This window comes from Bacillus taeanensis (assembly GCF_003318295.1).
GTDB lineage: Bacteria > Bacillota > Bacilli > Bacillales > UBA6769 > Maribacillus > Maribacillus taeanensis.
Map to the genome: position 1 here is coordinate 1 of NZ_QOCW01000035.1, position 42,679 is coordinate 42,679.

43 protein-coding genes are annotated in these 42,679 nt (G+C 36.9%); 41 read left to right on the forward strand and 2 right to left on the reverse strand.

The window, feature by feature from the left end:
* Positions 1 to 128 precede the first annotated feature (128 nt).
* On the reverse strand, positions 129 to 1,832 hold the full coding sequence (locus tag DS031_RS21670; protein ID WP_113808261.1) for an Rqc2 family fibronectin-binding protein: 1,704 nt from the start codon (positions 1,830 to 1,832) through the stop codon (positions 129 to 131).
* A gap of 113 nt (positions 1,833 to 1,945) precedes the next feature.
* Here DS031_RS21670 and DS031_RS21675 point away from each other — a divergent pair, with 113 nt between their 5' ends.
* The 16 genes from DS031_RS21675 (at position 1,946) to spoVM (ending at position 19,353) form a co-directional block, all read left to right on the forward strand.
* A complete protein-coding gene (locus tag DS031_RS21675; RefSeq protein ID WP_113808262.1) occupies positions 1,946 to 4,627 on the forward strand; it encodes a calcium-translocating P-type ATPase, SERCA-type in 2,682 nt (893 codons plus the stop codon).
* 157 nt (positions 4,628 to 4,784) lie between these two features.
* Positions 4,785 to 5,666, forward strand: coding sequence for a YicC/YloC family endoribonuclease (locus DS031_RS21680; protein ID WP_113808299.1), 882 nt, complete (start codon positions 4,785 to 4,787; stop codon positions 5,664 to 5,666).
* Between the two features lie 47 nt (positions 5,667 to 5,713).
* Complete coding sequence (remA, locus tag DS031_RS21685) at positions 5,714 to 5,980, forward strand: extracellular matrix/biofilm regulator RemA (protein ID WP_113808263.1); 267 nt, start codon at positions 5,714 to 5,716, stop codon at positions 5,978 to 5,980.
* A 34-nt stretch (positions 5,981 to 6,014) separates the two neighbouring features.
* Positions 6,015 to 6,629, forward strand: a complete 615-nt coding sequence (gene gmk / locus DS031_RS21690; protein ID WP_113808264.1) for a guanylate kinase — start codon at positions 6,015 to 6,017, stop codon at positions 6,627 to 6,629.
* A 2-nt stretch (positions 6,630 to 6,631) separates the two neighbouring features.
* Positions 6,632 to 6,844: a DNA-directed RNA polymerase subunit omega gene (gene rpoZ / locus DS031_RS21695; RefSeq protein WP_113808265.1), complete on the forward strand. Its 213-nt coding sequence runs from the start codon at positions 6,632 to 6,634 to the stop codon at positions 6,842 to 6,844.
* A gap of 63 nt (positions 6,845 to 6,907) precedes the next feature.
* Positions 6,908 to 8,119 (forward strand): bifunctional phosphopantothenoylcysteine decarboxylase/phosphopantothenate--cysteine ligase CoaBC, encoded by a 1,212-nt coding sequence (gene coaBC, locus DS031_RS21700; RefSeq protein WP_113808266.1) that lies wholly within the window; start codon positions 6,908 to 6,910, stop codon positions 8,117 to 8,119.
* Positions 8,116 to 10,533 (forward strand): primosomal protein N', encoded by a 2,418-nt coding sequence (priA, locus tag DS031_RS21705; RefSeq protein ID WP_113808267.1) that lies wholly within the window; start codon positions 8,116 to 8,118, stop codon positions 10,531 to 10,533. Before coaBC ends, priA begins: the two co-directional genes overlap by 4 nt.
* 64 nt (positions 10,534 to 10,597) lie before the next feature.
* Complete coding sequence (gene fmt / locus DS031_RS21710; protein WP_113808268.1) at positions 10,598 to 11,536, forward strand: methionyl-tRNA formyltransferase; 939 nt, start codon at positions 10,598 to 10,600, stop codon at positions 11,534 to 11,536.
* Positions 11,529 to 12,884, forward strand: a complete 1,356-nt coding sequence (gene rsmB, locus DS031_RS21715; protein ID WP_113808269.1) for a 16S rRNA (cytosine(967)-C(5))-methyltransferase RsmB — start codon at positions 11,529 to 11,531, stop codon at positions 12,882 to 12,884. Before fmt ends, rsmB begins: the two co-directional genes overlap by 8 nt.
* Before the next feature lie 14 nt (positions 12,885 to 12,898).
* The gene (gene rlmN / locus DS031_RS21720; RefSeq protein ID WP_113808270.1) at positions 12,899 to 13,978 is read left to right on the forward strand and encodes a dual-specificity RNA methyltransferase RlmN; all 1,080 of its coding nucleotides are present in this window, start codon (positions 12,899 to 12,901) and stop codon (positions 13,976 to 13,978) included.
* A 6-nt stretch (positions 13,979 to 13,984) separates the two neighbouring features.
* On the forward strand, positions 13,985 to 14,743 hold the full coding sequence (locus DS031_RS21725; RefSeq protein WP_113808271.1) for a Stp1/IreP family PP2C-type Ser/Thr phosphatase: 759 nt from the start codon (positions 13,985 to 13,987) through the stop codon (positions 14,741 to 14,743).
* Entirely contained in the window at positions 14,743 to 16,812 is a 2,070-nt protein-coding gene (gene pknB, locus DS031_RS21730) for a Stk1 family PASTA domain-containing Ser/Thr kinase (protein ID WP_113808272.1), read from the forward strand. Before DS031_RS21725 ends, pknB begins: the two co-directional genes overlap by 1 nt.
* A 1-nt stretch (position 16,813) precedes the next feature.
* Positions 16,814 to 17,695, forward strand: a complete 882-nt coding sequence (rsgA, locus tag DS031_RS21735; protein WP_113808273.1) for a ribosome small subunit-dependent GTPase A — start codon at positions 16,814 to 16,816, stop codon at positions 17,693 to 17,695.
* Positions 17,696 to 17,697: 2 nt separating this feature from the next.
* Positions 17,698 to 18,342 (forward strand): ribulose-phosphate 3-epimerase, encoded by a 645-nt coding sequence (rpe, locus tag DS031_RS21740; RefSeq protein ID WP_113808274.1) that lies wholly within the window; start codon positions 17,698 to 17,700, stop codon positions 18,340 to 18,342.
* 187 nt (positions 18,343 to 18,529) lie between these two features.
* Positions 18,530 to 19,183: a thiamine diphosphokinase gene (locus tag DS031_RS21745; RefSeq protein WP_113808275.1), complete on the forward strand. Its 654-nt coding sequence runs from the start codon at positions 18,530 to 18,532 to the stop codon at positions 19,181 to 19,183.
* A gap of 92 nt (positions 19,184 to 19,275) precedes the next feature.
* The gene (spoVM, locus tag DS031_RS21750) at positions 19,276 to 19,353 is read left to right on the forward strand and encodes a stage V sporulation protein SpoVM (protein ID WP_113808300.1); all 78 of its coding nucleotides are present in this window, start codon (positions 19,276 to 19,278) and stop codon (positions 19,351 to 19,353) included.
* Positions 19,354 to 19,406: 53 nt separating this feature from the next.
* Here the strand turns inward: spoVM and rpmB are convergent, their stop codons facing one another.
* Entirely contained in the window at positions 19,407 to 19,592 is a 186-nt protein-coding gene (rpmB, locus tag DS031_RS21755) for a 50S ribosomal protein L28 (protein WP_113808276.1), read from the reverse strand.
* Positions 19,593 to 19,874: 282 nt separating this feature from the next.
* On the opposite strand from rpmB, the gene DS031_RS21760 reads away from it, so the two are divergent.
* The 25 genes from DS031_RS21760 to DS031_RS21875 form a co-directional block, all read left to right on the forward strand.
* Entirely contained in the window at positions 19,875 to 20,240 is a 366-nt protein-coding gene (locus tag DS031_RS21760; RefSeq protein ID WP_113808277.1) for an Asp23/Gls24 family envelope stress response protein, read from the forward strand.
* A 12-nt stretch (positions 20,241 to 20,252) separates the two neighbouring features.
* Entirely contained in the window at positions 20,253 to 21,920 is a 1,668-nt protein-coding gene (locus DS031_RS21765; RefSeq protein WP_113808278.1) for a DAK2 domain-containing protein, read from the forward strand.
* Positions 21,921 to 22,170: 250 nt separating this feature from the next.
* A complete protein-coding gene (gene recG, locus DS031_RS21770) occupies positions 22,171 to 24,210 on the forward strand; it encodes an ATP-dependent DNA helicase RecG (protein ID WP_113808279.1) in 2,040 nt (679 codons plus the stop codon).
* A 121-nt stretch (positions 24,211 to 24,331) separates the two neighbouring features.
* Positions 24,332 to 24,907, forward strand: coding sequence for a transcription factor FapR (gene fapR, locus DS031_RS21775; protein ID WP_113808280.1), 576 nt, complete (start codon positions 24,332 to 24,334; stop codon positions 24,905 to 24,907).
* Positions 24,904 to 25,905, forward strand: a complete 1,002-nt coding sequence (plsX, locus tag DS031_RS21780; RefSeq protein WP_113808281.1) for a phosphate acyltransferase PlsX — start codon at positions 24,904 to 24,906, stop codon at positions 25,903 to 25,905. Before fapR ends, plsX begins: the two co-directional genes overlap by 4 nt.
* A 6-nt stretch (positions 25,906 to 25,911) precedes the next feature.
* Positions 25,912 to 26,856 (forward strand): ACP S-malonyltransferase, encoded by a 945-nt coding sequence (fabD, locus tag DS031_RS21785; RefSeq protein ID WP_113808282.1) that lies wholly within the window; start codon positions 25,912 to 25,914, stop codon positions 26,854 to 26,856.
* Between the two features lies 1 nt (position 26,857).
* Positions 26,858 to 27,598 (forward strand): 3-oxoacyl-[acyl-carrier-protein] reductase, encoded by a 741-nt coding sequence (gene fabG, locus DS031_RS21790; RefSeq protein WP_113808283.1) that lies wholly within the window; start codon positions 26,858 to 26,860, stop codon positions 27,596 to 27,598.
* 65 nt (positions 27,599 to 27,663) lie between these two features.
* On the forward strand, positions 27,664 to 27,897 hold the full coding sequence (acpP, locus tag DS031_RS21795) for an acyl carrier protein (RefSeq protein ID WP_113808284.1): 234 nt from the start codon (positions 27,664 to 27,666) through the stop codon (positions 27,895 to 27,897).
* 216 nt (positions 27,898 to 28,113) lie between these two features.
* Positions 28,114 to 28,809, forward strand: a complete 696-nt coding sequence (gene rnc, locus DS031_RS21800; RefSeq protein ID WP_245947609.1) for a ribonuclease III — start codon at positions 28,114 to 28,116, stop codon at positions 28,807 to 28,809.
* Between the two features lie 144 nt (positions 28,810 to 28,953).
* Positions 28,954 to 32,514 carry a chromosome segregation protein SMC gene (gene smc, locus DS031_RS21805; protein WP_113808286.1) on the forward strand — a complete coding sequence of 1,187 codons (3,561 nt, stop codon included), beginning with the start codon at positions 28,954 to 28,956 and terminating at the stop codon, positions 32,512 to 32,514.
* Positions 32,515 to 32,550: 36 nt separating this feature from the next.
* Positions 32,551 to 33,540 carry a signal recognition particle-docking protein FtsY gene (gene ftsY, locus DS031_RS21810; protein WP_113808287.1) on the forward strand — a complete coding sequence of 330 codons (990 nt, stop codon included), beginning with the start codon at positions 32,551 to 32,553 and terminating at the stop codon, positions 33,538 to 33,540.
* Positions 33,541 to 33,719: 179 nt separating this feature from the next.
* Positions 33,720 to 34,052 carry a putative DNA-binding protein gene (locus tag DS031_RS21815; RefSeq protein ID WP_113808288.1) on the forward strand — a complete coding sequence of 111 codons (333 nt, stop codon included), beginning with the start codon at positions 33,720 to 33,722 and terminating at the stop codon, positions 34,050 to 34,052.
* A gap of 15 nt (positions 34,053 to 34,067) precedes the next feature.
* On the forward strand, positions 34,068 to 35,417 hold the full coding sequence (gene ffh, locus DS031_RS21820) for a signal recognition particle protein (RefSeq protein WP_113808289.1): 1,350 nt from the start codon (positions 34,068 to 34,070) through the stop codon (positions 35,415 to 35,417).
* 83 nt (positions 35,418 to 35,500) lie between these two features.
* Positions 35,501 to 35,773 (forward strand): 30S ribosomal protein S16, encoded by a 273-nt coding sequence (gene rpsP, locus DS031_RS21825; RefSeq protein ID WP_113808290.1) that lies wholly within the window; start codon positions 35,501 to 35,503, stop codon positions 35,771 to 35,773.
* 26 nt (positions 35,774 to 35,799) lie between these two features.
* Complete coding sequence (locus tag DS031_RS21830; protein ID WP_113808291.1) at positions 35,800 to 36,027, forward strand: KH domain-containing protein; 228 nt, start codon at positions 35,800 to 35,802, stop codon at positions 36,025 to 36,027.
* A gap of 110 nt (positions 36,028 to 36,137) precedes the next feature.
* Positions 36,138 to 36,524 carry a YlqD family protein gene (locus DS031_RS21835; RefSeq protein ID WP_181833285.1) on the forward strand — a complete coding sequence of 129 codons (387 nt, stop codon included), beginning with the start codon at positions 36,138 to 36,140 and terminating at the stop codon, positions 36,522 to 36,524.
* A gap of 40 nt (positions 36,525 to 36,564) precedes the next feature.
* Positions 36,565 to 37,089, forward strand: coding sequence for a ribosome maturation factor RimM (rimM, locus tag DS031_RS21840; RefSeq protein ID WP_113808293.1), 525 nt, complete (start codon positions 36,565 to 36,567; stop codon positions 37,087 to 37,089).
* On the forward strand, positions 37,086 to 37,817 hold the full coding sequence (gene trmD / locus DS031_RS21845) for a tRNA (guanosine(37)-N1)-methyltransferase TrmD (protein ID WP_113808294.1): 732 nt from the start codon (positions 37,086 to 37,088) through the stop codon (positions 37,815 to 37,817). The genes rimM and trmD overlap by 4 nt, the downstream gene beginning before the upstream one ends.
* A gap of 129 nt (positions 37,818 to 37,946) precedes the next feature.
* Complete coding sequence (rplS, locus tag DS031_RS21850; RefSeq protein ID WP_113808295.1) at positions 37,947 to 38,294, forward strand: 50S ribosomal protein L19; 348 nt, start codon at positions 37,947 to 37,949, stop codon at positions 38,292 to 38,294.
* Between the two features lie 76 nt (positions 38,295 to 38,370).
* Positions 38,371 to 39,222, forward strand: a complete 852-nt coding sequence (gene ylqF, locus DS031_RS21855) for a ribosome biogenesis GTPase YlqF (protein ID WP_113808296.1) — start codon at positions 38,371 to 38,373, stop codon at positions 39,220 to 39,222.
* Positions 39,223 to 39,304: 82 nt separating this feature from the next.
* Entirely contained in the window at positions 39,305 to 40,075 is a 771-nt protein-coding gene (locus DS031_RS21860; RefSeq protein WP_113808301.1) for a ribonuclease HII, read from the forward strand.
* A 10-nt stretch (positions 40,076 to 40,085) separates the two neighbouring features.
* Entirely contained in the window at positions 40,086 to 41,396 is a 1,311-nt protein-coding gene (locus DS031_RS21865) for a hypothetical protein (RefSeq protein WP_113808297.1), read from the forward strand.
* Entirely contained in the window at positions 41,393 to 41,665 is a 273-nt protein-coding gene (locus tag DS031_RS21870; protein WP_113808298.1) for an EscU/YscU/HrcU family type III secretion system export apparatus switch protein, read from the forward strand. Before DS031_RS21865 ends, DS031_RS21870 begins: the two co-directional genes overlap by 4 nt.
* A 111-nt stretch (positions 41,666 to 41,776) precedes the next feature.
* Positions 41,777 to 41,944 carry a hypothetical protein gene (locus DS031_RS23905; protein WP_181833286.1) on the forward strand — a complete coding sequence of 56 codons (168 nt, stop codon included), beginning with the start codon at positions 41,777 to 41,779 and terminating at the stop codon, positions 41,942 to 41,944.
* A 197-nt stretch (positions 41,945 to 42,141) separates the two neighbouring features.
* A partial coding sequence (locus DS031_RS21875) for an ATP-grasp domain-containing protein (protein WP_181833287.1) occupies positions 42,142 to 42,679 on the forward strand: 538 nt, incomplete at its 3' end.

Consider the following 42,679-nt stretch of genomic DNA (forward strand, 5'->3'; position numbering starts at 1 on the left):
AATGGCTGTGAATTTAAGAAAATTCACAGCCAACAACAACTGATATAAGGCATAATAATGAAAAAAGAGAAATTGCGTCCGCAATTTCTCTTTTTTCATTATTTGAAGCTAGTTATGTCCCAGCCTCGTTATTTTGAGCGTAATTGGCGGACGAGATCTTCTGTTGGTGTTACAAAAACGGTTTGTTGGTTATCGTAGGTGACAAAGCCAGGTTTTGCTCCGCTTGGCTTTTTTACGTAACGAATTTTTGTGTAATCAACTGGCACACTGCTTGAAAACTTCGCTTTGCTAAAATAAGCAGCAAGGTTAGCAGCTTCGATTAAGGTTTGTTCAGTAAATTCTACATTTCGAATGACGACGTGTGAACCAGGAATATCTTTCGTATGCAGCCATGTTTCATCTTTGCGAGCTAATTTATTTGTTAAATACTCATTTTGCTTATTATTTTTTCCAACTAAAATTTCAATGCCTTCACTCGATATATAACGTTCTAGAAGCGGTTTATCATTTTTCTTTTTCTGAGGTCGTTTTTTACGCTTCATATAGCCTTCTTCTTCTAATTCTTCACGAATTTCCTCGACATCGCTTGAAGTGGCTGCTTCCATTTGCTGAATTAACCGATCAAAATAGTCAATTTCTTCTTTTGCTTTTTCGATCTGTTCGCTGACAACAGAGAGTGAATTTTTTGCTTTGTTGTATTTTTTAAAATAATGTTGTGCATTTTCGGACGGTGATTTTTGAGGATCAAGGGAAATCGTAATCAATTGATTTTCATCATAATAATTCATCACTTCCGCTTTTTTGTCTCCTCGTTTTACTGCATACATATTTGCTGTTAATAATTCACCATAAAGCTGATACTTATCAGCTTTATCTGCTTCCTGCAGCGTTTTTTCGAGTTTGCTAATCTTCTTTTCATTTTTATTTCGTTCATTTTGAAGAAATTTTTCTAAGTCATTTGCCTGCTGTTTAATGCGATCACGGCTTGCTTTTTGAAAGTAAAAACGATCTAATAAATCACTGATCGTATTAAACGTTTTTCTCTCCCCTTCAAGATGTGTTAAAGAAAGGACCGAGTATGCTTCTTTCTGTTTGGATAACACCATTTCAGGTTGATAATGATGGTTTTTAAATTCATTCATTACTTTAAGAAAGGCATGCGGCAACCTCGTTTTAGCAGCAAATCCTGATCGATGAATAATTTCTTTTGTAATAAGCGGTGATAAACCACTAAAAATGTTTACCAACTGGCGATCGATTCTCCCTGAATTAAAATCAAGTTTTCGTAACAGCACCTCTTCATCTGCTTCAAATGGACTTATTTTATCTTGCTCTGGCGGTGCAACATAAGGTTGGCCCGGCATAAGGGTGCGATGACGATTTTGCGCCGGAGAGACGTGTTTGATGCTGTCAAGAATATTATTTTTTGCTGAATCAATTAAGATAATATTGCTGTGTTTTCCCATTATTTCTGCGATAAGAATGCGTTCTGTTTTGTCGCCAATTTCATTTTTAGATTGAAACGTAAAATGAATGACTCTGTCGTTATTTACTTGCTCCACTTTTTCTAAAATACTGCCCTCTAAATGTTTGCGCAGCAGCATACAAAACATTGGCGGCTGTTTTGGGTTTTCATAACTTTCCTTTGTTAAATGAACACGTGAAAAATTTGCGCTTGCTGATAAAAATAATTGGTGACTTTTTCCGTTAGCGCGAATATTAAAGATCAAATCGGTTTTATAAGGTTGATAAATTTTATTCACACGACCGCCTGTTAGATTTTCAGCTAGTTCTTTTGTAATTGCTCTTGTAACAATACCATCAAATGCCATATTCTTTCACCTCTACTATTCATGGTATCAGTATAGCATTTTTTTAAGCTTGTCTGAATATAGATGCCTTAAGAGATATCGTGAAATTTCTAAAGAAAATGTGAGGTGTGACAATGAAGTGGTATGAGCACTCTATTGATGATGTTGAGAAAAAAATGCAGACGAATGGATCGTCAGGATTATTAGAAAACATTGCAAAGAAAAGACTTGAAAAACATGGTTATAATGCACTAAATGAGGCGGAAAAAACGTCGCCGCTATTAATGTTTTTAGCGCAGTTTCGTGATTTTATGGTAATGGTGCTGCTGGCAGCTACTCTTATATCAGGTTTATTAGGAGAATACATTGATGCTATTGCTATTTTATTAATTGTTTTTTTGAATGGTATTTTAGGTTTCATCCAAGAATTTAAAGCTGAAAAGTCTCTTCAAGCGTTAAAAGAATTATCAGCTCCTAAAGTAAGAGTAATGCGTGATGGTGTATGGAAGGATATTCCATCAAAAGAAGTAGTAGTAGGAGATGTTGTCTCGATTTCTAGTGGAGATCGAATTGGTGCTGATTTACGTTTAATCGAGGTAAAAGGCTTATATATTGAAGAATCAGCTCTAACAGGGGAATCTGTGCCAGTACAAAAACACTCACGGCCTCTTACAGGTGCCGATTTAACGCTTGGCGATCAAGAGAACATGGCTTTTATGGGAACGATGGCGGTAAAAGGAAGCGGAGTTGGAATTGTTGTTTCCACAGGAATGAATACAGAAATGGGTAAAATTGCCGATTTGATTCAGAAAACAGAAACGATGGCCACACCGCTGCAGCGGAAATTAGAAGAACTTGGTAAAATTCTAATTGCGGTTTCCTTAGTGTTAACATCTTTAGTTGTCGTTGTAGGTGTATGGAAAGGGCATGATTTATACTCCATGTTTTTAGCAGGGGTATCACTTGCTGTTGCCGCCATTCCTGAAGGGCTGCCTGCGATTGTTACGGTTGCTTTAGCAATGGGTGTTCAAAAAATGATTAAACGAAAAGCCGTTATTAGAAAGCTTCCTGCGGTTGAAACGCTTGGATGTGCGACTGTGATTTGTTCTGATAAAACCGGGACATTAACGCAAAATAAGATGATGGTTACCCACTTATGGAGCGAGGGAAAAGAGTGGCAAGTATCTGGATCAGGTTATGAACCAATTGGTGAATTTTATGATGAAGATAGGGCGATACAAGTTGAGCAATATAAATCGCTGCAGCAGCTTCTTACGTTTGGTCTATTATGCAGTCATGCTGTTATTCGTGAAGAAAAGACAAAAAAGGGTTCTCGGTACATACTAGATGGTGATCCAACAGAAGGGGCCCTTGTGACTGCGGCGATGAAAGCGGGAATTCATCCTAAACTGCGCACGAGTGATTTTCAAATTATAAAAGAATTTCCATTTGATTCAAATCGTAAAATGATGAGTATTGTTATAGAAGATCAATCAGGACAGCGCTACATTGTTGTAAAAGGAGCCCCAGATGTTGTTTTAGCAAACAGCAATCGAATATTGTGGAATAATAAGCAAACCCCAATGACTGCTTCTCTTGAGAAACAAGTAAGAGAAGCGACAGAAGGATTAGCATCCCAGGCTCTGAGAACAATTGCGGTTGCTTATAAACCATTGAGAAGTTCACAAATTCCTAATCATGAAAATGATGCAGAAGCTAACCTCACTTTTATTGGGTTACAAGGTATGATTGATCCGCCGCGTGCAGAAGTACAACAAGCCATTCGAAATTGTCATGAAGCAGGCATTAAGACTGTTATGATTACAGGCGATCATTTAACAACAGCAAAAGCAATTGCTAGAGACTTAACAATTTTACCTAAAGAAGGTCAAACACTTGATGGTCATGCATTGTCGACTATGTCAACTTCTGAATTGGAAAAGGTAGTAAATGATGTGTATGTATATGCACGTGTATCGCCTGAACATAAATTAAAAATTGTCAAAGCGCTTCAAGCAAATGGTCATATTGTAGCGATGACAGGAGATGGAATAAACGATGCTCCGGCCATTAAAGCAGCCAATATTGGCATAGCTATGGGGATTACAGGCACAGATGTGACGAAAGAAGCTTCTTCATTAGTATTAAGTGATGATAATTTTACAACCATTCGTGCAGCAATTGAAGAGGGAAGAAATATTTATGAAAACATTCGAAAATTTATTCGTTATTTACTCGCATCGAACGTTGGAGAGATATTAGTGATGCTGTTCGCGATGTTAATGGCTCTTCCCCTTCCACTCGTTCCGATTCAAATTTTATGGGTGAATCTTGTAACAGATGGTTTGCCTGCAATGGCGCTTGGTCTTGATCCTGCAGAAGGAAATGTGATGAAAAGACCGCCAAGAAGACCTGATGAAGGCGTTTTTGCTAGGGGAATGGCTTGGAAAATTATTTCAAGAGGTTTATTAATTGGCATTGTAACTGTCATAGGATTTGCATACACTCTTCAATATGAAGAGCTGCTGAAAGCGCAAACTGTAGCTTTTTCAATTTTAGTCTGTGCTCAGTTAATTCACGTATTTGACTGCAGAAGTGAACGTTCTATTTTTCACCGAAATCCGTTTGAAAATTTCTATTTAGTGCTTGCGGTGTTATCTTCCCTGCTGCTTCTTATTGTTGTTATCTATTATCCGCCGCTGCAAACTATTTTTCATACTACACCTCTTTCAATACGGGAATGGATTTTTATTTCAGCCCTATCGGCATTTCCTATGGTAGCGTTGGCCGGTTTTACGTTTTTAACAAAAAAGTAACCAATTGGTTACTTTTTTTGTTTTATTGCGTTTAAACAATGCTCATGAATTTTAGAAGAAAACTTTGCTCATATTATATGTATTTCTAGTGAATCCCTTTCGTAATACTTGTTGTAGGTGATAAAATTGGTTAATATAGAAAAGTGGATGTGATATGATGATTAAAAGCATGACAGGTTATGGAAGAACAGTATTAGAAACAGATTCTTTATACATTACGGTAGAAATGAAATCAGTTAATCACCGTTTTACTGAAGTTTCTCTTCGTTTACCGCGGGCACTTCTGGTATTTGAGGATAAAATTAAACGTTATATTAATCAATATGTGCAGCGTGGAAAGGTAAATGTATTTATTGCTGTTGAGGGTGAAAGCATCATGAAGCGTGCAGTTGAAGTTGATTGGGGATTAATGGATCAATATGTAGCCATTCTGCAACAAGCAAAACAGAAGCATCATTTATCTTCCTCTTTAACATTAGAACAGCTGCTGCAAATTCCAGAATTGTTTACAGTAATTGAAAAAGAAACGGAAACGGAACAGTTAGAACATTATTTATTGCAAGCAGTAAAGGAAGCATCATTACAGCTCGTAAAGATGCGCCAAATAGAAGGTCAAGCAATTTTTGAAGATTTGGCAGCTAAATTAACAACTATTCAAAAAAATCAAGAAGACCTTTACCAATATGCTCCTTCTGTTGTAGAATCATATCGCAGCCGTCTTCAACAGCGGGTTAATGAGTTTTTGAACGGAAGTCAGGTTGCTGATGAGGCTCGGATTTTAACAGAAGTTGCTGTTTTTGCTGATAAAGCAAGTATTGATGAAGAATTAACGCGACTAAAAAGCCATGTTAAACAGTTTTATTCTATATTAGAAAGCGGCGGTGTTGTCGGCCGTAAGCTGGATTTCCTTGTTCAAGAAATGAATCGTGAAATTAACACAATTGGTTCAAAAGCAAATGATGCAGCAATTAGTCAAAAAGTTGTTGATATGAAGAGTGAACTAGAAAAAATAAGAGAACAAGTTCAAAATATAGAATAATTATTTTTAGAACGCGATTGCTATATAGTTTGACTAGGAGGAAAACAATGAATAACATTAAATTAATTAATATTGGCTTCGGTAATATTGTTTCAGCAAATCGAATTATTTCGATTGTAAGCCCAGAGTCCGCTCCAATCAAGCGTATTATTCAAGTGGCGAGAGAACGCAATATGCTGGTTGATGCGACATATGGACGTAGAACGCGTGCGGTTATTATTGCTGACAGTGATCATGTTATCTTATCTGCGGTTCAGCCTGAAACGGTTGCACAGCGTGTTTTACATAAAGAAGATTTAAGTGAAGAAAATTAAAACTTCGAAATAAGAGATTTGTTGGAGGTACAGCATGGAAAAAGAACGAGGCTTATTAATAGTTCTTTCAGGTCCTTCTGGGGTAGGAAAAGGGACAGTGAGAAAGGCAATTATGAATGAAGATACAGATCTTCAATACTCTATTTCAATGACAACACGTCAACCGCGTGAAGGTGAGATGGATGGAGTTGATTATTTTTTCAAATCAAAAGAGGAATTTGAAAAGATGATTGCTGATAATAAATTATTAGAATGGGCAGAATTTGTAGGGAATTATTACGGTACTCCTGTTGATTATGTGGAACAAACGTTAAGCGAAGGAAAAGATGTGCTCCTAGAAATTGAAGTTCAAGGCGCTATGCAGGTGCGCAAACATTTTCCAAATGGTGTGTTTATCTTTTTAATGCCGCCGAGTTTATCAGAGCTTAGAAGCCGCATTACAAATAGAGGTACTGAAACAGATGATGTGATTAATAATCGTATGAAAGTTGCCAAAGAAGAAATTGAACTAATGGAAAACTACGATTATGTGGTTGAAAACGATCGAGTAGAATTAGCATGTGAACGCATTAAAGCAATTGTCACAGCTGAACATTATCGAAAAGATCGACTTGTTGATAAATATAAAAAATTACTGGAGGTTGAATAATTATGCTTTATCCATCAATTGATTCTCTCATGGAGAAAATTGACTCTAAATATACCCTTGTAACGCTTTCCTCTAAAAGAGCTCGTGTTATGCAGGAAAATAATGATGCAAAAGTAAAATCACCAAAATCCCACAAATATGTTGGAAAAGCGCTTGAAGAAATTCATGCAGGATTATTAAATTGTACTCCTGCAGATACGAAAATGGATGAATAACAACCTTTTTGGGTTGTTATTTTTTTACGAAAGAGAGAGCTTTAGTAGAGGAGGGTTATGATTATGTTAAAAAATAAAAAAGTCTTGCTTTGTGTAACCGGTGGAATTGCTGTTTTTAAAGCAGCTGCATTAACGAGTAAATTATTTCAAGAAGGTGCAGAAGTAAAAGTAATGATGACAGAATCGGCACAGCAATTTGTGACACCGTTAACGTTTCAAACACTGGCAAGAAATGCTGTTTATGTTGATACGTTTGAAGAAAAAGACCCAGAAAAGATTGCTCATATTGATTTAGCCGATTGGGCGGATGTTATATTAATAGCGCCGGCTACAGCAAATATAATCGGTAAGGTTGCGAATGGGATAGCAGATGATATGATTTCAACGACCATTCTTGCGGCGACTGCACCTGTTTTAATCGCACCAGCAATGAATGTACATATGTATCAACATCCTGCTGTAGTAAAAAATATGCGCACTGTCGCTTCGTTTGGTTATCAATTTATTGAACCAGGGGAAGGGTTATTGGCATGTGGGTATGTAGGAAAAGGAAGGTTAGCAGAGCCTGAAGAAATAATCGCGGGTCTGCATGCCTTTTTTACACCTAAAGAACAATTATTTAAAAATAAGCGAATGCTTGTTACAGCAGGACCGACAGTGGAGGCTGTTGATCCTGTACGTTATTTTACCAATCGTTCTTCTGGAAAAATGGGATATGCCATCGCTGAAACAGCCGCCGCATTAGGAGCTGAGGTTACGTTGATTTCTGGTCCGACAAGTCTTTTAACACCATCAAATGTAACGCCGATTCATGTCACATCCGCACAAGAGATGTATGAACAAGTCATAAGAGCATATTCTCATCAAGATGTTGTCATAAAAGCAGCAGCGGTTGCCGATTATCGCCCAAAACATTACTCAAATGATAAAGTGAAAAAAAAGCCAGATGGTTGGTCAATTGAGTTAGAAAGAACAAAAGATATATTAGCAGAATTAGGAAAACAAAAACAGCAGCAGATTTTAGTCGGTTTTGCCGCAGAATCAACTAATATAGAGGAATACGCTTTACAAAAACTAGAAAAGAAAAATTTAGATCTGATTGTAGCAAACAGCATCGTTCAAGAAGGCGCGGGATTTAAAAGCGATACAAATATTGTCACAATCCTTCATAGAAATGGAAAGAAAAAAGAATTACCTCTTTTAACAAAGCAAGAGGTAGCCTTTGAGATTTTAAAAGAAGTTCACAGCTGTTTAAAGGAAAATAAACAGAGATGATTGCAAAAGTAATCGTTGATGTTGCTGTAAAACAAACGGACCGTATGTTTGATTATCAAATTCCTGTTAAGTGGGAAGGAATTGTGGAACCGGGCATGCGTGTAATTGTGCCGTTTGGCCCCCGCAAAGTTCAGGGATTTGTTATGGATGTTGTGCAGGAATCATCAGTCAAAAAATTAAAGCCGCTAGTTGATGTTCTTGATATTGCACCTGTATTAACTGCAGAGCTTTTAAAGCTTGGATTTTGGTTAAAAGATGAAACGTTATGTTTTGCCATTTCAGCTTTTCAAGCAATGCTTCCAGCAGCAATGAAGGCTCGTTACAAAAAAGAAATTACACTTGCCCATCAACAAACGCTTGATCGACTCCCAGAAGAAGTTCAGAAGCGATTTCAGTATCAAGAGCGTATTCCTTGGGAAGAGCTTGAACAAACAGACAGTAAACTTTTAAGACAATTTCAACAGCAAATTAAAGCCGGCGCATTAGATGTTATTTATCGTGTGGAGGAAAAAGGAACAAAAAAAACAAAGCGCGTTATCTTTCCAAACGTTTCAAATAAAGAACTTTCTTCTTATATCGAAACACTTGATAATCGTGCCTTAAAACAGCGGCAAATTTTATCGCTTTTTTTAGAAAGCAATCAACCGATTATTGTTCAAGATCTATTAGAAATGGCTGACACAACCCGTTCAACCGTTAAGACACTTGTAAACAAAGGATTATTAAAAGAGGAAAATGTCGAGATTTACCGAGATCCTTATGAAAATAAAACATTTGCAAAAACAGAACCGCTTTCTTTAACAACAAAGCAAGAGACTGCCATTTCCCCTATCCTTGCAGCTGTGGAAGAAAACAGATATGAAACAGTGCTGCTTCATGGTGTAACAGGAAGCGGGAAAACGGAAATTTATTTGCAATCCATTCAAAAAGTATTAAATAAGGGGAAAGAAGCAATTGTACTCGTCCCTGAGATTTCGTTAACTCCCCAAATGGTTTCTAGGTTTAAAGGAAGGTTTGGTTCGCAAGTAGCTGTTTTACACAGCGGCTTATCAAAGGGCGAAAAATATGATGAATGGCGTAAAATCCATCGCAAACAAGTAAAGGTAGTCGTTGGAGCAAGATCGGCAATATTTGCTCCGTTTGAAAAATTGGGAATACTTATTATTGATGAGGAACATGAAAGCAGTTATAAGCAGGAAGAAAATCCCCGTTATCATGCAAGAGATGTTGCGATATATCGCGGAAAATATCATAATTGTCCTGTTGTGCTTGGAAGTGCAACACCAACACTAGAGTCTTATGCGCGGGCACAGAAAAATATTTATCGATTGATTGAACTGCAAAGTCGCATTAATGATCAGGCAATGCCGGAAGTGAATGTCATTGATATGAGGGAAGAATTACGTTCCGGAAATCGATCCATGTTTTCAAATAGTTTATTTGAAAAGTTAAGCGATCGTCTTCAAAAAAAACAGCAAAGTGTTCTTTTTTTAAACCGCCGAGGCTACTCAACGTTTGTAATTTGTCGCGATTGCGGCCATGTAGTAGAATGTCCGCACTGCGATATTTCACTTACTTATCATAAAAATAATCATCAACTAAAATGTCACTACTGCGGCTATCAAGAGCCAATGCCGCGTGTTTGCCCCTCTTGTGAAAGTGAGTATATTCGCTTTTTTGGTACCGGAACCCAAAAAGTGGAAGAGGAACTTGCAAAGGTTCTTCCAGAGGCGCGGGTCATTCGAATGGATGTAGATACTACCTCACGAAAAGGATCTCATGAACGGCTTCTTTCGCAGTTTGGTGAAAAAAAAGCAGACATTTTATTAGGAACACAAATGATTGCAAAAGGATTAGACTTTCCTGATGTTACGCTTGTAGGTGTATTAGCTTCGGATGCAATGCTTAATCTCCCAGATTTTCGCGCATCAGAGCGTACGTTTCAGCTGTTAACACAAGTAAGCGGACGAGCAGGACGTCATGAGTTAAAAGGAGAAGTAATTATTCAAAGCTATAATCCTGAACACTACAGCATTGAGTTAGCAAGTGCCCATAACTACAAAGACTTTTATAAAAGAGAAATGCACACTAGAAAGCAGCATGGTTATCCGCCGTATTATTTTTTAACCTTAATTAATGTTTCACATCCTGATTTAATGAAAGCTGTAAGTGTGACAGAGAAAATTACAAGTTATTTAAAACACAAATTAAAAGATCATTCGATTGTTCTAGGACCTGTTGCTTCGGCAATTCCTAGAATCAAAGATAGATATCGTTATCAATGCATGGTAAAATACAGAAACGAACCCAATTTAACAGGGTATTTACGGGAAATACTGCAGCATTTTGAAAAAGAAACGAGTCAAGGAAAGCTTCTTCTTTCCATTGACCGCAATCCTCATATGATGATGTAATGTTAGGTGAATTATAATAGAAATAAGATGAATATATGCAGGAATGAAAGGTTGAGTTTTAAAGATGAAAATTGTTTTTATGGGAACCCCTGATTTTTCAGTACCGGTTTTAAAGCAGCTTGTTGAAGATGGTTATGAAGTAGTTGGTGTTGTGACCCAGCCCGATCGACCTAAGGGAAGAAAAAGAACATTAACACCGCCGCCTGTAAAAGTTGAAGCAGAAAAGCAGGGTTTAGCGGTTTTTCAGCCTGAAAAGATTAGAAATGAGTATAAAGAAATTATAACTCTTAATCCTGATCTCATCGTAACGGCTGCCTATGGTCAGCTGCTGCCAAGAGAGATTCTTGAAGCACCTCAGTATGGCTGTATTAATGTTCATGCCTCGCTTCTGCCCGAGTATCGCGGTGGCGCACCTATTCATTATGCAATCCGTGATGGTAAGGAAAAAACAGGTGTTACAATTATGTATATGGTAGAAAAGTTAGATGCAGGAGATATTTTAACACAGGTGGAAGTTCCTATCTTGGAAGAAGATCATGTTGGTTCCCTTCATAATAAATTAAGTGCAGCAGGAGCAAAACTGCTGTCTGAAACGATTCCAGCGCTTGTGCGAGGAGAAATTAAACCGATCGCACAAGATGAGGAAAAAGTTACTTTTTCGCCAACAATTAAACGAGAAGAAGAGTTAATTGATTGGACGAATAATGGCGAACAGATTTATAATCAAATTCGCGGGATGCATCCATGGCCTATTGCCTATACAACTTTTGAAAACAAACTAATGAAAATATGGTGGGGCGTAAAAGTGCCTATAGTGAAAAGAGAAGAACCCGGAAGAATTATTACTGTTGAAGACGATGGCTTTGTTGTTGCGTCTGGAAACAATACGGCAATTAAAGTAACTGAATGTCAGCCTGCAGGAAAAAAAAGAATGACAGCATCACAATTTCTTCAAGGACGTAAGAGCATAGAAGGAATAAAGTTAGGAGAAACAAATGAGTAATTCAAATGTTCGCCAACTTGCACTTGAGTTGTTATTAAAAATAAATAAAGAGCAAGCATACAGCAACTTGCTTCTTAATCAAACCATTAATAAGCATGATTTAAATGATAAAGATATTGGTTTGTTAACAGAGCTTGTATATGGAACCGTACAACGTCAATTAACGCTTGAATACTACTTGAATCCTTTTTTACCGAAACGCATTAAGGCAAAAGATAGATGGGTGCTAACGCTGCTTCATATGTCAATTTATCAAATGGTCTATTTAGATCGAATTCCTGCTAGAGCGGTACTATTTGAAGCTGTAGAAATCGCAAAGAAAAAAGGCCACTCCGGTTTAGCGAGTATGGTAAACGGCATTTTACGCAATTTTCAAAGAAAAGATGTGCAGGATTTTTCGGAAATTAGTTCTCCATCAGAACGCATAGCTGTTGAATATAGTCATCCTATATGGCTTGTAAACCGCTGGATTGCCCAATATGGAGAAGAAGCCGCGCAAAAAATTTGTGAAGCCAATTTGAAGATTCCTGCCGTTTCAGCGAGAGTGAATACGTATCGAACAACGAGAGAAGAAGTGATTGAAAGTCTGGCAGATGAAGGTGTAGCAGTAAAGCCTGGAAAACTTTCAAGTGATGCTATTGAAGTAGTGAATGGAAATATACCGAAAACGAAAACATTTAAAGAAGGGTATGTTACGATACAAGATGAAAGTTCCATGCTTGTAGCACGTGCGCTTCATCCTCAACAAGATGAACGCATTCTTGACTGCTGTGCAGCGCCTGGAGGAAAAACCACTCATATTGCTGAACTATTACGAAATACAGGTGAAGTTACAGCGCTTGATCTTCATGCACATAAAATCAAACTAATTAATCAAGCTGTAGGGCGTTTAAAACTTAACAATGTGAAAACAATGACTTTAGACAGCCGAAAAGCAAAGGAGAGCTTTAACAAAGAGTCCTTTGATAAAATTCTAGTGGATGCCCCATGTACAGGCTTTGGGGTGATTCACCGCAAGCCTGATATAAAGTGGAGCAAACAAGAAGAAGATATTGCTGCAATTCAAAGCGTGCAGTTAGAAATATTAGAAGCAGCTTCTTCGTTATTAAAGCCGGGCGGTATGCTTGTATACAGCACCTGTACAATTGAAAAGGAAGAAAATGAAGAAGTAATCAAACAATTTGTGCAGTCTCATCCGGAATTTACGTTTGACAGCATGTTAACGGAACGTCTTCCAGCACAGCTTTTGCCTTATATAAATAAGCAAAATGGTTATGTGCAAATATTGCCGCATTATTTTAACAGCGATGGTTTCTTTATCGCTTGTATTAAAAAACAAACAACATGAAAGGTGGTGACAACATGGAAGCAGCAGTAGGAGAAAAAACAAACGTAAAAAAACCTTCTATTTATTCCATGCAGTATCACGAATTAAAAAAATGGTTAAAAGAAAACGATGAACCGACATTTAGAGTAGACCAATTGTTTGATTGGTTATATAAAAAACGTGTAACAAGCTTTGATGATATGACAAACCTTTCAAAATCATTACGAGAAAAATTAACGGAACAATTTCAAGTCACACCAATGAAACAGCTTGTTCGCCAAGAATCAAAAGATGGTACAATTAAATTTTTATTTGAATTACATGATGGTTATTCAATTGAAACTGTGCTGATGCGCCATGAATATGGAAACAGTATTTGTGTCACAACACAAGTTGGCTGCCGCTTAGGCTGTACGTTTTGTGCTTCTACTCTTGGTGGATTAAAACGGAATCTTGAAGCAGGTGAAATTGTCGCACAAGTTGTGCAGGTGCAGCGGGATCTAGATGCAACAGAAGAACGTGTAAGTTCAATTGTCGTAATGGGCATTGGTGAACCTTTTGATAATTATGATCCTTTACTCTCTTTTTTAAAGACGGTTAATGATTCAAAAGGGTTAAATATTGGTGCTCGCCATATTACCGTTTCAACTAGTGGAGTTGTGCCTAAAATTTATCAATTTGCAGATGAAAAATTGCAAATTAATTTTGCGATTTCCCTTCATGCGCCAAATACGGAGATTCGCAGTCGATTAATGCCGATTAACAAAGCATTTCCGCTTCCGAAATTAATGGATTCGATTCGTTACTATATTGAAAAAACAGGAAGACGTGTTACGTTTGAATATGGATTATTCGGTGGGGTGAACGATCAAGTAGAGCATGCGGAAGAACTTGCTAATTTAATTAAAGATGTGAAATGCCATGTTAACTTAATTCCGGTAAACTATGTTCCAGAACGCGATTATGTACGCACACCTAAGGAGCAGATCTTTGAATTTGAGCGCACATTGAAAAAATGTGGGGTAAATGTAACAATTCGTCGTGAACAAGGACATGACATTGATGCAGCCTGTGGGCAGTTACGTGCTAAGGAGCGCAAAGAAGAGACGAGGTGACAAGGGTTGGAAACGGTGTTTAAAACGGATAAAGGCAAAGTGAGACCGCATAATGAAGACAGCGGTGGTATTTTTATAAAAAATAATCAGTCAGTGCTTGCTGTTGTTGCTGATGGAATGGGAGGTCATCGTGCTGGAGATGTAGCCAGTACGATGGCAGTCTCTTTTTTAAAAGAAAAGTGGGAACATGTAAACGAGGTACTTACTCCTCACGATGCAGAAAAGTGGTTGGAAGCTGCTATTTTAGGAGCTAACCAAAAAATATTAGACTATGCAAAGAACCACCCTGAGTGCAAAGGAATGGGAACAACCCTAGCTGCTGCATTATGTACAGAACAATACATAATAATTGCTCATATAGGAGATAGCCGTATTTATTTATTAAATGAAAATGCGTTTTCATTAAAAACAAGCGATCATTCCCTTGTAAATGAATTATTAAAAAGCGGTGAAATTACAGAGGAAGAGGCTTCAAATCATCCAAGAAAGCATGTATTGCTTCGCGCGCTTGGCACAGAAGAATCAATATATATTGATATCCAAACCGTTCTTTGGGAAGAGGATGATTTATTACTTTTATGTTCAGATGGACTAACAAATAAAGTTTCAGATGAAACGCTTGAAGAAATGACCCGTTCTGAATACAGTTTAGATGAAATGGCAGTCCACCTCATACAACTTGCAAACAAAGCTGGGGGAGAAGATAATATTTCAGTAGCTTTATTAAAACATTCTTCTGATCATAAGAGCAAGGGTGAAGGTTAATGATTGGGAAACGAATAAACGATCGTTACAAGTTGTTAAAACGAATTGGCGATGGAGGTATGGCCATTGTTTATCAAGCACATGACTTAATTTTAGATCGTATCGTGGCTGTAAAAATCCTTCGTTCGGAATTTTCTAATGATGAGCAATTTATTAAACGGTTCCATCGGGAAGCAGAATCAGCTACTAGTTTAGATCATTCTAATATTGTCAGCATTTATGATGTAGGGGAAGAAGAAGATACTTATTTTATTGTAATGGAATATGTGGAAGGAAAAACACTTAAAGATTTAATTAAGGAACAAGGTCGAATCCCTGTAGAAGAATCTTTAGCGATAATGAAGCAAATTACATCAGCGATTGCACATGCACATGAACATCATATTATTCACCGTGATATAAAGCCTCATAATATCTTATTAAATACAGAGGGAGAGGCTAAAGTTACTGATTTTGGAATTGCAATGGCGATGACGTCTGCAACAATTACACATACAAATTCAGTACTTGGCTCCGTTCATTATTTTTCTCCCGAACAAGCAAGAGGCGGTATTACCAATGAAAAATCTGATATTTATTCACTTGGAATTGTGCTGTACGAAATGGTGACAGGTGAACTGCCGTTTTCAGGAGAATCACCAGTGACAGTAGCGTTAAAACATTTGCAGGAAGAAGTAAAATCGCCTAAGGCTCTTAATCCAATTATTCCTCAAAGTGTTGAAAATATTATTTATAAGGCACTTGCAAAAGATCCATTTCACCGTTATGGAAGTGTATATGAAATGGAAGAAGACATTAATACAGCTCTTAGTCCTTCGCGCATAGAAGAGCCTAAATATGAACCACCATCGGATGATGAAGAAGCTACAAAAGTGCTAACGCCAATTTCTCCTAAAATGAGTGTTCATAGCGAGGCGCAGACGAAACCAGCACAGGTGGAAAAAAGGGACATTAAAAAGCAGGAAAGCAGTTCTGAAGGGAAACCGAAATTATCAACGAAACCGTGGAAAAGAATGCTGTTATTTTTACTTCTATTTTTCTTTTTGTTTGGCGGCGCAGCAGTAGCGGCCATTACATTTATTCCAGGCTTTTTTAAAGGAGAAGAAGTAACTGTACCTGATGTAAGAGATATGTCTTATACAGAGGCTTATGAAACGATAAGAGATTTAGGTTTAACGCCAAAACGACAAGAAGAATTTCATGATGAAGTAGAAGCGGGGAAAGTTTTTCAACAAGATCCTCTTCCAAACACAGTAGTTAAGAAAAAAGAAACAACAATGGTCACCTTATTTGTCAGCAAGGGGAAAGAAAAAGAGCCTCTTGAAGATTATATTGGGAAAGATTATGAAACAACTAAGAACATTATAGAAGGCAGTTATGAAGACGTTGTATGGATGGGTGTTTCAACAGCCGATCATCCAGAAGGTGTGATATTTGAACAAAGTCCTGAAGCGGGTACAATGGTTGTTCCGGAAAACACTAGTCTGATTTTAAAATACAGCACTGGCCAAGATACAATAACTATTCCTAACTTTACAGATTGGGGGGTAGATCAGGTCAGAGAAACACTCAATCTTCAAGACATTGAACTGGTTACTCAGGAAGCACGTTATTCAGACACGATTAAAGAAGGATATATTATCGACCAGGATCCTGCTCCAGGAACAGAACTAGCAAAAGGCAGCCAAGTAAAGGTAGTTGTTTCAAAAGGACCCGAGCCGCGTCTTGAAGAAAAAGAAAAAGAGAAAGAACAAGATGATAAAAAAGAAAAAACAGAAAAGAAGCTGGAAACGATTAAACGAATTATTAATTTAAATGTCGAAATACCGGAAAGTGAAGAGGAAAAAGAATATGCTTTGAAAATTACTTATAAAGATTCTACTACTTCTGAAGGTGTACTTGTTGAAGAGGAAAAGATTACAGCAACAAAACAATTTATTCTTCCTCTTGAAGTGAAAGAAGGAGATAAAGCAAGCTATGCAGTATTTATTAATGGTGAAGAAGTTTCGACAAAATCATATACGTATGATGAATTAAAAACTATAAAAAAACAAGAAGAAGGGACATAACATGGCAGAAGGTAGAATTATAAAAGCATTAAGCGGCTTTTATTATGTAGCTGACGGAGAAAATACAATTCAATGCCGTGGACGTGGGAATTTCAGGAAACGAAAGATAACACCGCTTGTAGGAGATATTGTCGAATATGAAGCCGAAAACATGACAGATGGTTATGTTTTAGAAGTGTATGAGCGGAAAAATGCGTTAATTCGTCCTCCGATTGCAAACGTTGATCAAGCAATCTTAGTTTTTTCGATTAAAGAACCTGACTTAAATTTGCAGCTGCTCGATAAATTTCTTGTTCATATTGAAGCAAACGATATCGAGCCGCTTATTTGTTTTTCAAAATATGATCTAGCAGATGAAACATTAAAGCACCAAGTTGATGAAATTGTTAAACAATATGAGCAGGTTGGTTATACAGTTCTGTTAACCTCTACAATAGAAGAAGAGGGAATAAAAAAAATTCGACCTTTTCTAACAAACAATATCTCAGTAGTTGCTGGACAATCTGGTGTAGGAAAATCGTCTTTGTTAAATGCACTGGAGCCTTCCCTTCACATTGAAACTAACAATATTTCAATGCATTTAGGACGCGGTAAACATACAACAAGGCATGTAGAGCTTCTTCAGATTGAGGGAGGGCTTGTCGCAGATACACCAGGGTTTAGTTCGCTTGATTTTCACAATATTGAAGCAGAAGATTTAACTTACTGTTTTCCGGAAATGCGTGCCCTTATTAATGATTGTAAATTTAGAGGATGTACCCATACTCAAGAACCAAAGTGTGCGGTAAGAGAAGCTGTAGAAGGCGAAAAAATATCTTCTTCACGATATAAACATTATGTTGAATTTCTACAGGAAATAAAAAGTCAAAAACGGAGGTACTAATCATGATTAAAATTGCACCATCTATTTTATCAGCAGACTTCGCAAAGCTGGGGGAAGAAATTAAAGATGTGGAAAATGGAGGAGCGGATTATATTCATGTCGATGTAATGGATGGCCATTTTGTGCCAAATATTACAATTGGTCCGCTTATTGTTAATGCAATTCGTCCTGTTACCAATTTACCGCTTGATGTTCATTTAATGATTGAAAATCCAGATCTATATATTAAAGAATTTGCAAAGGCAGGAGCGGATATTATTTCTGTTCATGTGGAAGCATGTCCGCATTTACATCGTACCATTCACCTCATTAAAGAATGCGGTGTGAAAGCAGGATTGGTTTTAAATCCTGCTACACCAGTGTCTTCTATTCAACATGTTATAAAGGATGTAGATCTTGTATTATTAATGACTGTTAATCCTGGTTTTGGAGGTCAGTCATTTATTGAAGAAGTGGTTCCAAAAATTAAAGAAGTGGCTGATATGGCGGTACAAAGAGGTCTTCATATTGATATCGAAGTAGATGGCGGTGTGAATGCCGAAACAGCACAAAGATGTATCGATGCAGGAGCGAACGTATTAGTGGCAGGCTCAGCTATTTTTAATAAACAAGATCGTGCAGAAGCAATTGGAAACATTCGTGGTTAACATGTAATTTTTAAAAAGAGCAGGAGGATGACTCACTAGGGTCTGACCCCCTCAAATCCATGGAGCATATAGCGGTTGTTTACAAAGAATTACCGATATATTGGATGAGGAGAGTCTGACCCTGTGCTTTTGAGTTAGCCTCCTATTTTTTGTGTAATAAAAATTTTATACAACCTAGGAGGCATTTATGCATATTATTATTTTAGCTAATGGTCCTGAAATAGATTATCACGATTTAATGCCTTATAAAGAATTAAATGCTGTTTGGGTAGGTGTTGATCGTGGGGTTCATTATTTATTAACAAAAGGAATTACACCTCGCTATGCATTTGGTGATTTTGACTCTTTAACAAAAGAGGAAACAGAATGGCTCTCCTCTCACTCATTGGACAAACAAATTTATGCTCCTGAAAAAGATCAAACAGATTTAGAAATCGCAATTGACTGGGCTGTTGCACAAAAACCAGAACAAATCACCATTCTAGGAGCTACTGGAGGAAGGTTGGATCATGCATTAATAAACATTCAGCTTCTTTTAAAAGGGTTTCAAAACAATCTAAAAATGTCCATTGTAGATAAGCAAAACAAGCTGTCGATGGTAGGACCTGGAAGTTATATAATCAATAAAGAAAATTATTTTAAATACGTCTCGTTTATTTCGTTTTCTCATTCGGTTGAAGGTTTGACATTAAAAGGATTTAAGTATCCTTTGGAGAATGAGCAGCTTAGTTGGGGTTCCTCTTTATGTATTTCAAATGAATTAGTAGAAGAAAAAGGGTGTTATTCTTTTTTAAACGGCATATTAATAATGGTAAAGAGCCGCGATCATTCTAATTATTGAAAAAGGTACTATTTTTAAACAGCTGAATATAATAGTAGAGAAATTGTCTTTTTCTTATATCTAGTTAGTATTTTCCTAAGAGGAGGGGAAATATGAAGTTTTATACGATTAAGTTACCTAAATTTCTCGGGGGGGTTATTCGAGCGCTGCTAGGGTCATTTAAAAAGTAATAAAACAAAAAAGCACCGATTCGGTGCTTTTTTGTTTTATTACTTTCGTCCTATTATACACGCTCTACTTTGCCAGACTTAAGAGCGCGGGCAGAAACCCAAACTTTTTTAGGTTTACCATCAACTAAAATTCTTACTTTTTGTAAGTTAGCGCCCCATTTACGCTTTGATGCATTTAATGCGTGAGAACGCTTATTTCCAAATGTTGTTTTGCGTCCAGTAACTACACATTTAGCCATTCAAAAAACCTCCTTCAATCCAAACATCAAGTATGATAACTTTACAGTCAATACTTATACATATTATCATCTCACTTTAAATAATGCAACATATTCATTGCATCTATCAAGAAAAAAACTTAACACCAACTAAAATAACAGTTTATCATTCAAAACAGTTTGGTTTCTTTTAAAAAGGAGCTGGGTATAGTAAAATAACAGTATAAATGGACACAGTAATCCTCTTTACAATTCTTTTTATTGGAAAAAATGAATTGAAATTCATAAAAGGAGGTCCTTATTTTGACAATTGAAATGAATACAACATATGGTCAAATTGATATTAATAATGACGTAATTGCTGCAATTGCAGGGGGGGCTGCAATTGATTGTTATGGAATCGTAGGGATGGCATCACAAAAACAATTAAAAGACGGAATTTCAGAATTATTAGGACGAGAGAATTTTAAGCGAGGCATTATTGTTAGAAAAGAAGAAGAGAGAATACATATTGACTTGTATATTATTGTGAGTTATGGAACAAAAATATCAGAAGTCGCACATAATGTCCAAACAAAAGTAAAATATCAACTTGATAAAATGCTTGGATTATCAGTAGACACAATTAATATTTATATACAAGGAGTCCGAGTGGTGAACGCTGAGTAAGGAGGAGTTTTTGTGACAACTAAACAACTAGATGGAAAGCAATTTGCGGCAATGATTCGTGAAGGGGCGAACTTTTTAACTCAGCAGGTAAAAGTAATTGATACCTTAAATGTTTTTCCTGTTCCGGATGGAGATACAGGTACAAATATGAATTTAACGATGATATCAGGGGTACAAGAATTAGCACAAGTAACAAATAATCACGTTGGAGAGGCAGCAAAAGCTTTTTCTAGAGGATTATTAATGGGGGCGCGTGGAAATTCTGGTGTTATTTTATCTCAGCTTTTGAGGGGCTTTTCAAAAGCGGTAGAATCAAAAGAGGTTATTAATGCACAAGATCTTGCTCAAGCCCTGCAGCAGGGGGTACAGACGGCATATAAAGCGGTAATGAAACCAGTAGAAGGTACTATTCTTACTGTTGCAAAAGATGCTGCTAATAAAGCGACCCGGTTAATAGATGAAGGAATAGAAGATATTGTCTACCTTATAAGAGAGGTTACAAAAGAAGCAAAAATTTCTTTAAATAAAACTCCTGAACTGCTTCCGGTTTTAAAAGAAGTCGGAGTGGTCGATTCAGGGGGAAAAGGTCTTGTTGTCGTTTATGAAGGGATATTAGCCTTTATAGAAGGACGTTCTGCATCTAAAGCTGATAATGAATTATCGATAGAGGATATGATAAAAGTTAGTCACCATCAAAGTGCCCAATCTCATATGAAAACAGAAGACATTGAGTTTGGGTATTGCACAGAGTTTATGGTAAAGCTTGAAGCTGATAAGATTCGCAAATATCCTTTTGATGAAAAAGAATATCAACAGATTCTTAGTAAGTTTGGTGATTCCTTACTCGTAGTAGCAGATGAAGAATTTGTAAAGGTACATATTCATGCTGAAACCCCAGGTGAGGTCATGACAATTTCGCAAAAATATGGCAGTTTAATTGATATAAAAATTGAAAACATGCGCGAACAGCATAGTCGGATTTTAGAAGAGTATAGTCGTGTTGAAAATGTGAGTAAGCCGAAACAAAAGTACGGAATTGTAACAGTCGGTTCTGGAGAGGGAATTATTGATTTGTTTAACAGTATTGGCGCTGGAGGAGTAATTGAAGGCGGTCAAACAATGAATCCAAGTACAGAGCAGATTGAAAAAGCAATTTCTGAAGTACACGCAGAAGCAGTCTTTGTTCTGCCTAATAATTCAAATATAATCATGACCGCTGAGCAGGCTGCTTCCCTTTCTGAAAAAAATGTTATCGTAATCCCTACAAAAACAATTCCTCAAGGGATTTCATCACTCCTTGCTTTTAATCCTGAAGCAGAACTTGATGAAAACAAAGCAAATATGAGAGAAGCTGTAAACGCGGTAAAATCTGGTCAAATTACCTATGCAGTTCGCGATACAGTAGTGGACAACCTTGAAATTTATAAAGGAGATTTTTTAGGCATTTTAGATGGGGTTATTAAGACGGCATCTAAAAATCGTTTTGATTGTACAAAAAATCTTTTGCAAGCAATGCTTAATGAAGAATCAGAAATTATCACATTAATCATTGGGACAGATGTGGAAACGAAAGAAGTTGATGAATTAACTTCTTTTCTGACTGAGCGATATGAAGAGGTTGAAATAGAAGTCCATAAAGGAAATCAACCTGTCTATGCTTATATTATTTCAGTTGAATAACCTGATAATTGGAAATGTGCAAATGGGTTAAAATCAACAGTTTTTTGTTTTGACGGTGAACCTTTAGAGTAAATCTATAGAGTATTCCTACCAAATTTGCAAAGATGCTAAAGTTTAGGTAGGAATATTTTTGGTTAGAGGAGGAAGATTATGGGATTTGCGGAAGTGTTTAAAAGTAATAATTGTATGATAGATCAAATAGGACAGTCTATGTTTGACGTGAAAATTGTTGGAGCGGTTTTAAATAAAGATGGGTGAGCTTTTTTCAATAGCCTCTATTCAAGGAGTAGGCCCTGAAACAGCTAAAGAATTTAATGAGTTAGGTATTGAGACTGTCCAACAGCTTTTTGAATATTTTCCTTATCGGTATGAAGATTACCAGCTCCGTGATCTTGCTGAAGTGAAGCATGAAGAAAGAGTAACCTTAGAAGGTAAGGTTCATAGTGAGCCTTCGCTCCAGTTTTTTGGAAAAAAACGATCAAAATTATCTGTCCGTGTATTAATTGGTCGTTATTTAATAACGGCAGTCTTTTTTAATCGTGCGTTTTTAAAAAAACAATTGTCTTTAGGACAAACAATTACTTTGACAGGAAAATGGGATCAACATCGTATGACATTAACGGTAAGTGTTGTGAAATTTTCAAACTATACAAGTGATGAGTCCATTGAACCTGTTTATTCTGTAAAGGGCAATTTAACCCAAAAGAAATTCCGTCGAATTGTTGAAATGGCTTTTAAACAATATAGTAATCAAATAAAAGAAATACTTCCAGAAAGCTTTTTGTCTCAGTATAAATTGCTGCTGCGAAAAGAGGCTGTAAGAGCAATACATTTTCCGCAAACACACCGTCATTTAAAACATGCTAGGCGGCGTTTTGTTTATGAAGAACTCTTACTATTTCAATTAAAAATGCAGGCATTTCGTAAAGTGGAGCGTGAGCATACAAAAGGAATGCCCCGTGTATTTTCAGAACAATCGGTTCAGCAGTTTATTACTTCTCTACCGTTCCCTCTTACAAGTGCACAAAAACGAGTGGTAAAAGAAATTTTAACCGACCTTAAAGCCTCTTATCGAATGAATCGACTTCTACAAGGGGATGTAGGCTCAGGAAAAACTGTTGTTGCGGCTGTTGCTCTTTTTGCTGCTGTAAATGCTGGTTATCAAGGCGCCTTGATGGTACCGACCGAAATTTTAGCAGAACAGCATGTAGAATCTTTAAAAGAACTTCTTGAACCGCAGGGTATTCAAGCTGCACTCTTAACAAGCTCGGTAAAAGGAAAGAGAAGAACAGAACTGTTAGATAAGCTAAAATCACAAGAAGTCCAAATTATAATTGGTACTCATGCACTTATTCAAGAAGAAGTCCAATTTAATAAGCTTGGTCTTGTCATCACTGATGAACAGCATCGCTTTGGTGTCGGGCAGCGCAGAGTGCTTCGCGAAAAAGGGGAAGAGCCTGATGTGTTGTTTATGACGGCGACGCCAATTCCGCGTACATTAGCTATTTCTGTATTCGGAGATATGGATGTATCAGTGATTGATGAAATGCCGGCTGGAAGAAAACCGATTGAAACGTATTGGGCAAAACAAAGCATGCTTGAACGGGTTCTTGGTTTTGTCGAAAAAGAGCTGCGGCAGGGAAGACAAGCTTATGTGATTTGTCCTTTAATTGAAGAGTCTGATAAACTTGATGTGCAAAATGCAATTGATGTACATGGACAGCTTCAACAGCATTTCCAAAACTATCAGGTCGGATTAATGCATGGTCGTCTTTCGTCAGAAGAAAAAGAAAAAGTAATGGTTGCCTTCAGTAAAAATGAAGTTCAAATTCTTGTGTCAACAACCGTAGTAGAAGTTGGAGTGAATGTACCAAATGCTACTATGATGGTTATTTATGATGCAGAACGATTTGGCCTTTCTCAGCTGCACCAACTTAGAGGCCGAGTGGGCCGTGGAAAGTATCAATCTTATTGTGTGCTTCTTGCTGACCCAAAATCTGAAGTAGGGAAAGAACGAATGAGAATTATGACGGAAACAAATGATGGTTTTGTGCTCTCTGAAAAAGATTTAGAGCTTCGTGGTCCAGGCGACTTTTTTGGGAAAAAACAGAGCGGTTTACCAGAGTTTAAAGTGGCCGATCTTGTTCATGATTATCGCGCTTTAGAAGTCGCACGACAAGACGCTGTAAGGCTGATTTCTTCATATGAATTTTGGAAAGAAGAACCTTATAAATATTTAAGGGAATATTTGCAGAATGAAGGGATATTATCAGGGGGGAAATTGGATTAAAAGCGTAGTAATAGGAATGATGAATCGGAAAATGGGTTCTTAATCTATATTGCATTTTATCACTAATTATTATATATTACTATTAGTACCTAGTCATAATAATTGAATGGTGGCTATTATTATGAAACGAAATAAGAAAGAACGTCAAAAATTATTAGAGCAAACGATACAGCACACTCCTTTTATTACGGATGAGGAACTGGCTGCAAAGTTTAAAGTAAGCGTTCAGACGATTCGTTTGGATCGGCTTGAATTATCGATTCCAGAGCTTCGCGAGCGAATTAAGCATGTTGCAGAGAAACAGTTAGATGAAGTGAAGGCTCTTTCGATTGAAGAAGTAATAGGTGAAATTATTGATCTTCAGCTTGATCAAAGTGCCATTTCTATTCTTGATATCAAAGAGGAACATGTTTTTTCCAGAACGAGTATTGCAAGAGGACATCATTTGTTTGCACAGGCAAACTCGCTTGCTGTTGCAATTATTAATGATAAATTAGCATTAACTACAGCTGCTAATATTCGGTTTGCTCGTCAAGTGAAAAAGGGAGAACGAGTTGTTGCAAAAGCAAAAGTTATCAGAAATGACCAAGGTCGAACGACAGTGGAAGTAATGAGCTATGTAGATCAGGAACTTGTTTTTTCAGGTGACTTTAATATGTTTCGTTCCAACAAGCATGGGAAGGATGAACAGCGTTGAGACTTGCAATAGATGCTATGGGAGGCGATCATGCACCTGAAGCAATTGTGCATGGATCTGTCAAAGCAATTGAAGCGTATAAGGATTTAAAGATTTTTTTATTTGGAAATGAAAGTCGGATTCGATCTTACCTTACAAATGAAGAACGAATTCAAATTATACATACAGATGAAGTAATAACAGCGGACGATGAGCCGGTGCGTGCCGTGCGTAGAAAAAAAGATGCTTCGATGGTATTAGCTGCTCAATATGTGAAAGAGGGAAAGGCTGATGCCTGTATTTCAGCTGGAAATACGGGAGCTTTAATGGCAGCAGGTCTTTTTTATGTGGGGAGAATGAAAGGCATTGAACGTCCAGCGCTTGCACCAACATTGCCAACGGTAGATGGAAAAGGTTTTATTTTATTAGATGCGGGAGCCAATATGGATGCAAAGCCAGAACATTTATTGCAATATGCGATTATTGCTTCTGTATATGCAGAAAAAGTTCGTAATATTGAAGAGCCTAAAATAGGTTTATTAAATGTGGGAACTGAACAAGGAAAAGGAAATGAGCTTACAAAAAAGGCGTTTGAAATGCTTAAAGAAGCGCCTATTCATTTTATTGGAAACGTAGAATCAAGAGACCTTTTAAATGGTGTTGCTGATGTTGTTGTTTGTGACGGATTTGCCGGAAATCTTGTGTTAAAGTCTTATGAAGGAGCAGCTTCTACAGTTTTTTCAATGCTTAAACAAGAGCTTACAAGTTCATTAACGAGTAAACTTGCTGCAAGTGTATTAAAGCCTCGATTAAAAGGTTTAAAAAATAAAGTCGATTATTCCGAGTACGGCGGTGCAGGGTTATTTGGATTGCAATCACCTGTTATAAAAGCCCACGGTTCCTCCAATGAAAATGCTATTTTTAATACGATTCGTCAAGCACGAGATATTGTTGAAAAGAATATGTATGAAAAAGTATCTGCAGCAATACAGCAGCTTAAAATTAAGGAAATGGAGTGAGAAGAAATGGGGGAAATTGCATTTATTTTTCCAGGACAAGGCTCTCAAGCTGTCGGAATGGGAAAAGAACTTGCAGATAAGTATGAAGCAGCACAGAAAATTTTTGAAAAAGCAGATCAACGATTAGATTATAAATTATCTGAAATTATTTTTGAAGGTCCTCAAGATGTTTTAACAAAAACAGAAAATACACAGCCAGCTCTTCTAACAACAAGTACAGCCATTTTAGAAGTCTTAAAAAAGTATCATATTACTCCTGATTATACGGCAGGACACAGCCTTGGAGAATATTCAGCATTAGTTGCTGCAGGAGCTATGTCATTTGAAGATGCGGTTTATGCTGTAAGAAAACGTGGACTTTTTATGGAAGCAGCAGTGCCGAATGGTCAAGGTGCGATGGCCGCGATATTAGGAATGGAGCGTGCTGAGCTAGAAGCCATTACGGCTGAAGTTAGTGAATCTGGTCATGTGGTACAGTTAGCAAACTTAAACTGCCCAGGGCAAATTGTTATATCTGGAACAGCAGAAGGAGTACAAAAAGCTTCAGAGGCTGCGAAAGAAAAAGGGGCACGTCGTGTAATCCCATTAGTAGTAAGCGGTCCGTTTCATTCTGAATTAATGCGCCCGGCTGCAGATAATTTAAGAGAAGTACTAGACAGCATTGCCATTTCAGATGTGACGATACCTATTATTGCAAATGTGACAGCAGATGAAGTGACGAAAGAGAACGATATTCGCGAAAAGCTCGTTGAACAAATTTATTCTCCTGTATTGTGGGAAGATACTGTACAAAAATTATTAGATTTAGGTGTTGATACGTTTGTAGAAATAGGCCCAGGTAATGTATTATCAGGACTTGTAAAAAAAGTACAGCGCCGTGTAAAAACAATAGCAATTAATGATGAAGAAACACTGCTTAAGGCGGTTGAGCAGCTAAAGGGGGAAAGATAATATGTTGCAAGGTAAAGCAGCTCTTGTTACAGGAGCGTCAAGGGGGATTGGTCGTGCAATTGCCCTTCAATTAGCAAAAAATGGGGCGAAAGTTGCTGTCAACTATGCAGGAAGTGAAACAAAAGCAAACGAAGTAGTGGATGAAATTAAGTCTTTAGGCGGAGAAGCATTTGCTATTCAAGGAAATGTGAGTGAAATGGATGCTGTACAAGCAATGGTGAAAGAAGTTGTTTCACAATTTGGCTCACTTGATATCTTAGTGAATAATGCCGGCATTACAAGAGATAACTTGTTAATGAGAATGAAGGAAGATGAATGGGACGATGTTATTAATACGAATTTAAAAGGCGTATTTAACTGTACAAAGGCAGTGACAAGACAAATGATGAAACAACGTCAAGGTCGGATTATTAACATTGCTTCCATTGTTGGTGTGGCAGGAAATGCGGGTCAAGCAAATTATGTAGCAGCAAAAGCCGGTGTAATTGGACTAACGAAAACAACAGCAAAAGAACTAGCAAGCCGGAATATTACGGTTAATGCAATTGCTCCAGGTTTTATTGAAACAGATATGACAGGCAAATTAAATGAGGATGTACAAGAAAGCATGCTTTCACAGATTCCGCTTGCACGTTTTGGGAATCCTGATGAAGTAGCAAATCTTGTGAAATTTTTAGCTTCAAATGAAAGCAGTTATATTACAGGCCAAACAATTCATGTAGATGGCGGAATGGTTATGTAATTTATAAAAATTTTTCTAGTTTTTTATAGAAGAATCCACTATAATACTTGAGGGGAGGTGAGAACATGGCAGACGTATTAGAGCGTGTGAAAAAAATCATCGTTGATCGCCTTGGCGTAGATGAGTCTGAAGTTACACCTGAAGCTTCTTTTAAAGATGACTTAGGTGCTGATTCCCTTGATGTTGTAGAATTAGTGATGGAACTTGAAGACGAATTCGATATGGAAATTTCCGATGAAGATGCTGAAAAAATTGGAACTGTTGGCGACGTAATTGATTACATAAACGCCCAGCAATAATTGATAAAGTCCCGTATGTTGTACGGGACTTTCTATCCTTTTAGCACTTTGACAAAATCCTAAGGTTATGTATTAGTATGTGAAGGAACCGTTTTAATTTTCAGGTCGTGGAGGTTACGTATGACAAAACCACAGAAAAATGTTCAAAAATCAAAGAATGGATATCGATATAAACATAAACATTCACGACGTTTTACGATTAGTGCGGAACAAAAAATGAAATTTGAATCATTTCAGCAAAAAATTGATTTTAAATTCCATCAAGAACAGCTGATGATTCAGGCATTCACACATTCATCTTATGTGAATGAGCATCGACGAAAACCTTATGAGGATAACGAACGCTTAGAATTCCTTGGTGATGCGGTATTAGAACTGACAATTTCTCAGTATCTATATAAAAAATATCCACAAATGAGCGAAGGAGAGTTAACGAAGCTTAGAGCTGCTGTTGTTTGTGAAGCATCCCTTGTTCAATTTGCAAATGAATTATCATTTGGAGATCTTGTGTTGCTTGGTAAGGGAGAAGAAATGACAGGTGGTAGAGAACGTCCAGCACTTTTGGCGGATATTTTTGAGGCTTTTATTGGAGCCCTATATTTAGATCAAGGGTTAGAAGCGGTAGTCAGCTTTTTAGAAGTACATGTTTATCCTAAGGTAAATGCGGGTGCTTTTTCTCATGTGATGGATTATAAAAGTCAGCTGCAGGAATTAGTGCAGCGTGAAGGCCTAGGTCAGCTTTATTACCGAATTGTGCAGGAGAAAGGCCCTGCACATAATCGGGAATTTGTATCAACGGTTTCGCTTGATAATCGTGTGTTAGGTGAAGGGCATGGACGATCGAAAAAAGAAGCAGAGCAGGAAGCGGCGCAAAAAGCGCTTGCGGATCTGCGTATAGAAATAAATGAATAAAATAATCCCCCTCTTTAAGGGGGATTATTTTATTCATAATTAATCTTTTATCTTTTATTTAGTCATATAACGGTTTATGATAAAATATAGAAGCCAAAAACATGTTCGGATAATTGGTAGTAATGGATGTAAGGGGGGAAGTATATGTTCCTCAAAAGATTAGATGTTGTAGGATTTAAGTCTTTTGCGGACCGAATTGGGGTTGAATTTGTTCCAGGTGTAACAGCTGTTGTCGGTCCAAATGGAAGTGGAAAAAGTAATATTACAGATGCTATACGTTGGGTATTAGGTGAACAATCAGCCAAATCACTTCGAGGGTCCAAAATGCAGGATATCATTTTTTCAGGAAGTGATTCTCGAAAATCATTAAATTATGCTGAAGTAACATTAACTCTTGATAATCAAAGTAACTATTTGCCGCTTGATTACAATGAAATTAGTGTAACGCGCAAGGTATATCGTTCCGGTGATAGTGAATATTTTATAAATAAGCAATCTTGTCGTTTAAAAGATATTGTTGATCTTTTTATGGATACAGGACTTGGACGAGAATCTTTTTCCATTATTGGTCAAGGTAAAATTGAGGAAATACTAAACAGTAAAGCTGAAGAAAAACGGAAAATTTTTGAAGAAGCAGCAGGGGTATTAAAATATAAACAGCGCAAAGTAAAAGCGGAATTAAAGTTATCAGAAACAGAAGACAATTTACTGCGTGTAGAAGATATCTTATATGAGCTTGAGGACCAAATAGAACCTTTAAAAATACAAGCATCAATTGCAAAAGATTACCTTGAAAAACGTGAAGAATTAGAAAAAATTGAAGTATCGCTTCTTGCATATGAAATTGAAGATTTTCATGAAAAGTGGCAAAAACAATCAAGAGTGCTTGAGGAATTAAAAGAGCAGGAGCTTGATCTCTCAACTTCCATCAAAAAAGGGGAAGCAAAATTAGAAAATAATCGCCATGAACTTCATGTGTTAGATGAATCTATTAATGATTTACAAAACGTTTTACTTCTGACAAGTGAGGAACTTGAAAAGCTGGAAGGAAAAAAAGAAGTACTAAAAGAACGTCAGAAAAATGCAGGGAAAAACCGGGAAGAGCTTTCAGAGCGGCTTCTTCATTTCCAAGCGAAAAAAGACTATTATGAAACAACACTCGAAGAAGAACAACAATGTCTTGTTTCTCAAAAAGACAAATTAGAACAGCTGCATGCTCAATTAGATCAGGAAACAGAAGTATTAACATCTCTTGAGGAAGATGTGGAAGCAGTCATTGATTCTTTAAAATCCGATTATATTGAGTTATTAAATAAACAAGCTGCCCTTAAAAATGAAATTCGTTATTTAAATGAGCAAATCGGACAGCAGGAAAGAAAGTCTGCTCAATTAGATCAAGAATATAAAAACCTTTTACAGCAGCGCAGCGAGCTTCAATCTAAAAAACAAAAAGCTGAACAAAAATTAGCAGAAGTGAAAGTAAAGCTTGAAGATCACTTAAATCGTTATTATGATTTACAGCGCCAACTTGAAAAAACAGAAGAAACTTATCGCAGGAAAGAGTCACAGCTTTATCAAGCATTTCAATATTTGCAGCAAGCACGTTCCCGAAAAGAAGTGCTTGAAGAAATGCAGGAAGATTATGCTGGATTTTATCAAGGGGTTAAAGAGGTTTTAAAAGAACGAGACACCCTTAAAGGAATTGAAGGAGCGGTTGCTGAATTAATTTCTGTTGATAAACAGTATGAAGTGGCGGTTGAAACAGCTTTAGGAGCAGCCATGCAGCATATCGTAGTCGATGATGAAGAAAATGCCCGCCAAGCAATTCGTTATTTAAAGTCACAGCGGTTTGGCCGTGCTACGTTCTTACCTCTATCGGTGATAAAGCCAAGAAAATTATCAGAATTTGAGTTTAATCAACTTCAAAATCATGCGTCATTTATTGGAGCGGCAGCGAATCTAATTACAACAAACGAGCGTTATAAACCAATTATTTCAAACTTATTAGGACATGTTATTGTAACGAAAGATCTAAAAAGTGCAAATGAACTTGCCAAGCTTTTGAAATATCGTTATCGAATCGTGACGCTTGAAGGGGATGTTGTAAACCCTGGTGGTTCAATGACAGGGGGAAGTGTAAAGCAAAGCAAAAATTCACTTTTAAGCAGACAACGAGAACTAGAGACGGTTCAGCATAAATTAGTAGAAATGGAAGAACAAACTCGTCAATTAGAAGAAGTGGTGAAAAAGCTAAAAAGTGAGCTTGAAGAAGGAAGAAGTCAGCTTGAAGTAATGCGTGAGCATGGAGAAACGATTCGCCTTGATGAACAAGACTTTTTAAACGCTGCAAAGGAAGCTGCATTAGAAGAAAAAAGTATGAATGAGCGTTTAATGCTATATGATCGTGAAAAAACTGCCTTTCAATCAGAAAAAGGATCCATTCATAAGCGGCTTAGCGAATTGGAAGAAACGTTATCATGTGTCACTAGGCAAGCGGAAGAAATGGAAGCTGAAATTGAAAGCTTAACCGCAAGAAAAAAATCGCAGCAAACGAACAAAGAAGAAGTCCAGGAGAAAATAACTTTCTTAAAAATTCAAACTGCTGAACAGCAGCAATCTTTTAAAAATCAACAAGAAAAAGTAAGCCGTTTAAAAACTGAACAAAAGGAAATACTGCAGGAGTTATCCTATACAGAAGATTCTCTTCGTTATTTATCAGAGGAAATTAATTCAGAGACATCCAGTGAAGGTGAATTAGAAGAGATGCTTTCAATTAAACGTGCTGAAAAAAATGAAACAGCAAAATTAATTGCAGAAAGACGCGAAAATCGTCTGACTAATCAGCAGAAAATTGAAGATCAAGAACAGGAATTAAAACAAGTCAAACGACAGCAAAAACAAGTTCTTGAAATTGTTCGTCATGAAGAAATAAAATGTAATCGTTTGGATATGGATTTAGAAAATCGATTAAACAAGCTAAGTGAAGAATATGAACTTACATTTGAACGGGCAAAAGAAAAATATCCGCTTATGTTTAGTGCAGAAGAATCTCGAAAACAAGTAAAGCTTCTTAAAATGGCAATTGACGAATTAGGTACTGTGAATTTAGGAGCGATTGATGAATATGAGCGTGTACAGGAACGCTATAATTTTTTAGTGGATCAGCGCGATGATTTGCAGCATGCTAAGGGAACGCTTCACCAAGTTATTGGCGAAATGGATGAAGAGATGAAGAAGCGTTTTGAACAAACATTTTTTGAAATAAGGGAACACTTTCAAATTGTTTTCCAAGAACTGTTTGGTGGAGGACAAGCTGATTTAGCATTAACTGTTCCCGAAGACTTGTTAAACACAGGGGTAGATATTTTGGCGCAGCCTCCGGGGAAAAAACTGCAGCATTTAAACTTATTATCAGGAGGAGAAAGGGCTCTCACAGCGATCGCCTTATTATTTGCTATTTTGAAGGTCCGTCCTGTGCCGTTTTGTGTGCTTGATGAGGTAGAGGCAGCTCTTGACGAAGCGAATGTCGCTCGATTTGCAGGATATTTAAAACGATTTAGTAAAGAAACACAGTTTATTGTTGTAACTCATCGCAAAGGTACCATGGAGGAAGCTGATGTATTATACGGCGTTACCATGCAGGAATCAGGGGTTTCAAAGCTTGTGTCTGTTCGTCTTGAAGAATCTAAACAGTTAGTAAAGTAGGAGCTAAATAAATAATCGTAATAAGGATGTGAAAACATGAGTTTTTTTAAGAAGTTAAAAGAAAAATTTACGACGCAAACAGATGCTGTAACAGAAAAATTTAAAGATGGTTTATCAAAAACGAGAGATTCATTTGCAGGAAAGGTAAATAACCTTGTTAAACGCTACCGTAAAGTAGATGAGGAGTTTTTTGAAGAGCTTGAGGAAATTTTAATTAGTGCAGATGTTGGTGTAGTTACAGTTATGGACTTAATTGATTTATTAAAAGATGAAGCACGGACAAAAAATATTCAAGACACAAAAGAATTACAATCTGTTATTTCAGAAAAACTGGCAGAACTTCTTCATAAGGAAGAAGAGGATAGTACCCTTAATATCCAACAAAATGAAATGACTGTTATTTTGTTTGTTGGGGTAAACGGGGTAGGGAAAACAACCACAATTGGTAAGCTTGCCCATAAACTAAAATCGGAAGGGAAATCGGTTTTATTAGCAGCTGGGGATACGTTTCGAGCGGGTGCTATTGAACAGCTTGCCGTGTGGGGAGAGCGAGTTGGGGTAGATGTTATTAAACACCAAGAAGGGTCTGACCCAGCAGCTGTTATATTTGACGCGGTTCAATCAGCTCGTTCAAAAAACGTTGATGTACTTTTGTGTGATACAGCGGGCCGTTTGCAAAATAAAGTAAACTTAATGAAAGAACTTGAAAAAGTAAAACGTGTTATTTCCCGAGAAATTCCATCTGCCCCTCATGAAGTACTGCTTGTATTAGATGCTACAACAGGACAAAATGCGATGAGTCAAGCCAAAACGTTTAGTGAATCAACCGATGTATCAGGTATTGTCTTAACAAAGTTAGATGGAACAGCCAAAGGGGGAATTGTCCTCGGTATTCGTCACGAGTTAGATATTCCTGTAAAGCTTGTTGGTCTTGGAGAAAAAGTGGATGATTTGCAAGAATTTGATGCTGAAAAATTTGTATACGGACTTTTTTCTGAGTTAATTGAAGAAGATACAAATGAGTGAGAGTTGAACGAAAGTAGAAGGTGAGCAGCATAAAAAAGCCGCTCATCTTTTTATTCATGCGACAAATCATAAGTTCTCATCCTATAAAAAAGATGTTAAGAAAAAAACTTGACAAATCCTTCTCAACTCTGTACTATGTAATAATGTAAAGGCGATTCACTTAACAAGGGGCTGACGCCATGTTAGAAAAGACAACGAGAATAAACTATTTATTTGATTTTTATCAAGCACTGCTTACGCCAAAACAGCGTAATTATATGTCGTTGTATTATCTGGATGATTACTCCCTTGGCGAAATTGCGGAAGAGTTTCAAGTAAGTCGTCAAGCTGTATATGACAATATAAAGCGAACTGAAGCAATGCTTGAAGAATATGAGCGAAAACTTCTTCTCTTTAAAAAGTTTGAAAAGAGAAAAAAGTTAGTTATTGAATTGAAACAACTACTAGTAAATCAAGAGAGCTATTCAAGCGAACTTCGTGAAGTAATAGACACTCTTGAAAAGCTGGATTAGGAGGCGGCATAGCTTATGGCATTTGAAGGTTTAGCCGACCGACTGCAAGGTACGCTGCAGAGAATTCGCGGCAAAGGAAAAGTGACTGAGGCCGATGTAAATGAAATGATGCGCGAGGTGCGGCTTGCACTGCTCGAAGCAGACGTAAACTTTAAAGTTGTTAAAAGTTTTATTAAAAATGTTAAAGAGCGTGCAATCGGACAAGAAGTTTTTCAAAGTTTAACACCAGGACAACAAGTTATTAAAGTTGTACATGAAGAGTTAAAAACACTGATGGGTGGAGAGCAAAGTAAAATTGCTGTCTCAAACCGTCCTCCAACTGTTATTATGATGGTTGGTTTGCAGGGGGCAGGTAAAACGACAACAACCGGAAAACTTGCAAATCATTTGCGCAAAAAACATAATCGCCGTCCTCTTTTAGTTGCTGCAGATATTTATCGTCCAGCGGCAATTGACCAACTTCAAACATTGGGTAAACAGTTAAGCTTACCAGTGTTCTCATTAGGGGATCAAGTAAGCCCTGTCGAAATTGCAAAACAGGCGCTTGAAAGGGCAAAAGAAGAGCATCATGATTATGTACTTATTGATACAGCGGGTAGACTTCATATCGATGAAGATTTGATGAAAGAACTTCAAGATATTAAAGAGTTATCAAATCCGAATGAAATCTTTTTAGTTGTCGATGCAATGACCGGTCAAGATGCAGTAAATGTTGCTGAAAGCTTCAATGAGCAGTTAGAATTGACGGGTGTTGTGCTTACGAAACTTGATGGCGATACTCGAGGTGGGGCAGCCTTATCAATAAAATCAGTAACAGACACACCGATTAAATTCGTTGGTATGGGTGAAAAGATGGATGCATTAGAACCATTTCATCCTGAGCGAATGGCTTCCAGAATTTTAGGGATGGGTGATGTTTTAACATTAATTGAAAAAGCTCAAGCCTCTGTGGATGAAGAAAAAGCAAAAGAGCTTGAACAGAAAATGCGTACAATGAGCTTTACGTTTGATGATTTTCTTGATCAGTTAGGTCAAGTTCGCAGCATGGGACCGCTCGAAGATTTAATTGGTATGCTTCCTGGTGCGAATAAGATGAAGGGCCTAAAAAACGTTAATATTGATGAAAAGCAAATTAGTCATGTGGAAGCCATTATTCAATCGATGACAAAAGAAGAAAAACAGCATCCTGAAATGATTAACGGAAGCCGTAAGAAGCGTATTGCTAAAGGAAGCGGTACTTCTGTTCAAGAGGTAAATCGGTTGTTAAAGCAATTTGAAGATATGAAAAAAATGATGAAACAAATGACAAGTATGTCAAAAGGAAAAGGTAAGAAAAAAGGCGGATTTAACCTTCCGTTTATGTAATGTTTCTTATTTCGTTATTTACTAAAGGCGAAATTTGTGATATAATAAAAATTTGTGTAGTTATTTTAAAGGAGGAAATATAAATGTCAGTAAAAATTCGTTTAAAACGTATGGGTGCAAAAAAATCTCCATTCTACCGTGTAGTGGTTGCTGATTCTCGTGCTCCACGTGATGGCCGCTTCATCGAAGAGGTAGGTTACTATAATCCAGTAGCAAATCCAGTGGAAGTTAAAATTGATGAAGAGAAAGCTCTTCAATGGATGCTAAATGGAGCAAAACCATCTGATACAGTGCGTAACTTATTTTCAAAAGCTGGTCTTATGGAAAAGCTTCACAACACAAAAAATCAAAAATAATTAGACAAATGTAAGGTGGCTATCAGATGAAAGGATTAATTGAAACGATTGTCAAGCCATTGGTAGACCATCCTGAAGAAGTGCGTATTGAAGAGAAGATGTCTGAACAATCCATTACGTATCAACTCTATTTTCATCAAGAGGATGTAGGGAAGGTAATTGGTAAGCAAGGAAAGGTTGCAAAGGCAATTCGAACAGTTGTGTATGCAGCAGCATCGAATCAAAACAAGCGCATTTATTTGGAAATTATGTAAGAAGGGGGAGGGGCTAACCTCTCCTTTTTTTATACCCAAAAATATAACAAGTAACAAAGAGCGGGTATTATTATTTTTTTCAGCACTCGCTCATCTGTGGAGGTGAGCATTTGAAAATTATTAAAGCTGTTTTAGTAAAACGAGTATTAACTGAAAAAAGTAAAGAAACCATGTTAACAAGTTTTGAAAGTGAAAGAAACAAGTTGAATTTAGCTTGTAAACAGCTGGAATTTGAAAAACGAAAAGTGTTAAAAAGGCAGCCGAATCAATATGACGTGGTTATTAATCGGTTTGAAGAAGAATTAAATTCACGTCGTAAGCGAATTGAGCAGCTTGAGTTTGAAATTGAACAACTGCAAATACTACCATTAGGCACGGAACTTCAGGCGAAAAAAATTCAAGCAATTGAAGAAGTAGAAATCGGTGATGATTGGGAGAGGTTAACTGCTCCTTCTGAAATTATCATTAAAGATGGAATTGTAGTAGAAATTCGTTAAACACTTTATTAAATAAGAAATTGAGCAAGGAGGGGTTTTTTTGAAGTGGTTTAATGTTGGTAAGATTGTTAATACACACGGAGTAAGAGGAGAAGTTCGCGTTATTTCTAAGACTGACTTTCCAGAAGTTCGTTATCAAAAAGGAAATGTCTTATATTTAGAACAAGCTGAGCGGCGTGAAAAGCTTCCTCTCACTATTACGAGTTATCGGAAACATAAGCAGTTTGATTTATTAACATTTCAAGGATATGAAAACATTAATGAAGTGGAAGCGTTTAAAGGTGGATTGCTTAAAATTTCGGAAGAACAGCTAAATGAAGATCATCTGGATGAAGGGGAATTTTTCTATCATCAAATTATTGGCTGTACTGTTTTTACGGATGAAGGGGAAGAGCTTGGGAAAATCACTGAAATTTTATCTCCTGGTGCGAACGATGTTTGGGTGATCCAATCAAAAAAATCTAAAAAACAGCTCCTTATTCCTTATATTGATGAAGTTGTAAAAGAGGTAAACATCAATGAAGGAAAAATTATTATTCATGTAATGGAAGGGCTGCTCGAATGAAAATTGATGTATTAACACTGTTTCCTGAAATGTTTGACGGAGTATTTAATGGATCAATCCTAAAGAAGGCACAGGAAAAGGGAGCTGTATCTTATAATGTTGTAAACTTTAGAGATTATACATTAAATAAGCATAATAAGGTTGATGATTACCCTTATGGTGGGGGGGCGGGAATGGTGCTTGCTCCACAACCAATATTTGATGCAGTTGATGATCTGCAGAAGGCTGAAAATGCTCGGATTATTTTAATGTGCCCTCAAGGTGAGCGATTTACGCAAAAGAAAGCGGAAGAGCTTGCTGAGGAAGAGCATTTAATTTTTATTTGTGGTCATTATGAAGGTTATGATGAACGGATTAGAGAGGCTCTTGTAACGGACGAAATCTCGATTGGTGATTTTGTGTTAACAGGCGGTGAACTGGCCAGTATGGTTATTGTGGATAGTGTTACACGCTTATTGCCTGGGGTGCTTGGCAATGAAGAGTCTCCTGTTAAAGACTCGTTTAGTACGGGATTATTAGAGCATCCTCAGTATACAAGGCCAGCGGAATACAGAGGGATGAAAGTTCCTGAAGTATTAACGTCAGGTAATCATGCTCATATTGAAGAGTGGCGCCGCTATCAATCGTTAAAGCGTACATGGGAGCGCCGACCAGATTTATTAAAAGATTGTGAGTTAACAGAGGAAGAAAAAAAATGGATTCAACAATTTGAATTAGAAAAAAAATAATTTGATTGTTGCTAGAGTTTTCTATTTATGCTATGATTATTTTTGTGGCTAACGCCAGTATTACGATGTTCCGCTGCAATGATAGCAAAGCATATGCAAGAACATTTGTATGGAAGGAGGGTATACCTGATGAGTCAACAAATTATTGAAGCAATTACTAAAGATCAACTTAAAACAGATCTTCCTGCATTTCGTCCAGGAGATACAGTACGTGTACACGTTAAAGTTGTTGAAGGTACGCGTGAGCGTATTCAGGTATTTGAAGGCGTGGTAATCAAACGTCGCGGTGGTGGAATCAGCGAAACATTCACAGCTCGTAAAGTATCTTACGGTGTTGGTGTTGAGCGTACATTCCCTGTACATTCACCACGTATTGATAAAATTGATGTAGTTCGCCGTGGTAAAGTTCGTCGTGCGAAACTTTATTACTTACGTGCACTTCGCGGTAAAGCTGCTCGTATTAAAGAAATTCGATAATCAAGAAAAAGAAGCTTGGGAACCAGGCTTCTTTTTTTCACTTTAAGATTGTAATACAAAAGAAGGTGATGTAATCATGACAATACAATGGTTTCCTGGTCATATGGCCAAAGCAAGACGTGAGATTACAGAAAAGCTTAAACTAATTGATGTCGTCATTGAATTAGTTGATGCACGTATTCCGATCTCGTCACGAAACCCAATGATTGATGAGATTGTTAAAAATAAACCGAGGCTTGTCCTTTTAAATAAAGCCGATATGGCGGATCCCTCTTTGACGAAGGAATGGCAGCGATATTTTGAAGAGAAAAATATGAAAGCTATTGCTATTAACTCACAAACAGGGCAAGGTGTTCAGAAAATTCCGTTAGCAGCAAAAGAACTAATGAAAGATAAACTTAATAAAATCATTGAAAAAGGGATGAAACCAAGAGCAATTCGTGCTCTAATTTTAGGAATTCCTAACGTAGGAAAATCTACGTTAATTAATCGATTAGCTAATAAAAAAATTGCAAAAACTGGAGATCGACCAGGAATTACAAAGCAGCAGCAGTGGATTAAAGTTGGGAAAGACTTAGAGCTGTTAGATACACCAGGAATTCTGTGGCCGAAATTTGAAGATCAAATCATTGGGCTCCGATTAGCGGCAACAGGGGCAATAAAAGATGAAATTTTGGACTTTCAAGAAGTGGCTGTATTTGTGCTTCGCTTTTTACAGGAACGCTATCCGGATCGTCTAAAAGAACGCTATCGAATTGAAGAGATTCCAGAAGATGTGATTGAGCTTTTTGACGAAATTGGAAAAAAGCGCGGTTTTTTAATGAGCGGCGGCTTTATTGATTATGATAAAACAGCAGAAGTTATCTTAAGAGAGCTTCGTTCAGAAAAATTAGGTGCGTTAACATTTGAAAAACCGAGTGATTTTTAACAAAAAGGCAGGCATTCATGCGTGCCTTTTTGTTATACTCAAATTACAAAAGATTATTAATAAAGCGGAAAGTGATGAGTGTATGAAACTAACATCCATTAAAGAAATTGAACAAGCATTGACTGCAGAAAGTCTTTCAATAGAAGAAATTGAATCATTAAAACAAGATCGTCGAAAAGGAGTTCAGCGTCTCCTTACAAAGTGGCAGAAACAGCAAAACGAGTTAGAAAATATAAAAAGAATGTTTGAGGACATGTCAGTCTATGAAAAAGACTTGAAGCTGCAGGGAAAGCAGTTTATTGCCGGAGTAGACGAAGTAGGACGGGGGCCTCTCGCTGGACCTGTTGTGACCGCCGCGGTTATTTTACCTAATGAGCCGATATTAGGATTAAATGATTCTAAAAAACTCTCTAAATCGAGACGGGAAGAATTGTATAAACAAATTAAAAATCAAGCAGTGGCAATTGGTATCGGAATTATGTCAGCAAAAGAAATTGACCAACATAATATTTATCAGGCTACAAAAAAGGCAATGGTACAAGCTGTCAATAACTTAACAATAAAGCCGGATCATTTGTTAATTGATGCAATGGAACTGCCTCTTCCTATCTCGCAAACATCCATCATTAAAGGGGATGCGAACAGTATTTCGATTGCAGCAGCATCAATTGTTGCTAAAGTAACCAGAGATAAGATCATGGAAGAATTATCACAAACCTATCCTCAATACGGCTTTGAAAAAAATGCAGGCTACGGTACAAAAGAACATTTAAACGCCTTGTATAAATATGGCGTAACAGAAGAACACCGTAAAACATTTTCTCCAGTCAAAGAAATGATAACATTAGATTAGGTGATTGTTTATGAATATAAATCAAGCGGCTTTACAGCTGTTTCATAGTTATGGACATCAAAAAGTGAGCTTAAGTGAAGGACAGCTGTTTGTCGGAAAGGTTACTAAGCTGTTTTCAGGAGGATTCGCGCAGTTAGAAGCTGTTAATATGAAATTGACTGCTAAACTTGAGATTCCTCTTTCAGCAGGTAAAAGCTACTTATTTCAAGTAGAAAAATTAGATGAGATGCCTCATTTAAAACTAGTAGAGGCAAGAGGAGCTTTTAGTAGTTATAACGATGCTACTATTATTTCCAAAGTCATATTGCGACAGCTTTCACTTTCTTCTTCTGGACAAAATATTCAATTTGTCCGCCGGTTATTAGATGAAGGGCTTCCAATATCAAAATCTCTTTTAACGAGCAGCATTCAATGGTTTAACAATGGAGAAATAACAACACATGAAATGGCAGCTGTTAAAACACTTGTACAACATCAATTACCATTGACTGAACAAACATTTAAAGCTATTCTTATTTTATTTTCAAAGGAATCATTAACAAGCTTATTAACTGATTTATCTAGAGTGATAGAAGAAGCTGAGCCTTCAAGCGTAAATGTAGAAAAAGTACAACAAGTAATACGTCAATTGCTTGAGCTTACACGGAACGTTAAAGAAGAATTAGCAGTAAACGATTCAAAAGGACCACAATCTTCACCTTTTCTTCTGTTAAAACAGCTTATTCATTTGCTTGGTGTAAATTATGAAAATGCGGTGCATCGCTTTTCGCTTCAAACAATGTCGTCTAAAAATTTTGAAGAAGAATTGCACACTTTAAAGCCTTTACTATTGAATATACTAAACGAAGAGTCTTCTTCTCCACTTAAGATGATGGCAGAACAAGTTGTCAATCGGTTAACAGGAATTCAGCTTGCTAATTATGAAGATTTTCTCCAAACTATTCTTTTTCAAATTCCTTTTGGAGATAAAACACTTAATCAAGATGCTGTTATTCAATGGCAGGATAAGAAGAAAAATGGAAAAATTGATGCAGATTTTTGTAGAATATTATTTCATTTAACCCTTAAAAATTTAAAGGAAACAGTTGTTGATGTTCAAGTTCAAAATAGAATAGTGTCTATTCAAATTTATACAGAGCATAAAATGGCGGTAGAAACCGTAAATGTATTATCAGGATTATTAAAGAAACAGTTAGCAAATTTCAATTATCACTTGTCACATGTTAAATTTGTAGAACCAGTTAAGAAAAAAAGTTTTCATAGTCCTTCTCTTCATGAGAAGTTATTTCACTCTTATAAAGGGGTTGACATACAAGTATGACTCCTAAAAAGGTAGAGAAAAATGCTGTTGCCCTTTCATATGATGAAGCATATGCTCCGGCTCCTAAAGTCATTGCGAAAGGACAAGGAAAAATAGCAGATCAAATTTTAAAAACCGCAAAAGAAAATAATATTCCCATTCAGGAGGATCAATCGCTTGTTGAACTGCTTCAACAATTAAACATTAATGAAACAATTCCTGAAGATTTATATGAAGCGGTGGCCGAAATATTTGCTTTTATATATAAGCTTGATCAAAATTTAAAATAAAAGATATAAAAATGATGAGGACCCCGAAATAAGTTAAGGATATATAGTAGAAAACCTCGTTAAATTGGATAGGCTATACTTATAACCAGTTTAAGGAGTGTTTAAAATAGAGTGAAAGAATACGAGGATCTAGAGGTGAAGATCAAACTGCATGAGGAAGAGATAGCCGAAGAATTTGGCGTCTTTCACAGTGTATCATTAAGAGATTTTTTTACGTATTGGCTGTTAAAAAAAGCAGAAGAAGAAAGAGAGAACGATCTAAACAAAAAAGAAGAATAAGCGCTGTGCTTATTCTTCTTTTTTACGTTAGCATCACAACTAAAACTTTGTCGAAAAAAAAAAGATAGAACTGCAAGCGGAGACTTAAAAGAGATTTGTCGAATTAACAGTGAGAGTGGACAATAGTGAAGTTGACATATACAATAATACTATCGTCTAATTATTTAGTTTTTTTAAAAAAGTTAGGAGGATGGCGAATGAATATCCATGAATATCAAGGGAAAGAAATCCTGAGAAAATATGGAGCAACTGTTCCAAATGGTAAGGTTGCGTTTTCTCCAGAGGAAGCGGTGGATGCTGCCAAAGAATTAGATTCAAACGTGTATGTCGTGAAAGCTCAAATTCATGCTGGCGGCCGCGGAAAAGCAGGTGGTGTAAAAATCGCCAAAACTCTTGATGAAGTACGTACATATGCAAAAGAATTAATAGGTCAAACGTTAGTGACCCACCAAACTGGACCAGAAGGAAAAGAAGTAAAGCGTTTACTCATTGAAGAGGGATGCGATATAAAAAAAGAATATTATATCGGGCTTGTATTAGACCGAGCTGTATCCCGTATTGTTCTAATGGGATCTGAAGAAGGCGGCACAGAAATTGAAGAAGTGGCTGAAAAAACACCGGAAAAAATCTTTAAAGAAGAAATTGATCCGGCTGTCGGCTTACAAGGTTATCAAGCGCGCCGTTTAGCGTTTAACATTAACATTCCAAAAGAACTTGTTAATAAAGCGGTAAAAT

Excerpts from the sequence above, each read along its gene's own strand:
- DS031_RS21670 (WP_113808261.1), bottom strand. The coding sequence starts at position 1,832 with ATGGCATTTGATGGTATTGTTACAAGAGCAATTACAAAAGAACTAGCT.
- DS031_RS21675 (WP_113808262.1), top strand. The coding sequence starts at position 1,946 with ATGAAGTGGTATGAGCACTCTATTGATGATGTTGAGAAAAAAATGCAG.
- DS031_RS21680 (WP_113808299.1), top strand. The coding sequence starts at position 4,785 with ATGATTAAAAGCATGACAGGTTATGGAAGAACAGTATTAGAAACAGAT.
- remA (WP_113808263.1), top strand. The coding sequence starts at position 5,714 with ATGAATAACATTAAATTAATTAATATTGGCTTCGGTAATATTGTTTCA.
- gmk (WP_113808264.1), top strand. The coding sequence starts at position 6,015 with ATGGAAAAAGAACGAGGCTTATTAATAGTTCTTTCAGGTCCTTCTGGG.
- rpoZ (WP_113808265.1), top strand. The coding sequence starts at position 6,632 with ATGCTTTATCCATCAATTGATTCTCTCATGGAGAAAATTGACTCTAAA.
- coaBC (WP_113808266.1), top strand. The coding sequence starts at position 6,908 with ATGTTAAAAAATAAAAAAGTCTTGCTTTGTGTAACCGGTGGAATTGCT.
- priA (WP_113808267.1), top strand. The coding sequence starts at position 8,116 with ATGATTGCAAAAGTAATCGTTGATGTTGCTGTAAAACAAACGGACCGT.
- fmt (WP_113808268.1), top strand. The coding sequence starts at position 10,598 with ATGAAAATTGTTTTTATGGGAACCCCTGATTTTTCAGTACCGGTTTTA.
- rsmB (WP_113808269.1), top strand. The coding sequence starts at position 11,529 with ATGAGTAATTCAAATGTTCGCCAACTTGCACTTGAGTTGTTATTAAAA.
- rlmN (WP_113808270.1), top strand. The coding sequence starts at position 12,899 with ATGGAAGCAGCAGTAGGAGAAAAAACAAACGTAAAAAAACCTTCTATT.
- pknB (WP_113808272.1), top strand. The coding sequence starts at position 14,743 with ATGATTGGGAAACGAATAAACGATCGTTACAAGTTGTTAAAACGAATT.
- rsgA (WP_113808273.1), top strand. The coding sequence starts at position 16,814 with ATGGCAGAAGGTAGAATTATAAAAGCATTAAGCGGCTTTTATTATGTA.
- rpe (WP_113808274.1), top strand. The coding sequence starts at position 17,698 with ATGATTAAAATTGCACCATCTATTTTATCAGCAGACTTCGCAAAGCTG.
- DS031_RS21745 (WP_113808275.1), top strand. The coding sequence starts at position 18,530 with ATGCATATTATTATTTTAGCTAATGGTCCTGAAATAGATTATCACGAT.
- spoVM (WP_113808300.1), top strand. The coding sequence starts at position 19,276 with ATGAAGTTTTATACGATTAAGTTACCTAAATTTCTCGGGGGGGTTATT.
- rpmB (WP_113808276.1), bottom strand. The coding sequence starts at position 19,592 with ATGGCTAAATGTGTAGTTACTGGACGCAAAACAACATTTGGAAATAAG.
- recG (WP_113808279.1), top strand. The coding sequence starts at position 22,171 with ATGGGTGAGCTTTTTTCAATAGCCTCTATTCAAGGAGTAGGCCCTGAA.
- fapR (WP_113808280.1), top strand. The coding sequence starts at position 24,332 with ATGAAACGAAATAAGAAAGAACGTCAAAAATTATTAGAGCAAACGATA.
- fabD (WP_113808282.1), top strand. The coding sequence starts at position 25,912 with ATGGGGGAAATTGCATTTATTTTTCCAGGACAAGGCTCTCAAGCTGTC.
- fabG (WP_113808283.1), top strand. The coding sequence starts at position 26,858 with ATGTTGCAAGGTAAAGCAGCTCTTGTTACAGGAGCGTCAAGGGGGATT.
- acpP (WP_113808284.1), top strand. The coding sequence starts at position 27,664 with ATGGCAGACGTATTAGAGCGTGTGAAAAAAATCATCGTTGATCGCCTT.
- rnc (WP_245947609.1), top strand. The coding sequence starts at position 28,114 with ATGAAATTTGAATCATTTCAGCAAAAAATTGATTTTAAATTCCATCAA.
- smc (WP_113808286.1), top strand. The coding sequence starts at position 28,954 with ATGTTCCTCAAAAGATTAGATGTTGTAGGATTTAAGTCTTTTGCGGAC.
- ftsY (WP_113808287.1), top strand. The coding sequence starts at position 32,551 with ATGAGTTTTTTTAAGAAGTTAAAAGAAAAATTTACGACGCAAACAGAT.
- DS031_RS21815 (WP_113808288.1), top strand. The coding sequence starts at position 33,720 with ATGTTAGAAAAGACAACGAGAATAAACTATTTATTTGATTTTTATCAA.
- ffh (WP_113808289.1), top strand. The coding sequence starts at position 34,068 with ATGGCATTTGAAGGTTTAGCCGACCGACTGCAAGGTACGCTGCAGAGA.
- rpsP (WP_113808290.1), top strand. The coding sequence starts at position 35,501 with ATGTCAGTAAAAATTCGTTTAAAACGTATGGGTGCAAAAAAATCTCCA.
- DS031_RS21830 (WP_113808291.1), top strand. The coding sequence starts at position 35,800 with ATGAAAGGATTAATTGAAACGATTGTCAAGCCATTGGTAGACCATCCT.
- trmD (WP_113808294.1), top strand. The coding sequence starts at position 37,086 with ATGAAAATTGATGTATTAACACTGTTTCCTGAAATGTTTGACGGAGTA.
- rplS (WP_113808295.1), top strand. The coding sequence starts at position 37,947 with ATGAGTCAACAAATTATTGAAGCAATTACTAAAGATCAACTTAAAACA.
- ylqF (WP_113808296.1), top strand. The coding sequence starts at position 38,371 with ATGACAATACAATGGTTTCCTGGTCATATGGCCAAAGCAAGACGTGAG.
- DS031_RS21860 (WP_113808301.1), top strand. The coding sequence starts at position 39,305 with ATGAAACTAACATCCATTAAAGAAATTGAACAAGCATTGACTGCAGAA.
- DS031_RS21865 (WP_113808297.1), top strand. The coding sequence starts at position 40,086 with ATGAATATAAATCAAGCGGCTTTACAGCTGTTTCATAGTTATGGACAT.
- DS031_RS21870 (WP_113808298.1), top strand. The coding sequence starts at position 41,393 with ATGACTCCTAAAAAGGTAGAGAAAAATGCTGTTGCCCTTTCATATGAT.